This window comes from Caldicellulosiruptoraceae bacterium PP1 (assembly GCA_041320695.1).
GTDB lineage: Bacteria > Bacillota > Thermoanaerobacteria > Caldicellulosiruptorales > Caldicellulosiruptoraceae > JBGGOQ01.
This window is the reverse complement of the sequence record JBGGOQ010000007.1, coordinates 1-57,671: the sequence shown is the minus strand read 5'-3', so window position 1 is coordinate 57,671 and position 57,671 is coordinate 1. Positions and strand designations below refer to the sequence as shown.

The 57,671-nt window shown below is 28.8% G+C and carries 40 protein-coding genes and 4 pseudogenes (1 of these 44 running past the window's edge); 3 read left to right on the top strand and 41 right to left on the bottom strand.

Going from position 1 to position 57,671, the window contains the following annotated elements:
- Both ACAG39_09540 and ACAG39_09535 read left to right on the top strand, forming a co-directional pair.
- Positions 1–741, top strand: partial view of a GntR family transcriptional regulator gene (locus ACAG39_09540; protein MEZ0537474.1) — the 3' portion only. Its footprint begins 402 nt before the window's first position; 741 of the gene's 1,143 nt are visible here — the last part of the coding sequence; its start codon lies off the left edge, out of view; it ends in the stop codon at positions 739–741.
- Positions 742–763: 22 nt separating this feature from the next.
- Positions 764–3,889, top strand: coding sequence for an alpha-mannosidase (locus ACAG39_09535; protein ID MEZ0537473.1), 3,126 nt, complete (start codon positions 764–766; stop codon positions 3,887–3,889).
- Between the two features lie 97 nt (positions 3,890–3,986).
- On the opposite strand, the pseudogene ACAG39_09530 reads toward ACAG39_09535, so the two are convergent.
- From ACAG39_09530 to ACAG39_09350, 37 genes and pseudogenes are all read right to left on the bottom strand, one after another.
- Positions 3,987–4,112, bottom strand: a pseudogene (locus ACAG39_09530) (D-lyxose/D-mannose family sugar isomerase).
- Between the two features lie 73 nt (positions 4,113–4,185).
- Positions 4,186–6,177 carry a beta-galactosidase gene (locus ACAG39_09525; GenBank protein ID MEZ0537472.1) on the bottom strand — a complete coding sequence of 664 codons (1,992 nt, stop codon included), beginning with the start codon at positions 6,175–6,177 and terminating at the stop codon, positions 4,186–4,188.
- A gap of 41 nt (positions 6,178–6,218) precedes the next feature.
- On the bottom strand, positions 6,219–7,037 hold the full coding sequence (locus ACAG39_09520; GenBank protein ID MEZ0537471.1) for a carbohydrate ABC transporter permease: 819 nt from the start codon (positions 7,035–7,037) through the stop codon (positions 6,219–6,221).
- A gap of 7 nt (positions 7,038–7,044) precedes the next feature.
- Positions 7,045–7,941, bottom strand: a complete 897-nt coding sequence (locus tag ACAG39_09515) for a carbohydrate ABC transporter permease (protein MEZ0537470.1) — start codon at positions 7,939–7,941, stop codon at positions 7,045–7,047.
- A gap of 116 nt (positions 7,942–8,057) precedes the next feature.
- Positions 8,058–9,377, bottom strand: a complete 1,320-nt coding sequence (locus tag ACAG39_09510; GenBank protein MEZ0537469.1) for an extracellular solute-binding protein — start codon at positions 9,375–9,377, stop codon at positions 8,058–8,060.
- A 34-nt stretch (positions 9,378–9,411) separates the two neighbouring features.
- Entirely contained in the window at positions 9,412–10,518 is a 1,107-nt protein-coding gene (locus ACAG39_09505; protein ID MEZ0537468.1) for a substrate-binding domain-containing protein, read from the bottom strand.
- Positions 10,519–11,319: 801 nt separating this feature from the next.
- The gene (locus ACAG39_09500) at positions 11,320–11,481 is read right to left on the bottom strand and encodes a hypothetical protein (GenBank protein ID MEZ0537467.1); all 162 of its coding nucleotides are present in this window, start codon (positions 11,479–11,481) and stop codon (positions 11,320–11,322) included.
- A 190-nt stretch (positions 11,482–11,671) separates the two neighbouring features.
- On the bottom strand, positions 11,672–12,061 hold the full coding sequence (locus ACAG39_09495; GenBank protein ID MEZ0537466.1) for a hypothetical protein: 390 nt from the start codon (positions 12,059–12,061) through the stop codon (positions 11,672–11,674).
- A gap of 354 nt (positions 12,062–12,415) precedes the next feature.
- A pseudogene (locus ACAG39_09490) lies at positions 12,416–12,547 on the bottom strand (beta-galactosidase).
- Between the two features lie 108 nt (positions 12,548–12,655).
- Positions 12,656–13,855 (bottom strand): annotated as a pseudogene (locus tag ACAG39_09485) (RNA-guided endonuclease InsQ/TnpB family protein).
- Positions 13,839–14,039, bottom strand: a pseudogene (locus tag ACAG39_09480) (IS607 family transposase). Before ACAG39_09480 ends, ACAG39_09485 begins: the two co-directional pseudogenes overlap by 17 nt.
- Before the next feature lie 9 nt (positions 14,040–14,048).
- Positions 14,049–14,378 carry a hypothetical protein gene (locus ACAG39_09475; protein ID MEZ0537465.1) on the bottom strand — a complete coding sequence of 110 codons (330 nt, stop codon included), beginning with the start codon at positions 14,376–14,378 and terminating at the stop codon, positions 14,049–14,051.
- A gap of 37 nt (positions 14,379–14,415) precedes the next feature.
- Positions 14,416–14,763, bottom strand: coding sequence for a hypothetical protein (locus tag ACAG39_09470; GenBank protein ID MEZ0537464.1), 348 nt, complete (start codon positions 14,761–14,763; stop codon positions 14,416–14,418).
- Positions 14,764–14,990: 227 nt separating this feature from the next.
- Positions 14,991–17,096: a methyl-accepting chemotaxis protein gene (locus ACAG39_09465; GenBank protein ID MEZ0537463.1), complete on the bottom strand. Its 2,106-nt coding sequence runs from the start codon at positions 17,094–17,096 to the stop codon at positions 14,991–14,993.
- Positions 17,097–17,303: 207 nt separating this feature from the next.
- Positions 17,304–18,371 carry a uroporphyrinogen decarboxylase family protein gene (locus ACAG39_09460; protein MEZ0537462.1) on the bottom strand — a complete coding sequence of 356 codons (1,068 nt, stop codon included), beginning with the start codon at positions 18,369–18,371 and terminating at the stop codon, positions 17,304–17,306.
- Positions 18,372–18,401: 30 nt separating this feature from the next.
- A complete protein-coding gene (locus ACAG39_09455; GenBank protein MEZ0537461.1) occupies positions 18,402–18,596 on the bottom strand; it encodes a hypothetical protein in 195 nt (64 codons plus the stop codon).
- Between the two features lie 72 nt (positions 18,597–18,668).
- Complete coding sequence (locus ACAG39_09450) at positions 18,669–19,814, bottom strand: uroporphyrinogen decarboxylase family protein (GenBank protein ID MEZ0537460.1); 1,146 nt, start codon at positions 19,812–19,814, stop codon at positions 18,669–18,671.
- A 29-nt stretch (positions 19,815–19,843) separates the two neighbouring features.
- On the bottom strand, positions 19,844–20,884 hold the full coding sequence (locus ACAG39_09445; protein MEZ0537459.1) for a uroporphyrinogen decarboxylase family protein: 1,041 nt from the start codon (positions 20,882–20,884) through the stop codon (positions 19,844–19,846).
- 198 nt (positions 20,885–21,082) lie between these two features.
- Positions 21,083–21,940: a sugar phosphate isomerase/epimerase family protein gene (locus ACAG39_09440; GenBank protein MEZ0537458.1), complete on the bottom strand. Its 858-nt coding sequence runs from the start codon at positions 21,938–21,940 to the stop codon at positions 21,083–21,085.
- Positions 21,941–21,956: 16 nt separating this feature from the next.
- Positions 21,957–22,982, bottom strand: coding sequence for a Gfo/Idh/MocA family protein (locus tag ACAG39_09435; protein ID MEZ0537457.1), 1,026 nt, complete (start codon positions 22,980–22,982; stop codon positions 21,957–21,959).
- Positions 22,983–23,004: 22 nt separating this feature from the next.
- Entirely contained in the window at positions 23,005–23,901 is an 897-nt protein-coding gene (locus tag ACAG39_09430) for a sugar phosphate isomerase/epimerase family protein (GenBank protein MEZ0537456.1), read from the bottom strand.
- 39 nt (positions 23,902–23,940) lie between these two features.
- Positions 23,941–26,736, bottom strand: a complete 2,796-nt coding sequence (locus ACAG39_09425) for an alpha-mannosidase (GenBank protein MEZ0537455.1) — start codon at positions 26,734–26,736, stop codon at positions 23,941–23,943.
- 54 nt (positions 26,737–26,790) lie between these two features.
- Positions 26,791–27,750: a uroporphyrinogen decarboxylase family protein gene (locus ACAG39_09420; protein ID MEZ0537454.1), complete on the bottom strand. Its 960-nt coding sequence runs from the start codon at positions 27,748–27,750 to the stop codon at positions 26,791–26,793.
- Between the two features lie 108 nt (positions 27,751–27,858).
- On the bottom strand, positions 27,859–30,981 hold the full coding sequence (locus ACAG39_09415) for an alpha-mannosidase (protein ID MEZ0537453.1): 3,123 nt from the start codon (positions 30,979–30,981) through the stop codon (positions 27,859–27,861).
- 28 nt (positions 30,982–31,009) lie between these two features.
- Entirely contained in the window at positions 31,010–32,875 is a 1,866-nt protein-coding gene (locus tag ACAG39_09410; GenBank protein ID MEZ0537452.1) for a beta-N-acetylhexosaminidase, read from the bottom strand.
- Positions 32,876–32,961: 86 nt separating this feature from the next.
- Positions 32,962–33,999 (bottom strand): SIS domain-containing protein, encoded by a 1,038-nt coding sequence (locus tag ACAG39_09405; protein MEZ0537451.1) that lies wholly within the window; start codon positions 33,997–33,999, stop codon positions 32,962–32,964.
- Positions 34,000–34,028: 29 nt separating this feature from the next.
- Entirely contained in the window at positions 34,029–34,844 is an 816-nt protein-coding gene (locus ACAG39_09400; protein MEZ0537450.1) for an endonuclease/exonuclease/phosphatase family protein, read from the bottom strand.
- 52 nt (positions 34,845–34,896) lie between these two features.
- A complete protein-coding gene (locus ACAG39_09395; GenBank protein MEZ0537449.1) occupies positions 34,897–35,940 on the bottom strand; it encodes a family 20 glycosylhydrolase in 1,044 nt (347 codons plus the stop codon).
- 23 nt (positions 35,941–35,963) lie between these two features.
- Positions 35,964–36,908 (bottom strand): carbohydrate ABC transporter permease, encoded by a 945-nt coding sequence (locus ACAG39_09390; protein MEZ0537448.1) that lies wholly within the window; start codon positions 36,906–36,908, stop codon positions 35,964–35,966.
- Positions 36,909–36,925: 17 nt separating this feature from the next.
- On the bottom strand, positions 36,926–37,834 hold the full coding sequence (locus ACAG39_09385; GenBank protein MEZ0537447.1) for a carbohydrate ABC transporter permease: 909 nt from the start codon (positions 37,832–37,834) through the stop codon (positions 36,926–36,928).
- Positions 37,835–37,847: 13 nt separating this feature from the next.
- A complete protein-coding gene (locus tag ACAG39_09380) occupies positions 37,848–40,388 on the bottom strand; it encodes a DUF5696 domain-containing protein (GenBank protein MEZ0537446.1) in 2,541 nt (846 codons plus the stop codon).
- A gap of 15 nt (positions 40,389–40,403) precedes the next feature.
- Positions 40,404–41,027, bottom strand: coding sequence for a YIP1 family protein (locus tag ACAG39_09375; protein MEZ0537445.1), 624 nt, complete (start codon positions 41,025–41,027; stop codon positions 40,404–40,406).
- Positions 41,028–41,042: 15 nt separating this feature from the next.
- Positions 41,043–42,497, bottom strand: a complete 1,455-nt coding sequence (locus ACAG39_09370) for a hypothetical protein (protein MEZ0537444.1) — start codon at positions 42,495–42,497, stop codon at positions 41,043–41,045.
- Between the two features lie 14 nt (positions 42,498–42,511).
- Entirely contained in the window at positions 42,512–43,375 is an 864-nt protein-coding gene (locus tag ACAG39_09365) for a carbohydrate ABC transporter permease (GenBank protein MEZ0537443.1), read from the bottom strand.
- Positions 43,376–43,395: 20 nt separating this feature from the next.
- Positions 43,396–44,286 carry a carbohydrate ABC transporter permease gene (locus tag ACAG39_09360; protein ID MEZ0537442.1) on the bottom strand — a complete coding sequence of 297 codons (891 nt, stop codon included), beginning with the start codon at positions 44,284–44,286 and terminating at the stop codon, positions 43,396–43,398.
- A 21-nt stretch (positions 44,287–44,307) separates the two neighbouring features.
- Positions 44,308–47,223: an extracellular solute-binding protein gene (locus ACAG39_09355; protein MEZ0537441.1), complete on the bottom strand. Its 2,916-nt coding sequence runs from the start codon at positions 47,221–47,223 to the stop codon at positions 44,308–44,310.
- 88 nt (positions 47,224–47,311) lie between these two features.
- Positions 47,312–48,673, bottom strand: coding sequence for an ABC transporter substrate-binding protein (locus ACAG39_09350; GenBank protein MEZ0537440.1), 1,362 nt, complete (start codon positions 48,671–48,673; stop codon positions 47,312–47,314).
- Positions 48,674–49,052: 379 nt separating this feature from the next.
- Between ACAG39_09350 and ACAG39_09345 the strand changes: the two genes are divergently transcribed.
- On the top strand, positions 49,053–50,177 hold the full coding sequence (locus ACAG39_09345) for a GntR family transcriptional regulator (GenBank protein ID MEZ0537439.1): 1,125 nt from the start codon (positions 49,053–49,055) through the stop codon (positions 50,175–50,177).
- Between the two features lie 54 nt (positions 50,178–50,231).
- Here ACAG39_09345 and ACAG39_09340 read toward each other — a convergent pair whose 3' ends face one another.
- The 4 genes from ACAG39_09340 to ACAG39_09325 form a co-directional block, all read right to left on the bottom strand.
- Positions 50,232–51,689 (bottom strand): PIG-L deacetylase family protein, encoded by a 1,458-nt coding sequence (locus tag ACAG39_09340; GenBank protein ID MEZ0537438.1) that lies wholly within the window; start codon positions 51,687–51,689, stop codon positions 50,232–50,234.
- 332 nt (positions 51,690–52,021) lie between these two features.
- Positions 52,022–52,615, bottom strand: a complete 594-nt coding sequence (locus tag ACAG39_09335; protein MEZ0537437.1) for a TatD family nuclease-associated radical SAM protein — start codon at positions 52,613–52,615, stop codon at positions 52,022–52,024.
- A gap of 141 nt (positions 52,616–52,756) precedes the next feature.
- Positions 52,757–53,914, bottom strand: coding sequence for an Ig-like domain-containing protein (locus tag ACAG39_09330; protein MEZ0537436.1), 1,158 nt, complete (start codon positions 53,912–53,914; stop codon positions 52,757–52,759).
- A gap of 16 nt (positions 53,915–53,930) precedes the next feature.
- Positions 53,931–57,542, bottom strand: a complete 3,612-nt coding sequence (locus ACAG39_09325; protein MEZ0537435.1) for a glycosyl hydrolase 53 family protein — start codon at positions 57,540–57,542, stop codon at positions 53,931–53,933.
- Positions 57,543–57,671: the final 129 nt, after the last annotated feature.

The window sequence follows — 57,671 nt, the reverse complement described above, 5'->3', positions numbered from 1 at the left end:
AAAATAGCAATAAATCAGTTAATGGAATCTGAAGTAAAAGGAATAGTTATGAATCCTGTCCACAATGAAAGTTATAATCCTGAAATTGTTCAGCTTAGTATTAAAAATTTCCCAATTGTTTTAATTGATAAAAAGTTTGCCGGACTTAATATTGCGTCTGTTTCAATAAATCATAAAGAAGCAATGCAAAATTTAACAAGATATTTAATAAAAATGAATCATAAAAACATTGGTATAATTAGTTTTGCACCAACAGCTGCTTCAAGTATAGAAGAAAGAATTAATGGATATATTGAAGAGTTGGCAATAAATAATATCAAATATAAAAAAAGATATGTTTTTACTGAAATACCTTTTGAAGCTTGTTGGAATTATAATATTGAAAACGATAGTCATTTAACAAGAGAAGCAATAAATAGTATATGCAAATACCTAAATAATAACAAGGAGATTACATCATTAATATGCATAAATACTAATACATTGTATTTAACACTGAAAGCATTAATGAAAATGAATTTGAAAGTTCCGGATGATATTTCATTAGTGTGTTTTGATACCTCATATTTTGCAATGTATCCTAATAATATACTGATAACACATATTAAACAAGATGAAGAAAGGATTGCTCAATTAGCAATTGAATGTATTGATAAATTAGTAAATAATCAAACATTAGAAATTAAAACAAATTATGTATCTTATAGGTTGGTTGAAGGAAACAGCGTCAGAAAATTATAAACGTTTCATGGAGGTTAATATCATGTTTTTTTTAAGGGAAAGAGCAAAAAAAATAACTGATGAATTAAAAAATTATATATTTATTAATAGATATGCAATTGAAGAATTTGATTTTATTGAGGGGCATTATAAATCACCAAATGAAGTTGATAAGATAGAAAATAATAAATGGAATAAACTCAAAAAATATGATCGATGGGCAGGTATTGATAAAAATTTCTGGTTTAAGGCTGAATTCAAAATTCCAAAGATATTAGAAAATAAAGATTTAGCACTTTTAATTTATACAGATACTGATGGTTGGGATGCAATAAACCCACAATTTATACTATTCTTAAATGGCAATATGATACAAGGTATTGATGTTAATCACAGAGAAGTAATATTAAGTGAGCATTTTGTAGAAGGGGAAAATATAAGAATAGATTTACATGCACATACAGGTATGCTTTATAAAGAGCTAAAGCTTTTTGTTGAAATTGCTCAGTTTAATAGAGATGTGAAGGACCTATTTTTTGACCTGGAAGTATTAATAAATAGTTTAGAATTTATTCCTGATGAAAGTTTAGATAAATATAATATATTAAAGATTGTTAATAATACTATAAATTTAATTGATTTAAGAAAACCATTATCAAACCATTTCTTTAAATCTGTCTTAGAAGCAAAAAATTATATTAATAATGAATTTTATAAAAATAACAAAGCCCATGAAAACATTATTGCTACCTGTATTGGGCATACACATATTGATGTGGCATGGTTATGGCGTTTGAGTCAAACTCGTCAAAAAGCATTGAGAAGTTTTTTATCTGTATTAAAGTTGATGGATGAATATCCTGAATATAGATTTATGTCAAGCCAGCCGCAGCTATATCAATTTATTAAGGAGGATTATCCTGAGGTTTATGAAAGAATAAAACAAAAAATAAAAGAAGGAAAATGGGAACCCGAAGGCTCAATGTGGTTAGAAGCAGATTGTAATGTAACATCAGGTGAATCACTAATTAGGCAGATTTTATTTGGTAAACGTTTTTTCAAAAAAGAATTTAATGTTGATAACAAAATTCTTTGGTTGCCTGATGTGTTTGGTTATAGTGCTGCTTTGCCACAAATTCTTAAAAAAAGTGGAATTGATTATTTTGTAACTACAAAAATAAGTTGGAATCAATTTAACAAGTTCCCGTATGACACATTTTTATGGCAAGGAATTGATGGAACAGAAATATTGACTTACTTTATATCAACTAAGGATTATAAGGATAAATGGCATATGACTACTTACAATGGTATAATAAATCCCTCACAGGTATTGGGTGCTTGGGAAAGATATCAACAAAAAAATATTAATAATAATGTTCTTATAGCTTATGGATATGGTGATGGTGGTGGTGGACCAACTCGTGAAATGTTAGAAAATGCAAAAAGAATGAAAAATGGAATTGCTAATATCCCAAAAGTTAAACTTGGAACATTAAAAGAGTATTTTGAACAATTAGAACAAAATATTAATAATAATAAATATCTACCTAAATGGGTTGGTGAACTATATTTAGAATATCATAGAGGTACATATACTTCTATGTCAAGAAATAAAAAATTTAATCGAACATCAGAAATAATGTATCAAGATGCAGAATTTTTAGCTTCTATTGCTTCATATTTAGGAATACCTTATCCACAAGATGATTTAAATAATGGCTGGAAAATATTATTACTGAATCAATTTCATGATATCTTACCTGGTTCATCGATTAAGGAAGTTTATGAGGATTCAAAAATACAATATTTACAAGCTCAAGAGATAAGCAAGAATATACTTAAAAATTCGATAGATTATATTTGTAGTAAAATAGATATTTCTTATAGATCATTAGTGGTATTTAATACTCTATCTTTTACACGTAATGAAATTGTTGATTTTGAATATCATTCACTTGGCGAATTTTATTTAGAAGACATGGATGGCAATAAATATTACGTACAACAAACAAACGATAATAAATATATCTTTTATGCTCAAAATATCCCAGCTAAAGGTTATAAATTATTTAAAATTATTGAAGGAAGTTTAAAACAATCTGATAATAGTTTCATTATTAATTCTAATGTGTTAGAAAATAGATATTTTAAAGTAACATTAGATGAATACGGAAATATCAATAATATTTTGGATAAAAGGTGTAATAGACAAATACTTAAAAAGAATAAAAAAGGAAATCTGTTTGTTGCATATGAGGATAAGCCAATGAATTTTGATAACTGGGATATTGATTTTTATTATAGAGAAAAATTCTGGATTATAGATGATATAAAATCTATAAAGATTATCGAAAATGGCCCAATAAGAATAGTTTTAAGAGTAAATAGAGAATATAAAGATTCAATAATAGAACAAGATATAATTTTATACAACGATATACCAAGAATTGATTTTAAAACATATATAAACTGGAAAGAAGATCAAACTTTACTTAAAGTTTTGTTCCCATTAGATATAAATGCGACAAAAGCAACTTTCGATATTCAATATGGAAACATTGAAAGGCCAACACATCTCAATACTACATGGGATATTGCAAGATTTGAATCTGTTGGTCATAAATGGGTTGATATTTCTGAGGACAATTATGGGGTCTCATTATTAAATGATTCAAAATACGGCCATAGTGTAATAGATAATGAGATCGGTTTAACTTTAATAAAATCTGGTATTGAACCAAATAAGGAAGCAGATAGAGAAGAACATTATTTTACTTATTCGTTATATCCTCATATAGGAAATTGGAAAGAAGGTAATACTCACCAAATGGCGTATTCATTGAATACTCCAGTTTATTGTATTATAAAAGATAAACAGAAAGGTATTCTACCAAATACAAACTCATTTATATCGGTTGATAAGAATAATATTGTAGTCGAGGTAGTAAAAAAAGCGGAAGATGATAATTCTATCATATTAAGGCTATATGAATGCTTTAATAGAAGGGAAAGCACAAAAATAACTTTATGGGATAATATTAAAGAAGCATTCGAATGTGATATGTTGGAAAATATTACTTCAAAGTTAGAAGTTAGCCAGAATAATATATTGGTAGATTTTAAACCATTTGAAATTAAAACAATTAAGGTTATGTTTAATAAATAAAAGTAAATCCCCTTGTAAAAGTTGAGGCTATCCTATTTTCTTTGGATAGCCTCTATGATAATTCATAAGAGCATATAACCTATAATATTCTTAGTGTCTATTCTATTACTTGTATTCTCTTAATCCTTGCATCTGTAAATATATCAATCTCATCAGAATTTCATGTTGAGAACTCAGAAATAATTGCTCCTTCTTCCCCTGTTTGGAACCAGTGTAATGTATTAAATAAATATTTCTTTCTTTTCGAATTTGCTTCTATATTTTTCTTATTTCAAAAGATGTCTTGCCACGTTAAGCTATAAATTAGTTTTTATAATCTTTACATCAAAAGGCTTTAGTTTTATCTTTTCTCCATATTGTTCATTTGTAATTATATCATAGCCATCTATAAAGCTATTATCTATTTCATATTCCTTGTTTTCATAATTCAAAATGAACGTAAGTTTATAGTTTTCTGCATACCTTTCTGTAAATACTATATTCTCTAATATATTCTGATATATTGGCTTTATATCGGTATCTTTTAAGATATAATTGGATAATTTCTTCAGAAATTCATCATTAGGCATACTGCCTATATAATAAACCTTACCATTACCAAAGCTATTTTCTGTTATCGCTATCTTATCCTTCATGTAATCATCTTTATAATATGCTAAAGGCTTTGCTGTATTAGTTTCTAAAATATCTGCCCAAAGGTCTACATTAGAACTGCAGGCAATAATATCAGATGAAATACTATTTTTTCTGCTGAAAAATGCATCATATTCAAAAACCTCTGCCCCAATCAATTCCTTGAATGGACCTGGAGGCTGTATCTTAAGTATTTTGTTTTCAATGTCTTTAACACCACTTCTGTATGATAAAATTAGCCTACCGCCATTCTTTGCAAAATCATATAATTTTTCAACTAATTTGCTACTTGGCATTATAAGTAGTGGTGCGACAATCACCTTATACTTTGAAAAGTCAGCATCTTCAAAAATTGTATCAACCATATAGTTTTGCTTTCTAAAAGCTTTATAAAACATTGAAGAAACATTGTTATAATTCAAAGCCTTATTATGAGGCTGTATTTTGAATACCCATGAGTTATCATAGCTCCTAAGTATTGCTATGTCAGTTTTTATATTAGTATTTTCTATTATATTGCCTATATTTTTTAGTTCTTGCCCTACTTTTTGAACCTCTTGATATCTTCTTCTTGGAACTCCATCATGATCAAGTACTCCATGCCAATACTCTTCCATTCCAAATGTAGCAGTCCTCCATCTGAAATAGATCAAAGCATCAGCTCCTTCAGCTATGGAATGATATGACCAAAGCTTAATTTCACCTGGTCGTGGGTTATCACCAATAATCTGCCATCCACCAGCTCCACTTTGTTGTTCTATCATCCAGAAATTTTTATTTTTCAAACCTTTCATTATGCTGTTATGGAATGATACATCAGACCATTTTGGTGGTGGAGCCCAAAAACCAGCATGATAGCAGTCATATCCAACAACATCAACTAAAGAACCTAATTTGTGATAATCTATTTCATCAAAAGCACCCATAAAATTATGGGTAATTATTTGATTCTCACTAATATATCTTTTTAGAATGTCAGTTTGAAACTTAGCAAAATTTATAAAGCTATCTGACATAAACCTTTTATAATTTAATAGCAATGATGGATTATGTGCTGATACAGCTTTTCTTGGAATAAAAACTTCTTCAAAAGAAGATAGTTCATGTGACCAAAAGACAAGTCCCCATTCTTTATTTAAGTTTTCAATAGTTTTATACTTTTTCTTTACCCAACTTTTGAACTCATTTTCACAGTTTTCACAGTGGCAAGCACTATTTTCTCCGCCTAATTCATTGTCTATCTGCCAACCTATAACATTTGGATTATTTCCATATCTTTGAGCTAACTTGGTTACAATTCTCTCTAAATAATATCTTAATATCTTGCTATTGGGGCAGTAATCTCTTCGTCCACCATATGAAAATCTTTTCCCTTCAAAATCTGCAGCCAATACCTCAGGATATTTTTCCTGTAACCATCTTGGAAGTGCTGCCGAGGGAGTTCCTAATATTACTTTAATACCATACTTAGACAAAATTTCTATAGCCTTATCAAGCCAATCAAAATCAAATACACCTTCTTCTTTTTCTAATCTACACCAAGCAAACTCAGCAAGCCTTACAACATTAATCTGAGCTTCCTTCATAAGCTTGGCATCAGTTTCCCATCTTTCCTCTTCCCAATGCTCTGGGTAGTAGTCAACACCAAAAAACATAATATCACCTTCCTGAAATATTATTTGCAATATGATTTATGTTACTCTTTAAGTGCTCCTGCTGTCATACCTGCAATTATGTATTTTGAAAATAGAATATAAATTATCAAGATAGGAATAACAGCTACCATTGTTCCAGCCATTAATACTCCGTAATCGTATCCTCTGGTTGGATCACCTTTTAAAGCACTTAAAGCTACTGGTAAAGTAAAATATTCTGGGTCTTTTAATATAAGTAATGGACCCATAAAATTATTCCAATTATTTATAAAAGTATATATACCAAGTGCAGCCATTCCTGGTTGCAATATTGGCATTATTATTTTAAAATATAATTTAAATTCTGGACAACCATCTATTTGAGCAGCTTCTATCAATTGTTTTGAAACAACAGTTTCACAGTATTGTCTCATCCAAAATATACCAAATGCATTGGCAGCACCAGGAATAATTAGTCCCCAAAATTTGTTGACCCAACCAAACTGAGTCATCATTATAAACCAGGGAACAATTGTCATTATACTTGGTATCATCATAGAAGCTAATAAAATTAAAAATAAAGCGTTTTTGCCAGGAAAATCATACATAGCAAAAGCATAGCCAGCCATTGAGCAAAAAAACAATACAAGTACAACCGAAGAAAATGCTACAATACAACTATTTATAAAATTTTTTATTAAAGGTAAAGTATTAATTAAGACTTCCATATTTTTTAATAAATTTTTTCCAAAAAGCAATGGAGGTGGGAATGAAAAAATTTCTTGTGAAGAATGTGTCGATAAAATAATCATCCAATAAAAAGGGAAAATCATTATTATTGCACCAATAAATAATACTAAATTTGTTAATACTTTTTTCATAAATTTATCACCTCTCTGTTCTAAACAATTTTAAATTTATAATTGAAAATAAAAAAATTATTAAACTAATTAAAAATCCAAAGGCTGATGCATAGCCAAAATGGGAAAATTCAAATGCTTGGCTATATAAGTACAATGACATTGTTAAACCTTCTGAATTTGTACCACCAGAAGTTCCCACAAGCATAAAAGGTTCTTCAAACATAGTTAGACCACCAATTGTAGACATAATAACAGTATAAAGAATAATTGGTTTGATTATTGGCAAAGCAATACTAAAAAAAACTCTAATTTTAGTGGCTCCGTCTATTTCTGCCGCTTCATATAGGTCACTAGGTATACTTTGAAAACCAGCTAAATAAATAACCATATTCCAACCTATCCAACGCCAAATAAATAAAATTATAATTGCTGGTTTAATAAAAAAGCCACTTCCTCCCCACCAATCAATTGGTGAGATGCCAATTATTTTCAATATACTATTTATTAATCCATATTGTTGGCCGTATAAAGTCATAAATACTAAGGCTACTGCTACAGATGATGTTATAATTGGCATAAAATATAATGTTCGTAATAATTCTTTAAAAAATTTATTTACTAAATTTGTATTTATTAAAAAAGCAATTAATAATGCTAAAAACAACATAGGTATATGTGCTAAAACAGCCATTATAACAGTATTTAAAATAGATTTCCAAAATAAATTATCAGAAAATATATTTATGTAGTTTGTAAAACCTATATAAATTCTTTCTGATATTCCATCCCATTCGAAAAAACTTAAATATAAAGCATAACCAATTGGAAAAGCACCAAATATTGCAAATAATATATAAAATGGCGATATATATAAATAAGCATATCTATTTTTAATAATAGATTTTATTAATAGTCTATTCATTAAATTGTTTACTCCTTTCACAAAAAATAGACTTTATATATATTAAATTATTAGAGCTAGGTTTTACCTAGCTCTTTTTTTAGAAAATCAAGTTAAAACTATTAGCTCATTATTAATTATTTTTGGTTTTTTAGAGTTTTGATATCTTGTTTAGTCTGTTGTTCAATTCGTTTAAAGGCATTATCAACAACAACCGATGAATTAATATTTTGATTTATTGCTTTTGTAGCTTCTTCATTTAATGTTTGAGCAACAATCGGGTCTAATTTGGTGACATGTATATTTTTTATTTTTTTAGCTATATCTATCCATAACAATTTTGTTTGTTGATTATCAAAATATGGATCTTTTTCTTTGTACATATCATCATCCCAAGCTGGAATATAAGCGGGAAAATAATCAACAGTTTTAAACATAGTATTTTGAGAATTTTTATCTGCAAGACAATATTTGATAAAACTCCATGCTTCATTTTTATTTTTACTTTGTGATGGAATTGCTAAGAATGAGCCACCCCAATTATAAGCCGCATTTTCTGGCACATAAGTAACTCCCCATACTCCTTTAGATTGAGGAGCAATCCAGCTTTTTAAGAAACCACCAAACCAAGAACCTACTATTTCAACTGCTATTTTCCCATCTTTTAACATTGCTTGCCATTCAGGAGTCCATAAATTAACCTTTGCATCTAATTTGTTATTTCTTATTTTTTTTGCAATGTCTAATACTTTTACTACCTCATCTTTTTTTAGTATAAAGTTATATGAACTATCATAAAAATTATGTCTTGAACTAGCTCCAAAATAAATATCAATTAAATTTATTGCATTGCTCATCATCCATACTTTATTATTACTTTTTACAATCTTCTTTCCTGCTTCAATAAAATTATCCCATGTATTTAACAACTTAGCTACTTTTTCTGGCTCTGTTGGAAGTCCTGCCTTTTTAAAAATATCTTTTCTATAAAATAATGTGCATGGACCGATATCCCATGGCAACCCAATTAGTCTATTATCATTAGTTAAAGCTTCACTCCATGCATATGGAACAAATTGATTTTTCAACTCTATTGCATTATATGGTTTTACTAATAGGTTTTCTAAGCCACCTGTTGATTTAAACTTGCCTATTTGTGCATTTTCAATCATGCTAACATCAGGGGCACCTGCTTTAGCTGCTAATGAACTTAATAATTTATTATGAACATCAGCAGTAGCCATCATTACTATTTTAACCTTTACATTTGGATAAGCTTTATTAAATCCTTTTATTACTGAATTAAAAGCACTGTCTGCAGCAGGCCAACCCCAAACTGTTATTAATTTTGATTTTGTACTACTATTTGCACTTTGCACATTTATTGGGTGCACAATTAAAGAAATTATTAATGAAGATATAATTAACTCTATAAAAATTTTTCTAAACTTTATCATAGTGTTTTCCTCCTTTAATATCTTTTATAATTATTTAAATATTTTTTGCTGCAGAATCTCGAATAATTAATCTTGGCTTTATTATTTCTTTTTCTTTTGTAATTCTTTTTGATAATAACTTTTTTAAAATTTGACCAGCTTTTTTACCCATAAAATATTTAGGATGCCAAATTGTCGTAAGTTTAATTTCTGAAATATTTGAAAAAATAGAATCATCAAATCCAATAACTGAAACATCATTTGGTACACTTAATCCTTTTTCTCTTAAAGCATCTATTAATATTAACGCTATCATATCGTTAAAACATATCCATGCTGTTGCTTTATTTAAATCATTTAATATATTTTTTAGACAATATTTTAGAAAATCTATTGGATATTCAAAGCATTGTTGAATTTGGTTTTCTATTTCTGTAGCATTTGATATGTTCAAATATTCGTTATTATTTGCCATAATATTTTCTATATCTAATTCATATTTAATATCATAAATACCATATTTTTTCAGATAATATCTATATCCTTCTTTTCTTCTTATTCCTGTAACCCTTGTTATTGGGAATATACCCCCAATCACTTTATGATTCAAATTTACTAGAAATTCTATTGCTAGCTTCATACCATAATGATCGTCTAAAATAACATATGAATTATCAATAAATTTGTAATAACTATCAATTGTTACTATTGGAACTTGCCTGTTGGTTAATTTGTTCCATATTTTTATCTGTTCATAGTCTCTTTCAACCATATCAAGCGTAGGTTCAATTATAATTCCTTTAATAAAATCATTTTCAGAGATTTCTTTTATTATTTTTGTTTCATTTATGACCGAATTATTTGTTCCCCTTATATAAAGGTAATAATCCTCTAATTCATCCTGAATTCCTTGTAATATTTCAGGAAAAATGTAATTATTATAAAATGGTAGTATTATTGCAATAGTGTCTTTTTTATTTATTTTAGAGTTATATATATTTTCAACTTTAAAATAACCTCTGCCTTGTTTTGAATTGATAAAGCCTTTTTCCTTTAAAATATCATATGCTTTTCTAATTGTTTGCCGACTTACATTAAATTTTCTCATAAGTTCAATTTCACTTGGTAATTTTTTACTATTATTGTTATATATCAGCTCCATCAGATAGTCGACAATAATATCATATTTATAGCTAATTGTTTACACCCCTTTCCTTTTCAATAATGAAATATTTTAGCTTGAGTTATTAAACATTAATAGGTATCCTCCAATAGTTTTTTTAAATATTCTACAATTAGAGGTTTATACCTTTATATATATTAAACTAAATATATTAAACTTGTATTGTTTAATTTCTACTTGTATTTAATTAAAATTAAAAAAATTGTATAAATGGCATAGTTTTAATAATTTTATATGTATAATGATTTGATACTGAAAAATGATTATTTAAAATATTATTTAGCAAGTATAGACAAATTACTAAAAATGAGGGATAAAATTTGGATATGAAATTTAATAAGTTAAATTATATCTAAATCAATTAAGCAAATGTATAGAATAATATAAAAAAAGTTTTCTACTAATTTTTCTATTTCTCTATGACCAATAGAAAAATAAAAGAGTAGTATTATCAAAAACAATACTAACACTTGATAAATATTCTTTTATAAAATAAACATTAATACATAATACAATAATTTTATAGCAATTCTATTCTCATAGAAAAATAATTGCGGTTTTATCTACTTGCTCAAGAAAAAATATAATTAATATAAATATAAATTTTTATTTATATTATTGTATATTCATTAATTATGGATTAAATTAAAATAAAATTCTTAGCTAAATCTTATTAATCTAATTTTTAATTTTATCTTCATTATTTAATAGATAATCAACAATAAAGATACCCATTAAGATAAAATAAATAATTTTTACCCATGTTTCAAATATGATCATTCAATTTAAATTCTCTATATATGATGGTAAGCTTATTCCAACTATTTCGCTAAGCACTTTTATAAACCTTCCAAAAATATAATTAGGATTTAAATATTTATCATCAGATTTAAATGTAACAAGTAAAAAAATTACTCCATAATTAAGTAATACGTATTCCAAACAGCTATTCAACTAAGTGTCTTATATTCAAAAATAGTTTGTCTATGTTTCTTAATTTTTTAACAGTTAGATATAATACTATCATCTTCTTTGGATATTGTACCCGTTGATATATAAACATTAACTGAGAAATAAGAGTAAAGAGAAATAATATAGAGGAATAAATATTTAAATATATTATTGTGTTTATTCAAAATAAAGTCTCTTTTGATATATTTAAGTTTCCAATAGAAATAGCTATGATTATTGATTTTAAAGTGAGTAAATGAGAATTGAATAGAAATAACATATTAGAAGCTGTGGATTTTAAATCTTCCAAAAACTTTAATTGATTTAATAGAAATCTAAGCATTAATGTTGATTTAAATAGATAAATAACTATGCCAGTTATTGAATATAATACTCCTTTAATTATTCTATTTATTGCTATATTTATCCATACAATAATAATAAAAATCAAAGAATTAATTAAAATAGCAGTTATAAATATGACTTTTTTTGTTTTAATAAATTTAAATATTTCCTTAATCATAATCATTAAATAGTTCTTTAATAATATATATCTTACAAATAAACCCATTAATATGATTGCTCCTTATGTAGTAATTAGCTATAAATAAAATATTTGATTCCCCATTTATTATATCTCCATCCGTCATTGATATTTGTATAGATTCTTTTTCTAATTATGTTTGGCACTTACTCCTTTAATTAGCTATTATTCCTGTTTTGATAACTATTAATCCTAAAGTTTCTTTATTAAGTTTAATAATATCTATGTATTAATATTATTAAAAATCTCTACAATCTTTTACCTAAAACTTTAAGATATTATATCTTTTACTTTTGCTAACTGTATTTATTTCGGAAAATTTAAATCATCAGGTTTACTGTTTCCAATATACAGTTTTTTAAATACTTACAAGGTTTAAACTCCATCCTCTTTTTCAAGCCTACACCAAGCAAACTCAGCAAGCCTTACAACATTAATCTGAGCTTCCTTCATAAGCTTGGCATCAGTTTCCCATCTTTCCTCTTCCCAATGCTCTGGGTAATAGTCAACACCAAAAACATAGTATCACCTATTTCATATAATTTTTATTTAAGTGGTAGGTTATGAATAGTGTTTAATATAATAAAACTTATCATAAATTTTATTAAATACTATTCTTTATTAGGCTATATTTAGCCTAACTGGGTGTAACCCCACACCCTCTATCCCCTCTGCAAACGTTTCGGGGAATGCTTTTATCATAATATTATATGCTGCATTCACATCAACATTTATTAGAATCCCTTTGTTGCTCTTAAATAAACCTCTTGTAATTCGACGATTCGAGTTATAATTTTCTTCACATACTTTTTTGCCATCAAGAGAACTGCATCCACTTGTATAACTTTCTTCTATCTTAATTACATTAATTCCTTCTTCCTCACATTTGTACTCAAGTATATTGATAAATTAATAGTAAGAAATCCCTGTAAAGTTTTGATTGTTCAATTTACCTAATTCTATTTCTTGTTTCCATCCCTTGTTATAGCCAATAACAATAGTATAAATGTTGTGTTCTTTACACCATTTAAGTACAAACCTGCTTGTTTTGTGCATAAAGTCTTTTATTTTATTATTCCTTTTTAGTGTAAGTTTTTCTATCCTTTTGCTTGTCCCCCTATTGCCAATATAACTCATAAGTTCTGCTTTCCTCTTGTTATAATACTGATTAATCGACTTGATAAATCTGCCATTAATAACAATAGGCTTTACACCTATGTTATTTACCAAAGTTACAAAGTTATCAAGTCCTAAATCTATTCCTGCTATTCTTTGAGACTCTTTTATAACTTCATTCAATATCTCTTTCTCATACACTATTTTAACAATGTAAACACATTCATTAGGTATTACTCTCACTTCTTTTAATTTACCTGTTACTGTAGTTTTTAGTGTTAAATCTGTTTTGGGGAAGGTCAAATAACCATTCTTAATCTTACATTGCTGATTTGTAAATATAGCAATGGCTTTACCGTCTTTCTTTTTATACTTTGGCAACATTGGTCTGCCTAAAAATTTGCTTTTATCTTTCTTCCATTCTTTCATAGCATTAAAAAACGATTTCCAATTTCTATCAAGTAATCTCAATGTTTGCTGGGCTGTTTGGGCAGGCAGGTTTTTGTAAGTTTCATGTTTTTTTAATTCTCTATCTAACTACCTGTATCTTATCCATTTGTTATTGTGTACAAATTATTGTCTTACAATATAATTGGCGTAATTGTATAAATTTTTTGAGGCAAAACATATTTCATCAAAATAGTTCCATATGTCGTGTTTTCTATTTAGTTGAATTTGTTCAACTCTTTTAACTGTCTTTTTCATCTTCTACGCTCTCCAATATTTCTTTTATCTTTTTAATCTTTCTTTTGCTATACAGTTTCATACTGTAACAATGAAGCAGGCTCACTATCTCTTCGAATATTTCTTGAGCATCAAGTTTTTCATTCCCCACTTCTGACATAACCACTATTTCAGTGTTAAATTTTTTAAATAAATACTTGATTAAATATAATGGTTAAGATTGTTTATAATATATCCATTCATTTAATAATATCTCATTATAAAAAAATATTCTTTCAATATTATCAATAGTAAAATTTTTGTGAGTATTCAATATTGCATTTTTAATATTATCCGCTTTATCAAAGCTATATATAAATAACCATATTTTTGTATTTCTATCTATATCATCTTTTATAGTATTTAGCATTATTCTTAATATAAAACAAATATAATTTTCAGGATTTAAATCCATTTCGCTATCTAATTCTTTATAAAAGTTATGCCCGTAAAAAACAGTAATAAATTCATTATTATTTATATTATTAGATTTTATAATTTTCATTTCTATTACATTATTAACATATATTGTATTATTAGGGTTAAATACCCCCCCCCCCCAATTTACAATTTATATCATTTATGTAATTTAATATCTCATATATGATTTTATTTTCATCATTGAAAGGCTTTTTCAAGAAAAGCAGAATCTTGTATCCTTTGGGTATCATATCTTTTATTTGATTGTTAATCTTGCTAATTACATTATTAATACAAAAAGTATAACTATATTTATCTAAAACAATTAATATACTTCTTATATTTTTCTTTTCCATATTCGCATAATATATTTCAAAACTTGTATTGTTGTATCTGTTTATGGAAACACTATTATCGATACCCAAAAGATATTTATTAACTGTTTCTAAAAATTGTTTTGTCCCTTGCATAATAAAAATTTCACTTCCATTTTAAATGATATGTCATATTATGTAATATTTTATCACAATTTGTTGTTTAATAACAATAAATAATTAAATATTTATGAAATTGAAATATTTATTTTTAAATAAATTATCATAATTTAATTTTCTTTTTTAGATTTTATTCGTTTTTTAAAAATAAGTAGTTTTTAAAAATATAAGGGTATCTTTAAGAAGATACCCTTAACATAGAATTATATCTTAAATATCTCCATAGCTTTTTCTAGTTCATGTGCTAAAGAATAAAGTTTTTCGGCCATTGATTTGAGTTCTTCTATTGCTGTTAACTGCTCTTGGGTTGATGCTGATACCTCTTCTGAGGATGCTGCTGTTTCTTCTGAAATTGCTGATATACTCTCTATACTATATATTATATCATTCTTATCCTTGTCTATCTCCTGTATCGATTTATTTATATCCTCTATCTTATTTGATAGCTCACTCATTGCATTTGTTATTTTGCTAAAGGCTTTGGAAACTCCAGATACTGAATTAATTTGTTCCTTTATAATTGCTTCAACTGATGCAGCTGCCGTTTCTGTATTATTCGCCTGGTTTGTTATCTTTCTTAGCATCTCTTCTATATCTTTAGTTGAGTTCCTTGATTGGTCTGCTAATTTCCTTATCTCTGCTGCTACAACAGAAAATCCTCTTCCTGCCTCCCCAGCCTTTGCAGCCTCTATTGATGCGTTCAATGCCAATAGCTTTGTCTGCTCGGATATATTGCTAAGTAATGTTATTATCTTCCCTATCGATTTTGTGTAATTTGTTAGCTCTTTGATATTTGTCATCATTGCTGTTGTTACTTTGGTTGTCTGTTCGGTTTTATTATTTAAATCCTCAACTGTAACAAGCCCATTTTGAGTATACCTATTAACCTTTTCTGATAATTTATCCATCTCATTTGATGCTTCAACAACCAAGTTTATTTTGCTTCCAAATCCCGCTACCCTTTCGGTTATCTTATTTGCCTCTTGTGCTTGGTTAGAAGAACCTTTAGCTATCTCTTGTATCGCTCTTACTACATCATTTGATGTTGTTGAAGTCTCATTTGCTATTGCTACAACATTTGCTATTGATTCATTTACCTGCGTTGATAGCTCAACACCTTTTTTGATTAATGTTCTTATCTGTTCTGTCATAGTATTAAAGCTATTGGAAAGTACACCTATTTCATCTTTCCTCTTTATATCGCTACTTACCCTTAAATCTCCATTTGCGGCAATACTCATAACGTTTGTAACTTTTTCAACATCGTATGCTATTCTTGAAGCAAAGAAAATCCCAACAATTAATGCTATCAATGTAAATATAATAGCAATTATTATAATGAGAGTTCTTAAACCATTTGCTGATGACAATAAATCTGATAAAGGAACAACCCCTATGTATGTCCAGCCTGAAGAAGGTGAACGGAAATTACAAATAAGTGATGAGTTTTTCCCATTCAGTGATTCAAAAGTACCTTCTTCTTGATTGGATGCAATTTTATTTATTACATCATTAACAAATTTTGTATTTGTATCTATTTTCATGTTAATGTTATCTGGAGCAATAACCTTAAATTCTGGGGTCAATGCAAGCAAAAAGCCATGTTGTGATAATTTTATCATCTGCATTGCTTTTTTAAACTTCTTTTCACTTATATCAAACATTAAAACACCAAGTGTTGTATTTGTCCTCATATCCTTAAATGGCCTTGCTGCTGATACAGCATAGGGTTCAACTATGTAACCATTTTTTTGAGATACTTCATCAAATGCTTCTTTATGGTTGTTTATCCATATTGTTTTATCCTTTGAATCTGCAATTTTCTTATACCATGTTGATTTTTTTATCTTATCAAAGTCATAAATACTTGTAATACTTTGCATTGGATATGTAATAGTAGTATTTTTATCAGTTACAATGTATATACCTGATATGTATTTACTTGTTGAAATAACGTTTGATATCATTTTTTCAGCTTCTTCTCTTGCAATTGGCTTACCATAGTCTGTTGATGTTTCAGAAAAATAATTCATAATAGTATTATTAGATACAAGTTGGAGAGTCAATTGATCAATATTCTCAAATATTACATCAAAATACATCCCTGCAGAATGTGTAGTTGAAAGGTATCCATCTTTGCTTTTATTGATTATTGAATTATAAGAAGTTGCTACCGCTACAATTCCAATAATTAAAATTGGAATAACTATTACACCAAGCAATAGCATAGCCAAGTTTCGAGCTAATCCTTTTTTCTTAATAAATGAATATAAAAAGCTAAAATCAAGATGAGATAAATTTAGCTTCATTTTTTGCCCCCCAATCATTTACATATAGTAAAATTATAGTGGATTGAAAGACAATCTACAACAATAAATTACATAAAATAATTAATAAATGAAAATTTCAACAAAAATTCTTTAGAATAAAAAAGCCTTCTTCATAGCATTAACTTTGCTTTTATCATCAGTGACGTTTTAAAAAACTTTCATAGCTGACATTAGAATAAACTTTTTTTATAACCACCCATATTCCCTCCCAGTTTCATACATCGCTATTATATTTTCTACTGGACTAATGGGTTGAATGTTATGACATGGTGCGATTATATAACCTCCATCAGCTCCTAATATTCGAATATTTTCAATAACTTCATTTTTTACTTCCTTAACCGAACCAAATGCCAGCGTATACTGGTTATCAACACCACCATGAAATATTAACTTATCACCAAAATCTTGTTTCAATTTATCCCTTTCCATACCTTCGCATCTCCATTGTATAGGATTTAGTATATCTATTCCTATTGATATTAAGTCAGGAATAATCTTTCTTATAGCACCATCATTGTGATGAAATACATATACACCAGCTTCATGAGCTAAATCATTCATTCGTTTCATTCTTGGAAGTAAAAATTGCTTTATATGTTCTGGTGAATACATAAGATCTGTCTCTGCACCCATATCTTCAGCAATATATGAATATGTAATTTTACCAGGTATTTGCTCATATATCCTTAAAGTATTCTCATAACAAAAGTCAAACAATTTATCAAGACAGTATTCGACTATATCAGGGTATAATATTAAATCCATAAAGGCTTGTTCTTGACCACGTAAATTTTTATATATCAAAAACGGTTCAGAACCTCCTCCTTGTATCGGATATTCTTCTTTCCCTTTTATCTGTTCAGGTATTATATTATAATCAAACCAATCAGCACTTGGCCATGTATAATTTTTCTCTATTTCTTCTATAGTTTCATATTGAGCCAAAGGATGATAAATACATTCTGCATAGACACCTCCGTTATACTCTATGTATCTATATCTACATCCATACATATCAGTGTTTGGTTTAAATTTAGGCCCTATATAAGCAGGAAATACAGTAACAGGTTTGTCAATATGGAGCCTTTTATATAGCTCTTGTTCACTGTTACAATTCAAATGTTTCATAAGCTTATCAGTAACTTCAGGGGTTGCCCAATAATCCATTGGTAGCCTATCAGGCTTTTTTCGCTGTAAAACTGCTTCCCATCTTTCCTTTGGAGTCATACATTCTTTATACAAATTAATCACCTTCTCACGTTATATTTTGTTTGAAGCAATTTAGAATTCTACATAGTTTCTGAAAAACTCTTTCTTTTCCTCTTTATTGCCATTATATAAGTCAACAAACTTTTTATTTAAAATCTCTTCCATTATATGCTCTGAAATTATATGCTCATAAAGAGGAATCCTTTCTACCTGAATGTTTTGGGCAGCATTGATAATGTTTCTATAATCGGGTGTGAATCTATTCATTAAGACCACTTCCTCTTTTCTTTATAAATAAAATATTGTCAATCAATACTTTTTGTATAAAACACAATATTACTATTTACAACCACTAACTGTTGCATTATATTCGTCAACTATCTTTCCAACAAATCTGATTCTTTCTATATCTCCAAATGATGGCATCTCGTCTGAAATACCAAGAATAAGCTTTGGTGCAAACAGCTCAATTACTTTTCTTGTTTGTTTTTCAAGTTCTTCAATTGGGTACGTATCTGTAAAAAGTATTGCTGCAATGCCATCAATCAAAAATATATCATCGCCGAGGGCATCTTTCACTTCATAAAGAGTTACATCCCCTTGTGGTTTTGGGGTTATTGCCTCTATTCCATCAAGCCCACACTCTTTTGTAAAAGGCAATAATGTCTTTACATCACCATCCCAATGGGCATGGGTAAACTTTCCTCCTTTATGTAGTAGTTCATTTCTTCTTTGATAAGCAGGTAAAACATACTTTTTAAATAATTCAGGAGTTAAAGTTCCACAATGAACATTGTCCCCAAAATTAATTATTTCAATTGGTGATTCATTTATCACTTTAATAAGCCTTTCATGGCTTTCATCAAGAACCTTAAAATATGCTTCTACCGTCTTTGGATAATCGTATAATGAGTATATAGCTTCTTCAACTCCCATAAGGTCTATATATAAGCTCTGTATATTCACCCTTGGCATAAATATTGTAGGAAGGCCTAAATCTCCCCATATGGCCTTTATTTCATAAAACCTTTTTTCATCAAACTTCCAAGTAGTCCTCTCCTCTAGCCAAACAAATACCCTCATATCATCTTCACACGTTATCCACCATTTGACCGGGTATGTACCATAATTAGATGTATTAGATCTTACTATTGAGCTAACTTTCCCAACAGGAGTTTCAATTATATATTCGGTTTCCAAATCAGATAGCTTTCGAGAATAGCTTGCAACTGATGTAGGAAATTCTTTTATAAAGCACTCATTATAGTCATAAATCCTATTTGAACATCCTAATTCCCTATATATCTCAGGTAAAGTCATCCCATCAAATGGTTCTGGCAATTTTTCGCCACAGAATATCTTGTCATAATACCAACAGAGAATTCTTGGCTGCCATATTATTTTGCCACCCGATTTCCCTCTTATAACATCATAATTCAGTTGTGCAAGGTTTAAGTTCTTATGATCTGTTGCCCTTTCTTCCATAATAAAAGCACCTCCTTTTACTAAGTTACCTACACGTTTTCCCACTCATCAAAAACTGCCTGTATATTTTCAATTGGATCATTTATTCCCCATTCGCACTGAGCTATTACTCCTGTTTTTATACCATTTGGCATAAGAGCTTTTGCAACTCTTCTAACCCCTTTTCTCACTTCTTCTTGCTTTCCAAATGGCAAAAGGTATTGTCTATCTACCTCTCCCCAGAACACTATTTTACCAGCATACTTTTGGCCTAGTTTTTCTATATCCATGCAGAAAAGCTGAGAGTTAACTGCATTGATGCCTATTTCTATTAAATCCGGATATATGTCTTCAATGAAGCCATCAGAATGGAAAAAAACATATTTACCGTGTGAATGAATTATATCACAGTATTCCTTATACAATGGCTTGAAAAGTTCTCTCCAACTTTCAGGTGAAATCAATAACGCTGTTTGAGATCCCCAATCATCCATAAATGAAATAGCATCAACATCTGTCTTCATCCAAATGCTTAGTTCTTTTATGTAAAATTCATGTAACATATCTCTTAGCTTATAAAGTTTTTCCTCGTCCAAAGCTATATCAATAAAAAGATTTTCTGTTCCTCTTAAAAACTGCATTCTCTCAAAAGGTCTTATATCTGTTCCTCCAACAATAAACTTATCTTTATTCTGCTCACAATACTTATTAACCTCTCCTACCAAATTTTCATCTAAAATCTCCAATGGTGGTTGATAAGAGTCAAGTTTTTCCCAATCCTGTATAGCAGGCTCTTTTACCTCTCCTATCACACCATCCTCTGCTACATAAAAAACACTACCCCAACTATCAACATAGTATCCTTTTTTGCAAAGCTCTCCTTTGGCTTTATCTCCCTGTCTATAAATTCCGACAGAACCTATTATATCGTTAGGATATTTTTCGATAATGCTATTTAGTTCTTTTGATCTAAACATTGCAACACCAGGCAAAAACCATAACTGCCGTGGGATCTTATCAACCTCTTCAAAATTCAATGTCCTGTTAACCCTTTCTTTACTGTTCATAACCATTTCATTCCTTTCAATCATAAATAAAATCCATATTAGGTTTGCACTATTTATCACTATCCTGTAATTCATTATTTCTACAATTACTATAATAAGTTCATTAATTAACTAAATTCTATTTTGAATAATCTTCAAAGATAAGATGAAGTGAAACTAAATTTAAAAAAATATCCATTGTAGTTGATAACCAACCTCAATGGATCTCTATATAAAATCTCTTTAAAAATCCAAACTTTTTAAAAAATCAATTGCTTCCTTTATATCATTCTCAGGATTTTCTCCTACTTCTCGTTCAATTGTTAAAAAGCCTTTGTATCCGATGTCTCTTAAGGCTTTTATATAGTTTGGAAAGTTAACTTGACCTTTACCTAATGGAACCTCTTTGAAATAGTCCTCTAGTCTAAAATCCTCTATTCCACCCTCTGCAAAGAAGTTATATATTATTTCAGGATCTGTTTTCTTAATTATAATTCCATCTTTTGCATGAGTGTGTACAATATAGTCTTTTAATGTATAAACACCTTGTACTGGATCATCATCGGTTACCATTACAAGATTTGCAGGGTCGTAATTTACTCTAACTCCCTTACTTTGCAAGCTATCAAGAAACTTCTTTAGAGTAGCTGCTTTTTCAGGACCTGTTTCTATTGCAAAATAAGCGCCAACACTTTGAGCATACTCTCCTAATTCTTCACACGCCTCTTGTAAAATCTTATATCTTGGGTGATTCTCATCTTCTGGAATAACGCCTATATGAGTTGTTACAACATCTGTTTCTAAATCTTTTGCTAAGTCCATTATTTTCTTTGATTTTTCTATTTTGTATTTGTTGTCCTCTCTTCGAGTAAAGCCATGTCCTCCTAAATCCCCACAAAGAGCAGATACTACTAAACCATGTGATTTGATGTAATCCAAAAGTTCTTTTCTATATACTTTAGAAAGATTATCTGGATCCATAAAACCACTAACAGCATAGATCTGAATACCTTGGGCTCCTAATTTTTGAGCTTTTTTAATTCCTTCTTTAATATCTACTCTAAAAGAATCAACCATTACACCTATAGGATGATTTGCCATTTTAATCACCTCACAATTATTTTACCTCAACAAACAAACCATTTTTATCTGCTGATTCCTTTTCTGCTTCGGCAATCTTGATTGAATCCATTGTGCTGTATGGATTTGCCTTTTCAAGAACAGTATTATTTAATATTGATTCTATAAAGTATCTTATTTCTCTATAATATCCATTATCCTTATCAAGCTCTGGATAAAATCCTTGTTGATCATTTGGATTAACTTTTAGTTTGCCTTTTTCAAATACAATATTTCCTCTTTCAAAATTCACTCTAAAAATCATATCAAAACCAAAATCACCGTTCAAAGTCCAATCATCTTGTGCATTTATTACTTTTGAATCACTATATATATAGTTTGTTGAAATAGCATCATACCCACTGCCTTGCATTATCTTCTTAGCAATTGTTGAAACATACTGAGGTTTGCCAAAAAGCCAATTTACTATATCAATGTCATGGATATGTTGGTCTAAAAGACACCCTCCACTTTTTGTCTCATCAAGAAGCCAGTTTTGATATGACCAGAGTGGAGTTGAACCACCTCTGAAGAAATATGCACTTACTACATTACCAAACCTCTTATCCTCTACACATTCCTTTAGATATTCATACGCAGGCCAAAATCTGAGGCATTGAGCAATCATAAGCTTTTTGTTATTCCTAAGTGATGCTTCAATCATCTTGCTGCATTCATCGGAGTTTAAAGCCATCGGTTTTTCACATAAAACATTAATACCCTTATCAAGTGCTTTTATGGCTGCATCAGCATGTAAATATGTAGGAAGTGAAATATCTATAATATCTAACTCTTCCTCTTCAATCATCTTTACGTAATCAAAATATAGCTTATAGTTTGAAAAATCATAGTTTCCCTTCCCTACATCCAAGTTGCCTGTTACTTTATTATCTTCAAATTTAGTTTTATCAATATCACACAAAGCTACTAATTTAATTGGCAAGCCTTCTTTTTCAAGCCTAATATAGTTTTCAAAATGGGTTCTTCCCATAAAACCAAGTCCTATAAGTCCAATTTTTAACATAAATAATCACCTTCCTAAGTAACTATACTTCATTCCAAATTCTTCTTAAATTATCCATTCCAATCCTTGAAGCTATTCTACAATCCTCTAATCCTTCAAATTCAATAGTAATAAAACCATCAAATCCAGAATTCTTTATTGTCTTTACTATCTCCCAAATATCTAAATCACCATAACCTACAATTGAACCTCTAATATAGTTACCACTTGCTGTTGGAAACCATACTCCACCAGAACAATGGAATGGTATTGCTGTACCTGGATTTCTATGTGATGGACGCCAATAGAAATCTTTCATATGAATAACAACTGTATGTGGTAAAAGTTTTTTGATATTTGCAAGTGGAGCTTCATCTACACAAAGGAAATTACCAACATCTAATGTACATTTATAATTAGGTCTGTTAACCTCGTTAATTAATCTTAAAACACGATCTCCACCATTTACATAGAATCCATGATTTTCAACTGTTGTTGTAATACCATATTTAGCTGCATAATCTGCAATTTGTCTACATGCTTCAACCATTTTAGGTAAGTCTTTTTCAAAGTGAATAATTGTATTCTCAGACATTGGCCTTCTAAATGATGAAATATCATGTCTCATAAATTTTACACCTAAGATATTAGCAATATCAACTTCATGCATAATTCTTTTTATTTCTTTTTCATATTCATGGTCATTATCTTGGAGTAGATTTGCCAAAATGGAATAATTAGAAACTTCAATGCCTACTTCCTCAGCCTTTTTTCTAATTAGCTCAGCTAATTGTTCATTACCATCAAGTTTAAATCCAAAAGGAACAATTTCAACATGTTCACCACCATTTTCTTTAATCCATTCAATTGCATCAAGTACTGTCATTTCACCTTTTTCAATTGCATCTAATAGACTATAAGTACTTAATCCTATTTTCATTTTAATTCATCCTCCTTAAAATTAAATATAAATTAAATATTAATATTTAACAATAATTGTTTTTAGGCCATATTCCTTCATTTTTAACGATATACTATTTTGTTTGATTTCAATATCATCTGAATTTATTTTTTCTTCATTTATATCTGTTGAGTATGCTTCTATTGGTTTAATTCTATTGAAAGTCATCTTTACAAAATCTTGTTTACCATCTGCCTCATACAGCCTAATAACTAATTTTCTCTCTCCAAATTCTGCTTTTTTAATAGCTGAAATTACTGTTGAATTACTCTCAAAATCTAATAATTTGTCTTTTAAAGGTAATTTCCCTTCATGCTTACTATTATTAATAACATTAATATCATGATTATAGTCATAGGATATGTTTAAAATTTTTCTGTTTGACTCAATAATATTATCGGTAAATAAAGCAAATTCTATCTTATGTTTACCAAACTCAGGGTATGGATCAGGTTCATGAGAACTTCTTATTAATGTCAAAGAAATAGAATTATTAATTGACCTATATGCATACTTTGATTTACTAAACAAAGCTACAATGTTTTTATCTGATTTTGCACATGCAAAAGTGAGACCAGGTACGTCTAAATCATACTCAGTTCTTTCAATAACACCAAAAGGTATATCATAAAGATATTTTTTACTCTCAAATGATAATGGAACATAGAATGAAAGCTGAGGTATAATACCCTTCTTTAAATCGGCAATTTCTTTAAAATCCACTTCAGAAACAAACTTTAACATCTTGCTATTCTTATCTAATATAACTTGTACTGAAATGTTAGATGAATTACCAAATTCAAAATCAAAAACAATACTATTTCTTAAAGGCCCAGAAAGAGCTTTTCTTACTTTAACATTCTTATGAATATCGAAAATATCAAGATATCTTCCAACCACCCATGCATTAGCACCACTATTAATATCTTCATAAATAAGTCTAAAAAAAGCTCCTCCTCTTTTTGAATCAATAAGTTCAATATTGTTATCCTTATCATATAATGAAATTAATTTTGCCGAAGATGTATCAAAAACTGCTTTGATTCTTTCATTTTCAAGAATAAATTCATGTGGTTTTTGCACTCTTGGATCCATAGGAAAATATATATCTAAATCTTTTGTTGATTTTTCATCTATGATGTATGTTGAATAACCTAAAGATGGGATCTCTGCTTCAAGTAAAATTTTAATATACTTATGACCCCAATAATCCTTTGGAATTTTATCAACAAATTGATACTGTACAATATTCCCTTCAGCATCAGTAACAATTAGTCTATCTATATCACCATCCCAATCCCATAGAGTAATTTCAACAATGTCCTTCCTTTGATATATAGATGGATTAAAAAGATGAAATACTCTTCTTTTACCTTTACCTCTTGAATCTTGAGATATCTTATAATTGTTTGAATCAAAAGCTACTCCTGCTCCTTCTGATATTGTATAACCTTGGTCATCATCATCAAGTATACTTTGTGTATTAATATTTAAGGCAATATTCTCGAGTGCAATCTTTTTTTGTGATAATAATGTTGCCATAGTTTCTTGAAAAAGTCCCATTGCATATTCTCTTGTTTCAATAACTCCTGAACCTGGTATAATGTCATGGAAATGAGAGAATAAAATATTGTGCCATGATTTTTCAATTTTATCTGAAGGATAGTTGGTATTAGATAAAATATTAGAAAGTAAAGCTAACTTTTCAGTTTCTTCAATAAATGCTTCAGAGATCTTATTTGCCATTTTAATTCTTGATTGTGTTGTGAAACATCCATCAAATACAAAATTTAGCTCTCCTTCGACAATAGGTAGTTTCTCTTTGTTTTCTTCTAATTTAGCAAAAAATTCTTTATATGTACCAAACTTAATAGTAGGATATATTGGGTAATTATTTAGTTTTAAAATTGTTTCTATATCCCTACGTGTGGGGCCCCCACCATGATCTCCTACACCATAAACCTTTAGCATATGTTTTAATCCATATAACTTATAAAACTCAGATACAAAAAGTGCCATTTCAGGTTTTATAAATTGGTTATACCAGAATGGTTCTTTATAAACTATTATCTCATCACAAGATGGTGATTTCCATCTATATGCAATGTCTTTATCATTACCTCGACAATGATAATAGTATTTAACACCACCAGCATTCAATATTGAAGGCACAAATTTGCTGTGACCAAAAGTATCTGGCTCAAAATCAATTAACAAATCATCTTTTTTGATGTCAAACAGTTCTGATATATATTTTTTGGTATAAAGAATGTGTCTTGCAAGGCTTTCACCATTTGGCATGTTCTTATCTGTTTCAACCCAAGTGGAAGCAATTATCTCCCATCTGCCTTCTTTTACTCTATTTTTTATTTCTTCAAGCATTTTAGGATGATATTCTTCTACAATTTTATAAACAGAAGCTTGAGATTGTGAAAAAGTAAAATCTTTATATTCATTCATAAGATTTAAAACTGTCCTAAAGGTATCAAGAGTTACTGAAACTGTTTCATGATATCCCCACATCCAGTTCATATCAATATGTGCATGCCCTACACATATTATAGTAAATTCCTTTGCAAATTTGGAAATTGGCTTAAGAATTTCTTCAATTTTATTTCCAATTTCTTCATCAACATATTTTCTTTTATTAAATTCTTCAAATAATAATTTAATTGCCTTTTCAACAATTTCAGTAAAGTTATTATCTATTTCACACAACTTATATGAAAATTCAATCTCTGATATTATTCTCTCAATCCAATAATTTTGATTTTTGAATTTTCTCAGATAAGTTAGCATTTCTAAACCTTTCATTCTATCACCTTTATTCTATAATAAAATTTACCTTGTTTTACTATTTACTAAATATTATAAATAATCTCTGTTTTTCAAATAATATTGATGTATTAATAGATAGTTTTCTAATGGCATACCTTTAAAAACCACATTTGATGTTGAAAATATATATCCTCCATTTGGTTTCCCATTTTTTATAGCATATGCAGCACTGTCTATCATCTCTTGTTTTGTTCCTGTTTGCAGTAAGGCACAATTGACATTACCAATCAAGCATACTTTATCACCATATTTTTGCTTTATATAAGCTATATCAACACCACCTTGAGGATCCAACGAATGAAGTGCATGTGGTTTGCAATCAATTATCTGATCAATTATTGGCATTATATCTCCATCAGTGTGTTTAATTACATATGCTCCCATTTCCCTTTGAGCTTGTATTAACTCATAAAGGTAAGGTGTTACAAATTCTGCAAATTGCTCGGGTGACATAAAAGAGCCTTTATTAAATGCATAATCAGAACAAAGAGCAAAACCATCAAGCCCTGCATCCATAAGGTGTTTATCTCTTTCTATTTCTCTTATTACCATCTTCTTGGCATTTTCTTTTAGCTCTTGTGGATTGTCAAACATTTTATATACAAACTCCAACATAGAATTACCATCAGGGATAGCATATGTAGCATCACCATGGGCTATAAATAGTCGTTCTTTATTAAGATACTCCTTGGTTTTCTTCATCATTTTTATTAGTGTATTTTCATAAGGTTCATCTGAAAAATAGGGAACCCCATAACATAGCATTACTATAGCATAATCAAAATATTCTACTACTTTTGCTAATAGCTGTGCATTGTGGTCTATTATTTCGTCTTTTGATAATCCCCTTTCCATGTCTTGTGAAGAATAATATCTCTCGCCAAAAAGCTCCTCAGTAAGCTGAAATTCTAATTCCATAGTAGGTACATATTCTGGTTGTTTTAAATTAAGTGCTAATATGGCATTTTCTTTGGGGCTTAGTTTATACATACAAATACACGCTCCCTTATAATGAAAGGCTCAAATAATTATTAGTCATTTATATATCAAATAAACTATCTAAAGTGGGGGCATGATTTTAAGCCCCCACTTTAGAATCTATTTTTGTAGCCTTATTTTAAATGTCTTTATTTCATAAGGTTTAAATATGATTTCAAATGTATTACCTTGCGAGGATATTTTTTCTATTTCATTTTCTAAGAGATCACATTCAGATACCCATTCTATATCTGTCCATAGTTTAAAGCTAACCTTAGTTTGTTTATTGTAGCATTCATACGCTCTTAATATTAAGTCTTCAGAGTCCTCTGCCTTTTTTACAACTTCCAAAATAACATTGTTTTCGCTTATTTCAATAAACGACATCTCTTTCGGTAAAATACCTTTATGTGGCTCTTCAACAATAACAACTGGTGGTACATTTAATGAGTATGCCATTAGGTGAGTTTTAGCTATTTTCCAATCTCCTTCATGTGGATAGAAAGAATAGGTAAAATAATGCTCTTCTCTATCAGCTTCTCTATTAGGTTCTATCCCAGACTTTATCAATGTAAGACCAATTTCATTATCATGAACACTATGGCCATACTTACAATCATTCAATAAAGATGCTCCATAATCTTCTTGAGAAACATCCACCCATTTATGAGCAACACTCTCAAATCTTGCTACATCCCATAATGTGTTGAAATGTGTTGGCCTTTCAACGTTGCCATACTGTATTTCAAAAGTTGCTTTAGAAGTATTTACATCTACTGGGAAAAAGGTTTTTAATAAAACCTGATTTTCTTTCCAATCTACATATGTTTTAAAATCAATCCTTGGTATATCTTGATATATGATTATATCCTGTATTATTTTTGAGTCAGAGAATGTCTTATATATACGTAAAATACCTCTTATATTATCAGTTTCTACAACTTCAACCTTTTCAACTTGATTTACATCCCAGCTTTTTTCTGTATAATATATATCAATATCCCAATTGTCAAAATTCATTGGTTTATCTTCAAATGCAACTAATCTGTTTGCAGTTTTTCCTTTTTTGAGTACCTCTCTATCAGCTCTTTTGTCATATATGCTTTCAATTTCTCCCCTTTCATTTATTAAAATGATGAAGTATTTATTTTCCAACCTATTATTTTCAACTACTAAATCTTTATGCGTTTGAAATAATTCATTAGTTTCAATAATATTAAACGTTTTGTAGCCCTTTGGTGGTAACTTATCCAATAATGCAACAAATTTATTTTTGGATATACGTTTACAAAGATATTTTTTATCTTTGGAATCTACTAAGTAAACTTCTTTGTCTGTTTCATAATCAAATTCAACTGTTTGAGAACATTCAAATGACAAAGTATTGAATACTACCAATGATTTATCCTTTGTCTCAATATTTGAAGCAATAAGTTTTGCAGCATTAATCTTAATTTCATCTGCTTTTTTTAGCACTTGTTCATATTCTTTTTTAGAAACATCATATACCTCTTTTATTGATGAACCTGGTAAAATATCATGGAATTGATTTAAAAGTATTGTTTCCCATCCATTATTCAATTCTTGTTGAGGATAATTAAATCCTAATTCCTTAGCAACAGATGAAAGAAATTCAGCATCAGTATATGCAAATTCACTTTTTCTATTGAATTTCTTGTTTCTTGCCATAGAAGTATATGTACCTCTATGATATTCAAGGTAAAGCTCTCCAACCCATTTAGGTAAATATTTATTCCCCTGGACCTTCTTATCAAGTCTTTCAAAATAGTCTAACACTTTACCCATTTTCACTTTAGGGCAGAAGCCAAATCCATTTTTCAGTCTTTTTGCATTCTCGAGCATTGATCTGGTTGGTCCGCCACCACCATCACCGTATCCAAAACAAACTAATACATCATTGTTTATATTCTTTTGTTGATATCTTTCCCAAGCACCTGCAATCTGACTTGGATTAATCTCTCCATTATATGTTGTAAAATGTCCAGATGCTTTATAGTCCTTTGTTGTAACAAAATGTGTTAATACCTCTGTTCCATCAATACCTCTCCACATAAAGGTATCATATGGAAGTTTATTGAATTGATTCCAGCTAATCTTTGTAGTCATAAAGTAATCAACGCCTGATTTTTTAAGTATTTGTGGTAGAGCTGCACTATAACCAAATACATCAGGAAGCCATAGTACCTTATTATCTATACCAAATTCATCTTTGAAGAATCTTTTTCCAAAAAGTATTTGTCTTACTAATGATTCGCCTGATGTTAGATTGCAGTCTGCCTCAAGCCACATAGCACCTTCTGCTTCCCATTTCCCTTCTTTGATCTTTTCTTTTATTCTTTTATAAACCTCTGGATAATCCTCTTTTACAAATTTATAAAGCTGTGGCTGACTTGACATAAAAAGATAATCAGGATATTCTTCCATAAGTTTTAGCACTGTTAAAAAGCTCCTTATAGCTTTTTGCCTTGATTGCTCATGTGTCCATTGCCAAGCAACATCAATATGTGTATGTCCAATACATGTTGCTACAATATCCTCATAGGATGAAAACTTATCATAAAGTTCACTTGAAAGATATTCTCTTGCTTTTTTGCATGACTTAAAAAAATCAACCGAAAATGGTTTTCTTAAATCTATAATATTAATAGCATTGTTTAGTGCATTTATAATTCCTTGTTTATCTAAACTATCATTTGGCATAAGGTTGCAAGCTTTTAATGGAACCCATAAATCATAGAATAAATCAAAAACATCTCTATTAAATATTGCAAATTCAACAAATAGTTCTAATTCCTTATCTATCATCCCACTGTAAGCATGTAAATCTAATCTTATGACATCAGATTCTTTATAGTTGCTACCAAGTAATATCTCTCTATGATTAACATCAACTGCCTGTATGAGCTTACCATCTACATAGGCTAAAAATTGTGGGTTTATTGCATCCCATCCATTCATATTTGTATAAACAATTATTGCTATTTCTTTTCCTTCAAATTCCTTTGGACACTTAAATTCAGTCTTAAACCAGAAATTTTTATCTTTACCGCCCCATCTATGTTTAATTGTGAATTGATTCCAATTGTTATTTGTTTCTGCCTCTTGTATTGATTTATAATTGCCTTCTTTAAATAAAAAGTTTTCTATTCTAATTTTATTTGAGTAAATATATCTACTAAGTTCTTCTGCAATTTTGCCTATCCTTTCAGTGATGAAGTACATTAATATCAGCTCCTTCTTTAAGTAAAAATTATAAGAATATATTAGTATGTCCAAAAACATTTGCAGTGACTATTCTGCTATAAAGACTCTCACAATATATCTTTTTGTTGTCTCTACCAGCAAAATATAATCTCTCCACCTCTAGTTCTTCAATTTTTTCTATCTCCCCAGATAGATAGTCACTAATTCTTCTTTTTGCTGTCTTAATTCTTGAAATAAGCCCACCGTATCTTATATCTATTACTTCCCAGCCAAATGGTTTATATACTCCCATCCATTGTTCGTAATGTGCTATTCTTAATTCTTCAACTTTGTTTTCAAGATAGCTAAGTTCCTTTTCTAAAATCTCTTTTAGAGTTTGCCTATCATTATTTTCATATGCTTTTTTTAATCTTACGCCAATATCCCCTTTTACCTCTAAAACCTCACTTATCAGCTTAGGAACCAAAAATATATCTTTGGGTAATCCTTCTTTTAGATAATTTTCTAATCTTTGTTTTAAACTAGAGTAAAATGCTTTAGTATCTATACCTTCAACATATTTATCAAATAACCCTAACAATATATCTTGCCACAAAAGGTATTTTGCAGGATTTGAATTGATATCTTCTTCATTTACTTTTAATTCATTTAATCTTCCTATATCTAAAAATGCTTCCATTCCAACACCAGTACAAGTTTTGCATCTTTCATCTAAATAATTTGATTCAACCTCATCTTTATAACAATGCTCTGCAAAATATACCATTCCAAGCATTGCAGCCAAATAATTACACTCTGTCCCATCGTCACCCCAAAGAGTCACAAATACTTCTTTTATATTTTCTTTTTTGCAAGCTTCTAAAGCTGCCTTAGTGTTAGGAATAGTTATTTTATAGTGTGGCACAGGACCTACCCATGTCCAATCACCACCTGCAAAAATTGGTTCAAAACCAAGTTCTTTGTGTCGCTTAATCATTTTTCTATAGTGTTCTGGATCTCTATTGTAATAATCCCAATAAACCATCTGAACATCTTTAGGAAGTTCCTTCTTTAAGTTTTCAAAATCTTGGTCTCCTGCATTATGGAAAAACATATCACTCCACATCATTGGCTTTAGATTATATTTATTTGTTATTTCTAAAACTTTCTTTATATGTTCAACAAAGATCTTGTTCCTTTCCACATATCCATGCTTTTGCATATATCTTCCTAACCCTAATATATATACCTCATCCATACCTATGTGGATTCTATTTGTGCTAAAAGGCCTTGATGCAGCAACTATCATTTTCTCCAAAAGTTCATAAGTTGTTTCTTCACCAACTATAAGATTAAAGCCTGTATCTCTATATTTATAGGTATCTCCCCATTTTAAAAATTGTTCCAAGTGACCTAATGTTTGTATACAAGGTACTACTTCTATACCAAAAATCTTAGCAAACTCATCAATCACTCTTAATTCGTTATAAGTATACTTTCCACGCATATAACCAAAGTAAGGTTCATCTTCAACTTCATAGGTTTCCTCTGTGTAAAGCATAAACATGTTGTATCCCATCAATGCAAGTCTCATTATGAGTTCCTTAACCTTCTCAACTTTTAAGGAACCATTTCTTGAAGCATCAATCATTATGCCTATTGTTTCCATATAAGGTTTTTCTTCAATGGTAAACTCACATAGACCTTTTTTTATATTCTCTATAAGTATACTAAATGCTCTAAAGAATTGATTTGGCTTGGAATAGCATATTTCTGCCTGTTGATTATTAAGGCTTATTCTTAAACCTCTATCTATTTTTTTTACAGTAAGATAGATAGGGTTTTCGATTTGGTAATTTATAATAGTTTTAAGATGATTAAGCCCTTTTCTAATTTCATCTGGTAATTGGTTAACTATTAAATTTTGTAACATGAAATACACCTCAAAATAATTTCTTAATTTAATTAAATATTATAAATATTATTAGTACATTAAATATAGTATTATATTACATTTAATTATTTTGTAATAGTAACCTTATTTAACAGCCTTGGTTTATCTGGATTATTTCCTTTTAAAATGCTTAAATAATATGAAAAAAGCTGTATTTGGGGTATAAGCACAAATGGTTTTATAAATAAATCTAAATCATCATTAAATTTAAAAAAAACAGTTGAATATTCTCTAAGTTCTTCACAATCGCTAAATGTAATAACATCAATATTCTGACTTGATAGTTTTTGGGCAACCTCAAGCGAATTATCATATGTTTCATCTCTTATAGCAACTAAAAATACAGGTATATTAGTATCAATCATAGCAATAGGGCCATGCATAAAATCAGATATAGAAAATCCTTTTGCTCTAATATAGCTTGTTTCTTGTATTTTTAGAGCAAATTCTAATGCAATTGGATAAGTTAATCCTCTTCCTAATACAAAACATTCATTTAAATATCTAAATCTTATTATCTCTTTTGATATATCCTCATATATTGATAAAGCATTTTGAATAACTTTATCGATTTTAGAAAGAAGATCAATTATTTTTTCATTGTTACCTAAATAAGCTGCAAGCATTTCTAATAAAAGTACTTCAGCAGTAAAACTTTTTGTCGCAGCAACAGCTTTTTCTGGCCCTATCTCCATAAATATATTATTTTGAGCAATTGAATTAAGTGATGACTCTTTATTATTTGTAATAGCAATTGTAAAGGCATTCTTACTATTAGCATGTTTTACAAATTCACAAATATCTTCAGACTGACCAGATTGAGATACAGCAATAACACAAGTTTTATCAAGTCTTAGTTCTTTTTTGTATATAGAAACAACAGAAGGTGCTGCAAGCATAACAGGTATACCAGTGAGGATTTCTATAGCATATTTTCCAAAGGCAGCAGCATTATCAGATGAACCACGTGCAACAATAATAATTTTATCAATATCGTTATTTTTTATTTGGTCTGCAATATTTCTTATTTTATCCTTATTAAATATAAAACTATTTATTATACATTGCTGTTGTTCAAAAATTTCATTTTTCATATTATGCATTTAATTCACTTCCTGCCACATATTAAACTTTATTTTATTATAATACTTGCAACTAAAGGAAAATGATCAGACGAATATGTATTATCCCATGAGCTATTCAAAATACCATGGTTTAATACTGTTATTCTATCATTTACAAAGATATAATCAATTTTAGTTTGATAGTTTTTTTGACCATAAGCGTTATATGTAATTGTCGGCCCATAATGGTTATGCTTTGAAATATATTTAGCATCAAATAGCATAAAATCACTATTTTCTCCTAATCCATTAGTAATGATGTTATATGCTTTTGAATCTTCTTCAACATTGAAGTCACCAGTAACAACAACAGGATTGTTACCAGCAAAATTACCAACTTTTTGCAATAGAAGCTCAGCACTTTTTTCTTGTGCTATTCGTCCTTCATGATCAAAGTGAGTGTTAAAAAAGAACAATTTTTTGTAAGTTTTTAAATCAAAAAACTCAGCCCATGTAACAATTCTTGGAAATACTGCGTCCCAACCAATACTTCCATTTTCAAACAGGTTTTCAGATAACCAAAACACTCCATATCGCTCAAGCCTTATTCTATCTTTGTCGTAAAAAATAGGTGCAAACTCACCTTTATCATGTCCATCATCTCGTCCAAATCCAACATACGAATATTCTTCTTTAAATTCATTAGCTAAATAATCAAGTTGATGTTTTAGAGCCTCCTGTAAACCAAAAATATGTGGTTTAAAGAAATAAATCTCATTCGCAACCCTTTCTTTCCTGAACTCCCAGCTATGATCTTTATCAAAAGTTGTATCTACACGAATGTTAAAGGACATAATTTTTAGTTCATTATTGCTTTTGTTCATACAAATACACCTTCTAAAATACTATTTTTATATTTATTTTAATATATTTTTCTTATTTTATAAATCTATAGTAAACAGAATCTAATGTATCTAAAACATCAAAGGTATCTTTAAGATTATCCGGTATTTCTTTTCCTTCTTTAAAATTATCAAATTCTTTAACTGTTTCAAATATTGATCTACCCGAAAGATTCCAACCTGTCACCATTAGGCCATATAAAAAGTCTTTATAATCTGATTTTTCAAAATATTCTATTGAATAATCAAAAAAGGAAATAGCAGCCTCTTTATCTTTCCAGCAAGAAGGCCATACTCTAAATCCCTTTTCAGCAAAAAATTCAACAGAAGGATATTTATTTAATTTATCATAGTGCCAGTCAGCTAAAATAATATCGTTATTTATTTTATCTATTGCAGGCCAAATACCTAAATTATCTGCATCCCATATGGAATATCCCATTTTATTTTTATCTAATAATCTATCAGCCCAAAGTATCATTTCTGTATTTTTCTCCTCAGCAATATAACTATAAAGCTTATTAACAACGTTAGCAAATAGCTCTGCTTTATTTTGCCCATGACACCTTGGACATTTTTCATCAGCTAATATAAAAACCTCATCCATTCCAACATGGAAATATTTAGCCTCAAAATCATTTAACAGTTCTTCAATCATTGGAAATACTATTTTATAAATATCTGGATGATTTGGACACCAACTTCTGCAGTATATTTCAGGCCATTTTGATTGGTATGGAATATAAGGTGATTCATCAAGTTCAGGGTAAACTCTTAATATAGAATTAGGAGAGCCTCCCCAACCTTGGTGACCTAAACATTCAAACAAAGGTATTACTTCAATTCCTAATATTTTTGATCTTTCAACTATATACTTAGCATCTTGTTTGCATAATGTCCCTTCAGATAATTCTGGATGACTATTAAACTTGTATCCTGTATTTATTTCAAGGATTAATGTATTTATTCCTCTTTTGACCAAAAATTCTTCAACTGAATTCATCAGTGGTATAACATCTTCTGAGGATCCTATGCGTAAATGAAATGCTATTTTTTTATTTTTTAATATTTCTGACAATTTAATCACATCCTTTTATATACTTAATTTGCTAATCCTGTTCTTTCTATACCAGCCATAAATTGCTTTTGGACTATAAAATATATTAATAATAGTGGCAAAACTATTAATAGAGATCCTGCCATAGCTAATGGGCTTATAACTTCCCCACCAGAAGTAACAAATAAATATGCCCTATTTCTCATAATATTAGCTAAAGCCATTGAAAGTACAGATTTTTCTGGAACAGTCATATAAACCGATGGTTCAAAAACATCATTCCAATGCCAAACTATTGATAGGATTGTTGTAACTAATATTGAAGGTTTAGAAATAGGCAATACAATTTTAAAAAATATGTTTATACCATTATATCCATCAATTCTTGCTGCTTCTTCCAATTCTTTAGGTAGTCCTTTAAAAAATTGTCTAAATATAAATATAAACAATCCGCCTCTTAATCCCATTCCAAAAAAGCATGGAATAATAATAGGTAAAAATGTATTTAACCAATGCATTTTTGAATATTGAATGTATAGAGGTATTACAAGTACTTCAGGTGGTATTACTAAACTGAAAATTACAATTGAAAAAATAAGGTTATTCCCTCTAAATTTATATCTTGCTAATCCGTAGGCTACAAAAGCACACGAAATTACCTGGCCTAAAGCAGAAATTAATGTAATTATTATTGTATTCCTCAGACAACTCCAGTATTCAAGTTGAACAAGTGCTTGTTTAAAATTATTTAATGAAGGGGACTTTACAATCCATTTTGTACTAATGTCTGTTAAATCATATGGACTTTTTAAAGCATTGGTTAATATATATATAAAGGGAAATATAAAAACAAAAGCAAAATCTATCAGTAGAAAATATATTAAGAAATTTATTATTAACTGCGATATTTTCTTTTTCTCAAAACTTGTATTTAATAATTTTTTTGAAGCATACATTTTAATTTTTTCGATATAAATACTTCTTTGCACTAATATCACTCCATTTTTTATTTTTCTCCAATATACACTATGAATCTACCCATCAGTAAAAAAGCCAATCCAATTAATATAGAAATAAATATGAAAAATATCCAGCCTAAAGCACTTCCATATGAAAGCTGCATTTGTTTAAAAGATATGTCAGTAATGTACTCCATAATTTTATTATCAATGCTTGTAAACCAATCAATTAGTGTATATACAATATTAATTAAAATAATTGGAGTCATGATAGGAAGTGTTATTTTCCAAAAGGCTTCCCAAGCTGTTGCACCATCACAATATGCAGACTCATATAAAGATTGTGGTATACTTTGGAGTCCACCAATGAAAATTATAATTTGTATGCCTGATCTCCATAGTATTGATGAAAGCTTATCAAGTGAATCTTGAATAATTTTCCCAAAGTCAGGCCCTAAATATGTCATAAATGTATCAGGAAGAATAATAGCTCCTGCAGCTCTTCTTATTTCAGTATCTGAAGCTCCAATTTCTTGTATTAATGTATCATCTAAATAGAGTCCCATTAATTGTTTCATTATAAGCCCAGTACCTAAAAGAACAGGCAAGAAAAACATTACCCTGAAAAATCCTTTTAACTTCATTCCTCTATTTAATAAGATTGCGATAAACAATGAATATACTATAATAAGAGGTAAATTAATAAGAGTATCTCTAATTGTCTCTGTAAAAGCAGGGATAAATTTTGCATCAACTGTGAACGCTTTTATAAAATTATTCATACCAATAAATTTTAGACCAAATTTTTCTATATCAGTTATTTCATTAAATGCAAGTATTAATGATTGAATAAATGGATATGCTAAAAAAGCAACAAATCCAATTATCCATGGTAGAACAAATATATATCCTTCCAAATTTGTTTTTCTTTCAAGCGACATTCTTTTCTTTTTCAATTTAGCTGCCCCCTTATTTAACAACAATATAATCAAGAGGATTTATTATAATTTTATTAATTTTTACTTTCTTATTAGAGTAATTAATATAAACTGTTAAGTTATTTGAGTAAGTAATAGCAACAATATCACTATTAATTTTCTTATGAGAAATTATATATTTATTTGAAGTACTTCCAACTCTATTTTTAAACTCTTTATAAGTTGCCAAAATATCATTTTTCCATTGGTCAAATTTTGAGGTAAATAATTCTTTATAATCTGTATATTTTAATTCAGAAGAATCTTTATAAGTAACCTGGTAGTATGGGATTGCTCCATATTCTAACGCTTTTAATTTTTCTAACTTTTTATCATAAAATAAATTAAAAGGTTTCATGCTATAAGGTATGTAACCATGTATGACCATTTGGTAAAATGGTACATCTTCATCTATAAAGGCAAAACCTGTACTTTTATATGGTAAGGAAGTTATTAAATCAACATATTTTGCAACATAAATATTGCCTTTCATTGATGCAGTAAGTATATTATTTTTCACAAATCTATCTAATGTTTTTTCCCAATATTCTTCTGTTTGATCTCTTGAAATAGCTTTATCCTTATAATCAGGATATATAAACCAGCCTAACTTTTCAAAATTTACACCTAAATAATCATGTCTTGAAATAAAGTTAAATATTTGGGTTGAATATTTTTCAAATACATATTGTGGAGAAAAAATAAATCTTGTATGTGATGCATTTGTTATTTGTTTCCCATTTTTTGCTCTTACAACATCATTTCTGACTGAAAAACCTCCAACCTTTGAAGATGCATCAATCATATTTACTTGAAGAAAGGTTGGTATATTTTTTTGTTTTGTAAATTTTATTAGTTCATCAAATTCTTTATTCCCACCTAACTTTCTTTCAGCCTCAAAACTTGAAGGATAGATGCCGTATCCTCCTTTCATCCAACCTATGAGATTTAGGTTTATGTTGTTAACACCATTTTTCATTAAATAGTCTACTATATCTTTAGCTTGCATGTATGTTGTTGAGGCTATAAATTTATCAATTAGAATCCTTTCTTCTTTAATTCCTAAAAATATATCAAGTCCTAACGAAATGTTGTCTTTTAATATTCTACTTTTCTTTAATAGTTTATTTGATACTAAATATTCTCTTAATTTGTTAGCCATTCCACTATAATCAGCTTGTGATGGAGGCAAAAACATATAAGTGATTTCTTTATCAGACTTTGTAGGTGTTCTATCATATATCTTATAATTTTGGCCATTCCAGTTTTTTGTTACCGATTCATATAACCTTCTATAATTAAATGAAAAGAATATTCTATTTAGATTAACTTCATAACCAGATGGCATATAATTAACTGATGCATTTGCTTCACCTTTATTTAAATAAGCTATAAATGCAGCGTTTTCTTTTTTAACACCAATTACTGGCATTAATATTTCTTGCATACCATTTTTAATATCATTTTCATATCTATTTATATCAAATAGTGTATCCATATAAATTTCTTTTGAATAATAAGATAGATATTGCGGATGTTTGTTCTTAAAGTATGATAATCCTCCTGAACCATCAGGTATAAGCATATAACCTTTTTCATTATCACCACTTGAACCAAAATAAGGTAATATATCTATTTTTACTATGCCAGCAAACTCCTGCATTCTATAATTATCAGTAGAGTTAGCTATTTCAGTTGATATTTGTGAAATTTCTTTTAATGATTCAATTGTCTTTTTATCCACCTTATTACTTTTTTGGGCTATATCTAAAAGTCCTCGTCCTTTTTGTTCAGATCCTTGAATTTCTTCATTTATATCAAATGCATATGAAAATAGACTTTTAGCTTTGTTATTTAAATTATCTACTCCATTCACGCTATTTAAAGTACTTTTTATATTATCAATATCAGTAGCTATAATATCAATTCTTTTTTTATCAGCTACTTTTCGTAGTGATGAACTTCTTATATTCTTTAATAAATTTTCTAATTTTACTATATTTTTTCTGGTATTACTAATTGTATTATTTATTTCGATTTGAATATCAATTTGTTCTGCTATACTATTAGCAGGTACCTTTACAATGAATTTATCTTTATCAATCGAAAACTCAATTGCAAATCTAATTCTTATACTATTACAAGTAAATGTTAATTTAATACCATTATTTATTTTGTTTTCACTTACTGATATATCACTTTTTGTTGAGTTATACTGTTTTGTTGTGCTTTCCTCTCCTGCTAAATTTGTGTATGTAAGAATCCACATAGATTTAAAATTCTTAACAAAAAATTCTTCTACTCCGTTTTTGAGCAAATATTCTTTATCAGCACTAGAAAACCATATTGAATTGTTTCTTTTGTCTTTAACTGCAATGGCTATGTCTTGACTGTTATAAAAAAGTTCTAAATATTGTGATTCTGCAACTTTTTTATATCCTGCTAGTCTATTATCCAGTTGTGAATATCCTGTTTGTACTATAAAACAACTTAATAAATATATTAAAACAAGTATAAATGAAGCCTTTTTCATTACTCTTCCTCCATTTCATCGAATACGAAGAAGTCTTATTTCTTTTATTAATTCATCGATAAAGTTTACAACCTGAATTGTCAATACGTAAAAAAGCCCTATTAATAGCCATATTAAAATAGCTGCTATAATTGATAAAATACACACTAATATTGTTTTCCCAATAGTAAAATTATTCAGTGTCTTGGTACTATATATAATTAAAATAACAACCCATAGCCATTTAATTGCTTGAAGAAAATTAAACCAGCTAATATCATAAATAGAAAGAATATGTGAAAAAAATACTATTGGAATTGTTAATATTATGTATGGAATTAAACAATATATAGTTGATGAAAATTGCTCACTTATTAGAGTTTCCCCTTCTGATATAGTAGTAATTGCATAGCAAGAAACTATCCAAGTTAAGACAGGAATTATGCTTTTGAAAAATTCCCTTAATATGCTTGTTTGCCTTGGCTCAATTTGCGTAAGTGGGTAATGAGTAAAATATATTTCAAATACTCTTACTAAAATAAGTAAAACAAGAATAATTAACGGCGAGATTATATCAAAGTTTTTTCTATTCTTTTTTAATTGAATAAATGCTTCACTTGGTTTAAAAATTGTTAGTAAAGAAATTTTCAACAATTCCATTTTTATCACCTTAATCTATTTTTTATAAAAATAATAATTATCAGCAAGCATTTGACTTTTTCTAAAACCAATAGAAATAATCTTTAGTAATATGAAAAGTATTAAAATAAAGGCAAATACATAAAAGATAAAATATTTTCTAAAGTTTTCATGTCTATATTCAGCAAAGGCTTGAGAATAACCTTCTTTATCATCTGCATTCTTATAATGTTTCATTGCTTCAATCCATTTACCTTGTTTCATCAATGCCTTGGCTAAACCTTTATTAGCTATAATATAATTAGGATCTATTTTTAAAATTTCCATCCAAGGTGTTACAGCTTCTTTGTATTTTCCTTGATAATAAAGCTTTATACCATGGTGAATGGTGCTTATAAATTTGGTAGGTTTTAATACTTGAATATTATTTAAACTTGCATCCAAAACATAGAGATTTTCAGAACTATCTATTGCAACACTTGAAGGATTAATAAATTTACCTTTCCAAGCTCCATATCCTCCAAAAACAGTTAATAAATTACCTTCGGGATCATATTGATATAATTTACAACTGCTATTATCAAGGGCTGTAATTATTCCATTTTTGTCTACACATAAATCAACAAACATAGGCTCATTTTTTTTGCCAAGTGAATTTACTCTTTCTCCAAAAAAGTCTGTTTTTTTATAAATATTATTACCTATAGGTGTTATCTTTTTTACTTGAGCATTATCAGTTCTTATGGTAGTCGCATATATCATGCCATCACTATGTATCAAAAAATTAGAGTGTGCAGGTGGTAATCTCTTTTCTAACATATCTTTTTGTTCTTTTGTTGCAAATAGCCTTATAAAGAGATCTCTTAAACTAAATTCGAGTTTAGTAGGTGCTATATATCCTTGGAATTTATTTGTTGCATCAAGTACAATAAAACCATGATAATCATCTTTATTAAGAATGTATATGTAACCAATTTTATCTATGAAAACCTTTATAGGTCTAAAAGGATATTTGTTATCATATAACTCAGACTTTGGTTTGGTAAATTGTTCTACATACTTTCCATTGTTTGATAAATGAATAATTCTTTCATTTCCTGTATCAGCAATATACATATCCTCATCTTCATCAACATAAATACCATTAGGCTCAGAAAGAGGTGAGTTATCAGGGCCAGTAAATACACCTAATAGATCCCCGTTACCTGATAATTTTACGATTCTATTGTTACCAGTATCAACTATATATAAATTATTTTTACTATCAATAAAGATATCTTGTGGGTTGTTAAGATTAATATCTTTCCCAAAATTATCTATTACTTTTTCAGTTACATAGCTTATTGGTATAGGTATCTTCCTAAGCTGTTTATCTAAAATATAGTCATGTTCAAAATCAGCTGCAAAAGCAATTAGAAAAAAATTAAAATACAATACTATAAAAGTAATAAAACAAATAATAAACTTTTTAGTTTTTATTCTTTTTTTCATTTTACACCACCTAATTATCCTTTTATTCCTGAATATGCCATAGTTTTCATAACCCTTGACTGCATTATCAAGAACACTATTATAGTTGGCATTGTTACAAGAAAAGTTGCAGCAGCCATAGCTCCTGATCTTGCAACCTGCCCTGGCCCACCTGCTAAACTTTGTAAGATTAACGGCAATGTTTTTAATGCTTGTTTATTTATAAAAATCAACGGTGAAAAATAATCATTCCAATTTGAAACAAATGAAAATACAATCAATGTTGACCATGCAGGCTTACACATTGGCATTATTATTTTCCAAAAAATCTTAAAATCTTTTGCACCATCTATTCTTGCGGCTTCTATATAAGTATCTGGTATCTGTTCTATAAATTGCTTCATAAGAAATATATTATATGCTACAGCTATCTTAGGAACAATCAATGCCCAATATGTATTTAATAAACCTAATTTACTAACAATCAAATAGTTTGGTATTTGTGTAACATGAGGAGAAAACATGAGTGCTGCAATTATTATATTAAAAATCACATTTCCATAAGGTAGCTTATACTTTGCAATTGCAAATGCTCCCATACTACTTACTATTACTGTTAAAATAACTACAACACATGTAGTAAATAAACTATTAAATATATATCTTGAAAAAGGAATAACAGAGCTATCTAAAGCAGTTAATAACTCAATAAAATTTCTCATTGTAGGTCTTCTTACAAAAAACCTTGGAGGATATAAAAATAATTCATCATATGGTTTAAAAGCAGTTGATATCATATATATCAATGGCAATGCTGTGAAAAGGACTAAAAGCAGCATAAATGAATAAACTATCCACCATTTAGTGTTTAACAATATCTTTTTTTTATTATTAATCATTAAATTAGCCTCCCGCTTTATTATTCGTCCTTTGAAGATAACACTTTCATAAAAATTTTGCCTAAAGAATATGTCAATATGAAAAGTATAACAGCAACCGCTGAAGCAAATCCCATATCAAATCTAATAAATGCATAATCATATAAATGTGCAACTATTGTATGACCAGCATAATTAGGGCTTGGTATGCCAGCAATTGAAACTGCAATATCAAACACCCCAAACGAGCTGACAATAGAGTTTATTGCACCAAACAAAAGTTGTGGTTTCATTGAAGGTAGTGTAATATATATAAGCTCCTGGAACCTGTTTTTAATCCCATCAACAGCACCTGCATCATAAAGCTCTTTTGAGATATTTTGTAAACCTGCAAGAAAAACTAAAAAACCTGTACCCATACTCATCCAAACAGAAACTATTATTATTACTGGCAAAATTGTTTTTGGATCTAAATTCCATAGAATTGGTTCTGAAATTATACCTAATCGTATTAGTAGATTATTTATAAATCCATATCTATCACTAGAAAAAAAGTATAACCATACAACTGACATTGCAATACCACTTGTAATTGATGGAGCATAAAAAGCTAAAGCAAAAAATTTTCTCATCTTTAATTGATCTATAATCCATGCAACAAAAAATGAAGCAAAATATCCTATGGGACCAGTTATAAATGCAAATATTAAAGTGTTTTTTAATGCAATCAAAAAGACATCATCATCGGTAAATAGTATCCTATAGTTCTCAATACCTGCAAATTTAGGTGACTGTATAATATTGTAATGAGTAAAACTTAAGAATATAGAATAAAGTACAGGTATAATAACAAACAATGTAAACAGTATTAAAAATGGTAATAGAAATAAATACCCAATACCATAATTGTTCCAAAATTTCTTAAATGCCATTATTATTGGCCTCCTTAATTCTCACTTAATTACTCCATATTCCTTTTGTTTAATTTTCATTTCCTTATTTATATCTTTAACAGCTTTTTCTAATGAATCTCTAATATCTTGTAAGTCAACAACAGCTTTAGTCCAAGCATTTAATAAATGTCTATTTGTAAAATATCCTCCTAATACAACAGGTTGTGTTCTATACCATTGCCATTGCTTTTTTATTATTTCTAAGTGACTATTATCCCATGGAAGATTTAAAAATGCTTGCATATTGGCAGTATTCCATCTTGCTTCAGGCCCTATAGATGACTCTACTTCTCGACCAAATCTTGTTTGAGTATTTTGATCAGTCCACCATTTTAAAAATTCCCACGATTCATTTTTTTTCTTTGATCCTTGAAGAATAATAGTAGCTGTTGTGTTTGCAGATGCAGTTCTATCAATTTTGCCTTCTTCATTTATATGCCCAGGTATTAATGCAATTCCCCATCTGCCATAAAGTTCTGGTGCTGCAACAGTTAGCATAATATACATGTCATAACCAGCAATTCCGATTGGCATTTCACCAGTCCTAAATCTATTGAAAAAGCTTGCTGATACTGGTACTTTATATACTTTATATAAATCTGTCCATTCTTTAAATGCCATGTATGCTCTTTCGCTATCCAAATCAGTGCTCAAATAATCATCTTTGTAGAATTTGCCTCCTCGTTGATATAGAAACGGAATAAATGAATCTCCTATATTGGCGTTACCATAGTAAAACTGCATGCCATTTTGATTAAGTATCGGAAATACATTTTTGTATAGTTCTTCCCAAGTATTTGGTAACTTTATCCCAAGTTCATCAATTATATCTTTTCTATAAAACATTACTGTAAAATCCATAGTTTCTGGCAATGCATATACACCATTTCTATATATAAATCCATCAATTACTCCACTATGAAATCTATTTATAACATTATTGAAATCTTTATAGCTTTTTAAATTTACAGTAGCATCTCTAATTGCTAATTCAACAGGAGTGAGTCTATCAACTCCACATGCTACATCAGGATATGACTTGGATACAATACTTAATAAAAGTGCATTAACTCCACCTGTTGATAACTGACCTGATGGCAAAACATTAATATTAACATTAATATTAGTTTTGGGTGTGAATTCTTCATCAGCTAATTGTTTCATTATTTCTGCCCATTCTTTTCCTCTTGCTACCCACACATTTATTGTTTTATATTTTTTGCCTTTGTAAGTTTTTAGTCCAGCTACTTTATCATAATCCTTTTTAAATGAATTAATAAAGTTAAACCAAGATATAGCCATTTTTTCAAAAATATTTGATGTTCTTATATTTAGCTTTTTTTCTTTAGAAGCAATCATAATAAAATCTATACCAAGTGGTTGATTTTCTAAATCTTCAATCCAGTTTGTAATACTCATTTGAGCATTCATTAAATCTTTTAGTTGCCTTGGAATTAGAAAAGGAGTCTTTATTAACCTATCTATCTGATCCTTGAAAGATAAAAATTGATTAACAATACTTGGCCTTTTATCATTAAGCCTTGTTAGCTGTTCTGAAATATATCCTAATTGTGAAGACATATCTTTAAGGTTTTTAATAAGATCAGGTATTTTTGTATCTAATTCATAATCAAAATTTAGATCAGGGTCACTTCCAGTTATCATTATTATTCTTTTTAGTATATATGATAATTGATATGACAGATCTTCCAATACAGTAACAATATCTTTATATTCACCTGTAATACATTTTAAAGATATAGTATGAGTTCCTTTATTCAAATAAACAAGATAAGGGTTATCATTTTTACCTTTCAACCAATTAAATTGCCATTCGTTTTTATATTTAAATGGATAAGCTTCAAATTCTTTAAATGGTATATGTCCATCTATCAAAATCTCTCTATAGCTTGTTAAGCCATCCCTATAGTTTTGTATATACTTTATTCCAAGCTTATAATAGCCATTTTGTGGAATATTAAACTTCCAAATAACTTCTTGATTCCCTTTTCTCCATCTCCATCCACCAAGGTAATTTAGCCTTATGTTATTTTTATCAAATGGGTCTATTTGTGGATCTCCGCTATATTCTTTTTTTATAGTGATATCATTTTTTATATATGGCTTTTCACCTTGTATTTTCAGAGTAAAGTTATTGTTATTAAAATTAGTATTTTTTAAATATTGGGTATATACGGGCAATTGCTTAACACTTTTTAGATATATCTTTGATATTGCTATTCCCTGATCAACATATGTAAATCTTAATGTATGTAATCCTTTTGTAAGATAAATATTAAATCCCATAGGGTATCTACCTTTTATGTCAAATAATAGCTGCTTGTTCCAATCTAAAATCTCTGTTTGTTGAGGATTGATTTCATCTCCTACACTATTATAAACACTATAAGTTGCAGCATCCTTCCAATATCTGAAAAAGGGGATATTCAATGCTTCGAAAAATGGTAATTTCCCATCAATATATAAACCTCTTTTAATAGTATCTCCACTACCACTAAGAGGATAATATTCAACTTCGATATTGTAAAACCCTTCATTTAATATTTCAGTTTTAAAATCAAAGTATTTTTCATTTTTATCCCAAATTAATACAGGGCCACTAGCTCCTCTGAAATTATTCTTAATTATCTTTTGATCAGAATATGAGGAAATGTTGTCTGGTGTTAAAATAATCTCCTGATTTTGGCAATTTAATTTGTGTTGCTTACTTATATCGAAAAGGTATTTTTCATATGTATATCTATAAAGAATTGTTTCTTCTTTTTTATTATTTACTTGAATTTTTAATTTTTCAGCTAACTTTGCACCTGGTTGTGCATATGTAAAATCAAACAAAAATGAGATTATCAATACTAATATAGTGAATTCCTTTAAAATCCTTTTGGAAATAAACATTTTGTAACCTCCTAAAAATAGGCGTTGAAAAAATATAACTTTGGCATACTGGAAAGCTAAATTACTTTCCAGTACGCCTTGCTAGATATTATTTTTTATTTCTTTGAGCAACCTTTTTCAAGTGTTCTTTTAAACCAGCTTTAAGTTGTTTATCTATTTCAGCAAGTCCTTGTGCTGGACTAATTTGGAGTGTTTGAATCTTATCCCATATTGGGCTAACCACTGAACCATAATCAAAATCAGTTTGTCTTGCTGTAAATACAACGTTCTTTTCTAATATTTGCATTTTATGGCCTAAGGCATTTTTGATAACTGGGTTTGCAATTTGAGGAACCATTGTGTTTTTAACATATTCATACATGTTTTTATGTGCAATCATATATGGCCAAGGTGTTTTGTTGTTTTGTTTAAATCCTTCAACAATCCATTGGTATGGAACATCTGAAGCAAACCATTTAATAATATCAAAACCACCTTGTGGATTTTTTGAACCTGATGGCAATGCTAATGCCCATGTTGCATATCCTGGTGTTACTCTCTTTGTCTTAGTGTCTGGAGCAGGTATTAATGTTAAATCCCATTTTAAGTTAGCATTGTTTCTATAAGCATCTCTTGGTCTCCAAACTGAGTCGTCAATATGCATTGCAATGTTTCCTTTTTCAAAAGCAAAGTCAACATCTTTTGATTTTTTGCTTTCAATTCCTTTCCCACACATTTTTGCTAATTCAATTACCATATCTACTGCTTTTCTTACATTTTTATTTAGAGCCATTGATTTTCCGTAAGGGTCTACCCAATTGACACCTAATTGATACATAAATGTGTTTAATGCTTGACTTGCACTCCATTGTGGTAAATCCATTCCCAATTGAACTATATTACCTTTTGAATCATATTTTGTTAAAATCTTAATATATTTTTTTAATTCATCCCAAGTTTGTGGTGGTCTGTCTGGGTCCAATCCAGCTTGTTCAAAAAGGTCTTTATTCCAGTACAACACGTCAAAATCAATATCCCAAGGAAGTGAATAATGTTTCCCTTTATATTCACCCCATTTTAAAGTGAATGGTAGAAATTCTTTATATGAAATATCTTTTGCCTTTGACATATATTCGTCTATTGGCCTTAGTGCTTTTTGAGCTGCTAAAGGAATAATCCAATCATTATAGATAAAAACTGCATCTGGTGGGTTACCACTTGCAATTGCTGCAAATAGTTTTGATTGATCTACAAAATTGACAGGATATGAAACTTTATAGCCAGTTTTCTTTTCAAAGTCTTCAAATGGCTTATCAGCTGGATCAAATTGTCCTCCCCAAAATACCACTGTTCCTTTTGAACCAGGTTTTACTTCTGCCTTTGTTGTATCTAATTTGGTAACAGCAAATGAAATAACAAATGCAAATACCAAAAGCAGAGATAAATACCGAGTTTTTAAAACTTTCCTCATACAAAATACCTCCCATATTTATTATATACTAAGGCTTTTAAAAAGCCTTTAAGCCTTGAATTGTTATAATATTTAATGATATATTATGTATATTAGATTACCAAGCATATATATTTTAGTTAAATTAATTTGATGTATTTTCAAAATTTTGTTTACTTTCTACCAAACTATTTTATTATATTATATCAATATGATTTCAATGATGTCAATATGATATATTATAATTTTCAATTAAAATTATGTTTTATATTAAAAAATTAATTGAACATATTCTAATTTGGATGCTTATAGACTGTTTTTATTTATTATGGTATACTATATAAAGTGATAATAAATTTATTATGATATATTTATTTTATAAGGATGTAGGTGTGATTCTATGGAGGAAAATTTATTAAAAACGCCATTATACAAGAAAATTGCTGATGATATTAAGCAAATGATTATTGAAGGCAAACTAAAACCTAATGATAAATTACCAACAGAAATTGAGCTTGCTCAACAATATAATGTAAGTAGAATTACCTCAAAACAAGCATTAGAACTTCTCAAAAAAGAGGGATTTATTTATCGCAAAAAGAAACAAGGAAGCTATGTTAGTCCAGATTTATTTTTATCTAATGATAATAACAAAATTGCTGATAATAGCAGGAATAAGATTGTATCTTTAATAATTCCTTTTTCATCTAATACAGGTAGAAATATTGATTATATTAAAGGAGCTTCCGATTTCTTACATTCCAAAGGCTATTATTTATCAATACATTGTACAGATGGTCTAGTTGAAAAAGAAAAAGAATATTTAAATTTGCTACCATACAATGGTTCTTCAGGGATAATTTATTATCCTGTATTTGATATAGAAACTTATGATGCTGTTTATAACTTATATTTAAATCAGTATCCCATTGTTACAATTGATAAATATATTGAAGGAATTCCTATTTCATATGTTGTCTCAGACAACTTTAATGGTGCTTATGAAGCAACTAAATATTTAATTTCTTTAGGGCATAAGAATATAGCATTTATTTCTACAACACATATAGGTTTTGCTACATCAATTAAAAACAGATTTTTTGGTTATAGAAAAGCTTTATTTGATTATAATATATATTACAATAATAAGTTTGTTATTCAAAATTATGATTTGCCACGTGTAAATATTGATGAAAAAACTGAAATTATTAAAGATCTTGTTAACCAAGGTGTCACAGCCTTTATTACTGAATTTGATTATGTAGCAATTGAAATAATTAGGTTATTAAGGGCAATCAATATTAATATACCTAATGATGTGTCTGTTATTGGTTTTGATAATATAGAAATACTCGAACATTTAGAAACACCACTGACCACTGTAGACCAAAATTTCTATAATATTGGCTGGAAAGCAGCAGAGTTTATTTATAAATGTATTGAAAAAGGAAAATATAAATTTGAAAAATATATTGAACCTACTTCTCTTGTAATAAGAGAATCTACTAATACCTTAGAAAAATAATTAAAAGGTGTCCTATTAATTCATACAAAAGTTTTTTAGGACACCTTTTTTTACTTACCTAAACTCCACCACTCTCCAAGCACTTCTGTCAAATTGTCTTCCTAAAATTTCAGTTCTGAGACTTATAAATATTTTGTCAGCATTTAGAAAGTCTTTTTTAGGAACTATTAATTTTAAAAATTCCTTATTTCTTTGTATCTTTGTACCTAGCAATGTAAATTTCTTGTCAGTTAGCGTCTTATCCAAGATAATCTTATCTGGTGTTACTCTAATATAAATTCTGCCAATATATTTGTTTCTATTAAATAAACGTGCATGTATATAATAGTCAACAAGCCTTTTTGTCGATCCTAACATTTTAATTCCAAAATAATAGTTTTGTTCATTATGTGCTATAAAAATTCCATCAATATCAGCACCAGATTCAAAAATAAGAGGTATTGAATCTTTATTAGGTTCAGAAAGTACTTTATATTTATCTAAAAAGATATCATCACCTTGATATCTTACTGCAGTAATGTTTGGTAAATAACTAAATAGCTCATTTTGCCTAATAAATGCTTCTAAAAAGCTTCTCATAACTCTAACTTGACTATTATAGTCATAGATAGCATCCATCTTTTTTGTTAACAATTCATTATTCAAAGGAAACTGAACCCATGTTGTATCAGTAAATGCAAGTTTAAATGGAGGAACTAAAAACATATTTGTTCTTTTCCCAAAAGGTGTTGGCCAGTCTCCTCTATGAACAAGATATTGAAGCTCTGTTGTTTTGTAATCCATTTTAAGTAGTGTAAATTTTACAAAAGCAGATGTAGCCCAATGGTCTGGGTGCTGGTCTCTCGAATAAGGATAAATAATTAAATCAGGTTTATATGATGATATAATACTTTCGATATTATTTACAACATTAATGCCTTTGTATTCAACATTTTTCTGATATGAGTTATTGTATGGAGATCTTGTTGTTCTTGTTAAACTGCTTAAATAAGGATTTTTTGAATTAAAATATTTTTCCCAAAGATATCTTAATCCCCTATCTGGATATCCTAAAAAAATTATATTGTTCCTTTCTAAACCTAAATCCTCTAATGCATGAATTGTTTCTTTTTGTCTTCTATACCCAAATTCTATATAATCATAGGGTTTTAGCCTTATTTTACCAGTATTTTGACCAACTGCTCGTGTAAATCCATCACCATTTGTCATAACTACAACCTTTACTTCAGAGCCATTTGCTATTGCTCTTTGAATAACCCCTGCAGATGATAATGTTTCATCATCACAATGAGGTGCAAATATTAATATTCTTTGTTTATCATCTATATTTATATTATTCATTTGTAAATGAAAGTAATAATTAGATATGTATTCTCTCACTAAAAAACTTGCAACAGTCAAAACTAACCAAGTTATAAAAATGTATAAAATATATGTTCTTTTAAATTGGAATCTTTTTTTATTTCTCTTTTTTTTGTAAACCTTATTTGATGTATTAATAAAAAATTTCATGTTTCATCCCCAAATAAAATCATATATTATATTATATACAATTTTACATAAAAGCACGAGCGGGCAGGATTTAAATTTTTTAAATCCTGCCCGCTTTTTATATTAAAGGAGGAAATGAATCTTGTAAAGCTTTATGTAGCTTTTAAAATTTTAAGGGGGGTTGGTCCGCATTTGCTTTACATTATTGATTATATGTTTTTTGTATACACCATTCAATACCAAAAGTTTATAAAGATTAATTTATAATTATTAAATTTTTTATAAAACAATATATATTAAATATCAACCAAATATACAAAAATGCTTATATGTTTTTGTATATTTTAAACAAGTTAACCCTCATATCTTCTTATTCTAAAGTTGACCCCAAGCTCATCAGCAATTCTCTGGCATTCTTTTATTTCTTTTTCATCCAAAATATCCAAAACGCTAACCCAAACTTCTTTGATATACTTTTTTGAATCTTTAATAAATTCAATAACTCCATCATATATATCCTCATCAAATGGTCTACATAGTTCATTATATCTTTCTTTATTTGGAGCATTTAAACTAATTGATATTACATCTATATATGGTGATAGTAATTTAGGGATATTTGTTTTAAATATAAATGAAGCTTGGCCATTTGTATTAATTCTTAATTTTACATTTGAAATCTCTTTTAATCTTTTTGAAACCTCGATTACTACATCATACCTTAGTAAAGGCTCTCCATATCCACAAAAAACAATCTCATCATATTTATTTGGTTCTTTAATTTCACTTAGAATCTCATCAACACTTGGTTCATGTTTGAGCCAGAGGTCATATTCTTCTCCTAACCCTTTTTCAGTAGCCCTAATACAAAATGTACAATCGTTTGAACATTTATTTGTAACATTAATATATAATCTATTCTCAATTGTATAGGTTATCATGCTCATTTTATTCAGCTCCTATATTAAAAAGTATTGAAATAAAGTATAACACCATATAAAAATATAATCAATATAATAAATAAACAAGTTAATATAAAAGAAAAAGAGGCAAGTTCAATAGAACCAAGCCTCTTTATTACTTTTAGTTTATATCTTTCCTTTTATTTTTTGGACAATTAGTTTTAAATCATTAGTATCTATTTGCCCATCGTTATTTATATCAGCATACTTTACACTATCCCAATCAGAGTCAAATCTACCTTTTGATAAATAGTTTGCTGCAATAGCAAGATCACCAATATTAAATTTTGTATCATTGTTCAAATCCATGTTTTTATAGTTTACATTAACTTGAATACCTGCTTTTAAATCAGTTCCATAGATACTTCCCATAACAGTATAGCTTCCTATCTTTTGGTTTATTTTGTTATCCATACTCTCCCAATAAACATTAACAAAAATCATATCACTATTATAGCATTCAACTTGAACTGTTTTAGGTAATTCAAAAGTATCATTAATTGTAATGTTTATTGGACTTATAGCTTTTACTTCTTTTATTGGTTGAACGTTTATATTTGCTACTGCTTTGATATCAGTGCCATATACAGCCCCATACACAGAAAATGTAGTATTTTCATTTAGTAAAAGTGAAGCATCAAAACTTTCCCATATACAAGCAGCTTTTCCTTCAGTCTCATCATCAAAAACAACATCTACAGTATTTGGAAGTATAGGATTATTTGCCTTTGCAGCAGTTATATTTACATCTTTAATACCCACAATCTGCCCTGATGAAGGTAGCTTTACAAGTTCAAACTTATCAATTGTCCCCCAATTACCTGCATTTCCATTGCAATCAATACCAATTGTTAAGCTATTGGTTTTTAGGGTGAATTCAATACTCCATTGATGCCAATCACGCCAACCAGTATCAGTAATCTGCTGTGTAAGCTTATCTCCACCATAATCTTTAACAAAAAGATTTAATATACTTTGATTAGCTCCACCTTGTGTCCAAACACTAAGTTTATATTTACCTTTTGGCAAATTATATACTGTCTGATAAACAGTAAATTGAAAATTATCAGCCGCCCAATAACTAAGTGTTTTACTTCCATCATTAACATCACTAGTTTTTATTGATAATGGGTTATTATCACTTTGAATAATAGTCCAGTTGCTAAAATCATTTTCAAAACTACCATTTTGTATATAGTTTGTATCATCAGCAAATACAATATTTAAATTTAACAGTATAATCATGAAAGTTAGAACATATACAATAACTTTTTTATTATTCATTATTAATCACCTCTTTCTATCTTAAATTCATTATTGTTCTATAAAGTATTACTGCCGCTTCTTTTCTTGTTGCTAAACTATCAGGCATAATTTGAGCCTTATTGCCAGTCATTATATTTTTCTCTATCAATAAGGATATTGCATCACTTGCATATTTCGATACTTTATTATTATCTTTATAAGAATTAAGTAATGCTTTATTAGATTTTAGGCTCATTTCTTTTTCAATTTCAACTGCCCTTTTAATTAAAACAGCAATGTCCTCTCGCTTGATTGGTGCATTGGGGTTAAATTTATTGTTACCAATACCATTGATAAGTCCTATTTTTTTAGCTATACCTATATAGTCATAATAATTATTGTCTTTATCTACATCAACAAAATTACCTTCAAAATTACTGTAAAAACCAAATGCTTTTACAAGCATTGAAACAAATTCAGATCTTGTAATCAGATTATCAGGTAAGAACTTATCATTATCGTAATTATCTATGATTCCTTTTGAGCATAGTACCTCAATAGCCTGTTTAGCCCATTCAATATTTTTTATGTCCTCAAAAGTTTTATACCTTTTAATAATTGCAAATTTACTAAAATGATGTGTTTTAAATGTTACACTTTGATTTTCTTTATTATAGATTGCATTTGGTATGATTTCCATCTTCCCATCATCTGAGATACTTAAAATAGTTAGGTATTGAGAATCTGTGTCTTGTTTTTCTAAAGGTATAGTTATTGTTATTGCTTTATCAAATTGCGATATTTTATTTGTTTCATTTTTAAATTCAATATTATATATTTCATTTTCAAAAAGCTGTTTCTTTATGGAATCACTTATATTCAGAGCTTCCTCTTTCTTTATACCTATATTAGTAATTCTAATATTATTGCTTTGATCAATAAAAGTATCAGATGGCAAATTAATTATTAATGTAGGTGTATCAATTACTATTTTATTGCCTATCTTATTTTTATCTAAATTTACCTTTGGAATTTGTATATTAATATCTTTAATATCCTTAGAATTATTTAATTTTATTGATATATTTTCTTTGTTATTAAGCTTGTTTTGAAGCTCTTCTATAATCCTTTGCTCTATTATTACATTATAAGATTCTTGTTGTTTTTCAGGTGTTATTTCCATAACTATGTTTTTGTTGTTATTACCTATGTTTACTTTATAAGTTTTTTCAGTTGTTTCATTAGATTGATCATTCTGTTGTGTATTTTGAATAGCTGTTGTTTGATTACTGGTATTGTTAGTATTGTTAGTATTTGTTGTTTGATTATTGGTATTATTGTTTTGATTACCAGTTTGTTTAATTCCATTAACCTTTATATTAATAGATGATAGCTGAGCTGGTACAATAACTCTTCCATCTTGAGCTATTCCAAGCTCGAATTTGTTTATAACAAAACTTCCTACTTTATCTTCTGTTAAATTTTTTGCTTTAAATTTTAATGTTATTATATCTTTATTGTTTAATCCTTTCTTATTAATAGCAAATACCCTAACACCTGATTGAGTTTTTTCAATATCAATTATTTGCGTATCTTGATCTATGTTTTGAACTTCGATTAAATCATATAAATTAGCCGAATAATTAATTTCTATATCTGCTGCAGTAGCATCTTCATTTAAATCATATACACCAATTGTTGCATTAAAATCTCCATTTGCATTTACTGATTGTAATGATTTTATAGACGCATAAGAGGTATCCTCAGTAAATACTACATCATCCCAGCTTCCCCAATTATTACTGTTACCATCTACTAAAATACTTATTTTGCATTGTCCATTAGTAACCTTTATTCCATTTATAACAACCTTCTTAAACTCTCTCCAACCTGTATGGATGGTTGATGTACTTAATTCCTCTCCACCATAGTCACTTGCAATTAACTTTAGTTGATTTTCTCGGCCACCGCCATGTGTATATACCGAAAGTGAATAAACACCATTATTCAATCCGGTTATTGTCTGACTTACTATAAACTTAAATGCAGTTGCAGCCCAATAATGCATTGTATAATTTCCAGAATGAGCATTATTACCTGGAGAATACTCAACTCTAACTGCATTTTGTGGACCAGATAAAACAGTTGCTTCCCAATTATCAAAATTACCTGTTTCAAAGCCTGCATTTTTCACATAGTTTTTATGCCCACTAACTGTTATTTTACAAATAGCTTGAATTATTGTTCCTTCAACTTGGCCTTTTATATTAAATTCTCCTAACTGTTCTAATAGATTCTTGTCATAATCTTCCCATGTAACATTTGCTTCTTTTATTGAATGGTCATTGAAAATTACTTTTACTGTTGATGGTAATGTAGGAATTTCACCAAGTGGTGTTGTAACTTTTGAAGGAAGTATTTCTTCTATAGTAAGTGGTGTTGGTGGATTATTTGAATAAATCTTGTTGAAAACATCTAATGAAGGTAAAGCATTACCGTTAAAATCAAATAAAGCTTGATTATCCCAGCTATTCCCTTCTCCTGTTTTCCATCCTGCACCATTTACTGGTATCCAATCCCCTTCCCAGTAGAAAATTCCGAGGCCTTTGTTATTTGGTACTTTTGATACAACTTCCATAATATCTCTTATTGCACTAGCCTGTCCTTGTATTGTTGCCTTATATCCACCAAAATTTTCTTCATCTTCCCCAAATGAGTTTTCAAAACCATCTCCGTCACTTAATGTCCAAGCATAAGAAGTTTCTGCAATAGCAATCTCTTTATTATATCTTTCAGAAATATCATTAATATTAACCTGCAAATCTTTTAATGTTCCATGCCAAAATGGATAAAATGATAAACCAATTACATCAAAGTCTACTCCTCTTTGTGTTAGGTTATCAAATACTGTTCTATATAAGCTATTAGTTCCGCCATTTGCAAGATGAATCATAATTTTTATTCTTTTGTTTGGATCAGATAAATTGGGATCATTATCCTTTACAGCTTTTATACCTTGTTTTAATAGTTCAGCAAATTTATCATATCCTCCAGCACTGTTACCTGATATTTGCCCATCTGGCCATAAAAAGCCATTGTTAAGTTCATTACCTATCTGAACCATATCAGGTGTTGCTCCATTTGCATTAAGGCTTGATATGGCATTTGCTGTAAAATCATAAACAGCTTGCTTTAGTTGCTCATATGATAGGTTTACCCAGGCTTTTGGTTTTGTTTGTTTACCTGGATCTGCCCAAAAGTCGCTGTAATGAAAGTCAATCAAAACCTTCATTCCAAGTGCTTTTGCTCTTTTTGAAATATCAATTGCCATTTGAAGGTCGCAGTTTCCTCCACCAACATCTATACCATTTTCATCTTTTGGATCATTCCATATCCTTAATCTAATCCAATTTACCCCATGATCTTTTAAAATCTGAAGGCAATCTTTCTGCTCACCATTGTCATAAAACTTCCCTCCTGATTTTTCAATTTGGCTTAGCATTGAAACGTCCATGCCTCTTATAAAATCCTCACTCAAGTTGTTTATTGGATTGATAATTATGGAACTGCTTTCCTGTGCTTTTACTTTTGGCACAAAAACAAATGAAAAGAATATAGCCTGAATAAGTATAACTGAAAAGAATCTAAAAACACTTTTAGAAAGCACAAATACCAACCTCCTATATGTAAATTTCCGTATAAACCCTTATAAATAAATCATATTTTTTTCTTATGTTAGGGTAAATGCTATTAAATTAATATTTTCTTTAAATTTCTATCATTTTTAGATATAATA

Excerpts from the sequence above, each read along its gene's own strand:
- ACAG39_09335 (MEZ0537437.1), bottom strand. The coding sequence starts at position 52,615 with ATGAGCATGATAACCTATACAATTGAGAATAGATTATATATTAATGTT.
- ACAG39_09365 (MEZ0537443.1), bottom strand. The coding sequence starts at position 43,375 with ATGATTAATAATAAAAAAAAGATATTGTTAAACACTAAATGGTGGATA.
- ACAG39_09345 (MEZ0537439.1), top strand. The coding sequence starts at position 49,053 with ATGGAGGAAAATTTATTAAAAACGCCATTATACAAGAAAATTGCTGAT.
- ACAG39_09400 (MEZ0537450.1), bottom strand. The coding sequence starts at position 34,844 with ATGAACAAAAGCAATAATGAACTAAAAATTATGTCCTTTAACATTCGT.
- ACAG39_09410 (MEZ0537452.1), bottom strand. The coding sequence starts at position 32,875 with ATGTTACAAAATTTAATAGTTAACCAATTACCAGATGAAATTAGAAAA.
- ACAG39_09495 (MEZ0537466.1), bottom strand. The coding sequence starts at position 12,061 with ATGGGTTTATTTGTAAGATATATATTATTAAAGAACTATTTAATGATT.
- ACAG39_09515 (MEZ0537470.1), bottom strand. The coding sequence starts at position 7,941 with ATGAATAGACTATTAATAAAATCTATTATTAAAAATAGATATGCTTAT.
- ACAG39_09375 (MEZ0537445.1), bottom strand. The coding sequence starts at position 41,027 with ATGGAATTGTTGAAAATTTCTTTACTAACAATTTTTAAACCAAGTGAA.
- ACAG39_09350 (MEZ0537440.1), bottom strand. The coding sequence starts at position 48,673 with ATGAGGAAAGTTTTAAAAACTCGGTATTTATCTCTGCTTTTGGTATTT.
- ACAG39_09420 (MEZ0537454.1), bottom strand. The coding sequence starts at position 27,750 with ATGTATAAACTAAGCCCCAAAGAAAATGCCATATTAGCACTTAATTTA.
- ACAG39_09510 (MEZ0537469.1), bottom strand. The coding sequence starts at position 9,377 with ATGATAAAGTTTAGAAAAATTTTTATAGAGTTAATTATATCTTCATTA.
- ACAG39_09520 (MEZ0537471.1), bottom strand. The coding sequence starts at position 7,037 with ATGAAAAAAGTATTAACAAATTTAGTATTATTTATTGGTGCAATAATA.
- ACAG39_09475 (MEZ0537465.1), bottom strand. The coding sequence starts at position 14,378 with ATGAAAATTATAAAATCTAATAATATAAATAATAATGAATTTATTACT.
- ACAG39_09340 (MEZ0537438.1), bottom strand. The coding sequence starts at position 51,689 with ATGAAATTTTTTATTAATACATCAAATAAGGTTTACAAAAAAAAGAGA.
- ACAG39_09450 (MEZ0537460.1), bottom strand. The coding sequence starts at position 19,814 with ATGGAAGAAAGGGCAACAGATCATAAGAACTTAAACCTTGCACAACTG.
- ACAG39_09440 (MEZ0537458.1), bottom strand. The coding sequence starts at position 21,940 with ATGGCAAATCATCCTATAGGTGTAATGGTTGATTCTTTTAGAGTAGAT.
- ACAG39_09470 (MEZ0537464.1), bottom strand. The coding sequence starts at position 14,763 with ATGCAAGGGACAAAACAATTTTTAGAAACAGTTAATAAATATCTTTTG.
- ACAG39_09415 (MEZ0537453.1), bottom strand. The coding sequence starts at position 30,981 with ATGTACTTCATCACTGAAAGGATAGGCAAAATTGCAGAAGAACTTAGT.
- ACAG39_09330 (MEZ0537436.1), bottom strand. The coding sequence starts at position 53,914 with ATGAATAATAAAAAAGTTATTGTATATGTTCTAACTTTCATGATTATA.
- ACAG39_09405 (MEZ0537451.1), bottom strand. The coding sequence starts at position 33,999 with ATGCATAATATGAAAAATGAAATTTTTGAACAACAGCAATGTATAATA.
- ACAG39_09535 (MEZ0537473.1), top strand. The coding sequence starts at position 764 with ATGTTTTTTTTAAGGGAAAGAGCAAAAAAAATAACTGATGAATTAAAA.
- ACAG39_09355 (MEZ0537441.1), bottom strand. The coding sequence starts at position 47,223 with ATGTTTATTTCCAAAAGGATTTTAAAGGAATTCACTATATTAGTATTG.
- ACAG39_09455 (MEZ0537461.1), bottom strand. The coding sequence starts at position 18,596 with ATGAATAGATTCACACCCGATTATAGAAACATTATCAATGCTGCCCAA.
- ACAG39_09445 (MEZ0537459.1), bottom strand. The coding sequence starts at position 20,884 with ATGATTGAAAGGAATGAAATGGTTATGAACAGTAAAGAAAGGGTTAAC.
- ACAG39_09370 (MEZ0537444.1), bottom strand. The coding sequence starts at position 42,497 with ATGAAAAAAAGAATAAAAACTAAAAAGTTTATTATTTGTTTTATTACT.
- ACAG39_09525 (MEZ0537472.1), bottom strand. The coding sequence starts at position 6,177 with ATGTTTTTTGGTGTTGACTACTACCCAGAGCATTGGGAAGAGGAAAGA.
- ACAG39_09380 (MEZ0537446.1), bottom strand. The coding sequence starts at position 40,388 with ATGAAAAAGGCTTCATTTATACTTGTTTTAATATATTTATTAAGTTGT.
- ACAG39_09425 (MEZ0537455.1), bottom strand. The coding sequence starts at position 26,736 with ATGAAAGGTTTAGAAATGCTAACTTATCTGAGAAAATTCAAAAATCAA.
- ACAG39_09465 (MEZ0537463.1), bottom strand. The coding sequence starts at position 17,096 with ATGAAGCTAAATTTATCTCATCTTGATTTTAGCTTTTTATATTCATTT.
- ACAG39_09360 (MEZ0537442.1), bottom strand. The coding sequence starts at position 44,286 with ATGGCATTTAAGAAATTTTGGAACAATTATGGTATTGGGTATTTATTT.
- ACAG39_09505 (MEZ0537468.1), bottom strand. The coding sequence starts at position 10,518 with ATGGAGCTGATATATAACAATAATAGTAAAAAATTACCAAGTGAAATT.
- ACAG39_09435 (MEZ0537457.1), bottom strand. The coding sequence starts at position 22,982 with ATGTTAAAAATTGGACTTATAGGACTTGGTTTTATGGGAAGAACCCAT.
- ACAG39_09430 (MEZ0537456.1), bottom strand. The coding sequence starts at position 23,901 with ATGAAAATAGGATTAAGTACTTATAGTCTATTAGATGCAATTGAAAAA.